Annotated in this window: 46 protein-coding genes (2 of these 46 running past the window's edge); 25 read left to right on the plus strand and 21 right to left on the minus strand. The window is 56.4% G+C overall.

The genetic code is table 11. From position 1 onward, the window contains the following. The 4 genes from FHG12_RS07245 to FHG12_RS07260 form a co-directional block, all read right to left on the minus strand. Window positions 1–1,003 carry the 5' portion of a lycopene cyclase family protein gene (locus FHG12_RS07245; protein WP_165699326.1) on the minus strand. It extends 170 nt beyond the left edge of the window, so only the first 1,003 of its 1,173 coding nucleotides appear in the window; it begins with the start codon at window positions 1,001–1,003; its stop codon lies off the left edge, out of view. Between the two features lie 64 nt (window positions 1,004–1,067). Continuing rightward, window positions 1,068–1,715, minus strand: a complete 648-nt coding sequence (locus tag FHG12_RS07250) for an RBBP9/YdeN family alpha/beta hydrolase (protein WP_139515096.1) — start codon at window positions 1,713–1,715, stop codon at window positions 1,068–1,070. Window positions 1,716–1,891: 176 nt separating this feature from the next. Next, the gene (locus tag FHG12_RS07255; RefSeq protein ID WP_139515097.1) at window positions 1,892–2,755 is read right to left on the minus strand and encodes an LOG family protein; all 864 of its coding nucleotides are present in this window, start codon (window positions 2,753–2,755) and stop codon (window positions 1,892–1,894) included. Between the two features lie 245 nt (window positions 2,756–3,000). Further along, complete coding sequence (locus FHG12_RS07260; RefSeq protein WP_139515098.1) at window positions 3,001–4,260, minus strand: ABC transporter permease; 1,260 nt, start codon at window positions 4,258–4,260, stop codon at window positions 3,001–3,003. Window positions 4,261–4,454: 194 nt separating this feature from the next. Here FHG12_RS07260 and queA point away from each other — a divergent pair, with 194 nt between their 5' ends. The 8 genes from queA (at window position 4,455) to FHG12_RS07300 (ending at window position 10,630) form a co-directional block, all read left to right on the plus strand. Then, window positions 4,455–5,504: a tRNA preQ1(34) S-adenosylmethionine ribosyltransferase-isomerase QueA gene (gene queA, locus FHG12_RS07265; protein ID WP_139515099.1), complete on the plus strand. Its 1,050-nt coding sequence runs from the start codon at window positions 4,455–4,457 to the stop codon at window positions 5,502–5,504. A 117-nt stretch (window positions 5,505–5,621) separates the two neighbouring features. Continuing rightward, window positions 5,622–6,332 carry a 2-C-methyl-D-erythritol 4-phosphate cytidylyltransferase gene (locus FHG12_RS07270; protein WP_139515100.1) on the plus strand — a complete coding sequence of 237 codons (711 nt, stop codon included), beginning with the start codon at window positions 5,622–5,624 and terminating at the stop codon, window positions 6,330–6,332. 83 nt (window positions 6,333–6,415) lie between these two features. Beyond that, window positions 6,416–7,195, plus strand: a complete 780-nt coding sequence (locus FHG12_RS07275) for an enoyl-CoA hydratase-related protein (RefSeq protein WP_139515101.1) — start codon at window positions 6,416–6,418, stop codon at window positions 7,193–7,195. Window positions 7,196–7,516: 321 nt separating this feature from the next. After that, window positions 7,517–8,104, plus strand: a complete 588-nt coding sequence (locus FHG12_RS07280; protein ID WP_139515102.1) for a DUF4142 domain-containing protein — start codon at window positions 7,517–7,519, stop codon at window positions 8,102–8,104. 38 nt (window positions 8,105–8,142) lie between these two features. Then, window positions 8,143–8,385: a hypothetical protein gene (locus FHG12_RS07285; protein ID WP_139515103.1), complete on the plus strand. Its 243-nt coding sequence runs from the start codon at window positions 8,143–8,145 to the stop codon at window positions 8,383–8,385. A 44-nt stretch (window positions 8,386–8,429) separates the two neighbouring features. Beyond that, window positions 8,430–9,023 carry a DUF4142 domain-containing protein gene (locus FHG12_RS07290; protein ID WP_139515104.1) on the plus strand — a complete coding sequence of 198 codons (594 nt, stop codon included), beginning with the start codon at window positions 8,430–8,432 and terminating at the stop codon, window positions 9,021–9,023. Window positions 9,024–9,111: 88 nt separating this feature from the next. Continuing rightward, window positions 9,112–9,783: a DUF4142 domain-containing protein gene (locus FHG12_RS07295; RefSeq protein ID WP_139515105.1), complete on the plus strand. Its 672-nt coding sequence runs from the start codon at window positions 9,112–9,114 to the stop codon at window positions 9,781–9,783. Between the two features lie 154 nt (window positions 9,784–9,937). Beyond that, window positions 9,938–10,630: a TMEM175 family protein gene (locus FHG12_RS07300; protein ID WP_139515106.1), complete on the plus strand. Its 693-nt coding sequence runs from the start codon at window positions 9,938–9,940 to the stop codon at window positions 10,628–10,630. 54 nt (window positions 10,631–10,684) lie between these two features. Here the strand turns inward: FHG12_RS07300 and uvrA are convergent, their stop codons facing one another. Further along, complete coding sequence (gene uvrA / locus FHG12_RS07305) at window positions 10,685–13,603, minus strand: excinuclease ABC subunit UvrA (protein WP_139515107.1); 2,919 nt, start codon at window positions 13,601–13,603, stop codon at window positions 10,685–10,687. A gap of 277 nt (window positions 13,604–13,880) precedes the next feature. On the opposite strand from uvrA, the gene FHG12_RS07310 reads away from it, so the two are divergent. The 4 genes from FHG12_RS07310 to FHG12_RS07325 all read left to right on the plus strand — a co-directional run bounded on the left by FHG12_RS07310 (window position 13,881) and on the right by FHG12_RS07325 (window position 16,722). Next, entirely contained in the window at window positions 13,881–14,357 is a 477-nt protein-coding gene (locus FHG12_RS07310; RefSeq protein ID WP_139515108.1) for a hypothetical protein, read from the plus strand. Between the two features lie 117 nt (window positions 14,358–14,474). Further along, window positions 14,475–15,521: a hypothetical protein gene (locus tag FHG12_RS07315; RefSeq protein WP_139515109.1), complete on the plus strand. Its 1,047-nt coding sequence runs from the start codon at window positions 14,475–14,477 to the stop codon at window positions 15,519–15,521. Window positions 15,522–15,749: 228 nt separating this feature from the next. After that, a complete protein-coding gene (locus FHG12_RS07320; RefSeq protein ID WP_139515110.1) occupies window positions 15,750–16,406 on the plus strand; it encodes a hypothetical protein in 657 nt (218 codons plus the stop codon). A 67-nt stretch (window positions 16,407–16,473) separates the two neighbouring features. Continuing rightward, window positions 16,474–16,722, plus strand: a complete 249-nt coding sequence (locus FHG12_RS07325) for a hypothetical protein (protein WP_139515111.1) — start codon at window positions 16,474–16,476, stop codon at window positions 16,720–16,722. Between the two features lie 58 nt (window positions 16,723–16,780). On the opposite strand, the gene asnS is transcribed toward FHG12_RS07325, so the two are convergent. Further along, window positions 16,781–18,175, minus strand: a complete 1,395-nt coding sequence (asnS, locus tag FHG12_RS07330) for an asparagine--tRNA ligase (protein WP_139515112.1) — start codon at window positions 18,173–18,175, stop codon at window positions 16,781–16,783. 226 nt (window positions 18,176–18,401) lie between these two features. Between asnS and rpoN the strand changes: the two genes are divergently transcribed. The 3 genes from rpoN to FHG12_RS07345 all read left to right on the plus strand — a co-directional run bounded on the left by rpoN (window position 18,402) and on the right by FHG12_RS07345 (window position 24,374). Continuing rightward, complete coding sequence (gene rpoN / locus FHG12_RS07335) at window positions 18,402–19,979, plus strand: RNA polymerase factor sigma-54 (RefSeq protein WP_139515113.1); 1,578 nt, start codon at window positions 18,402–18,404, stop codon at window positions 19,977–19,979. An 85-nt stretch (window positions 19,980–20,064) separates the two neighbouring features. Continuing rightward, window positions 20,065–20,694, plus strand: a complete 630-nt coding sequence (locus tag FHG12_RS07340; RefSeq protein WP_139515114.1) for a hypothetical protein — start codon at window positions 20,065–20,067, stop codon at window positions 20,692–20,694. Window positions 20,695–20,852: 158 nt separating this feature from the next. Continuing rightward, window positions 20,853–24,374, plus strand: a complete 3,522-nt coding sequence (locus FHG12_RS07345) for a PAS domain-containing protein (protein ID WP_139515115.1) — start codon at window positions 20,853–20,855, stop codon at window positions 24,372–24,374. A gap of 44 nt (window positions 24,375–24,418) precedes the next feature. On the opposite strand, the gene FHG12_RS07350 is transcribed toward FHG12_RS07345, so the two are convergent. From FHG12_RS07350 to FHG12_RS07380, 7 genes are all read right to left on the minus strand, one after another. Further along, the gene (locus FHG12_RS07350; RefSeq protein ID WP_139515116.1) at window positions 24,419–24,880 is read right to left on the minus strand and encodes a LytR/AlgR family response regulator transcription factor; all 462 of its coding nucleotides are present in this window, start codon (window positions 24,878–24,880) and stop codon (window positions 24,419–24,421) included. A gap of 231 nt (window positions 24,881–25,111) precedes the next feature. Then, the gene (locus FHG12_RS07355; RefSeq protein ID WP_139515117.1) at window positions 25,112–26,497 is read right to left on the minus strand and encodes an FAD-dependent oxidoreductase; all 1,386 of its coding nucleotides are present in this window, start codon (window positions 26,495–26,497) and stop codon (window positions 25,112–25,114) included. A 127-nt stretch (window positions 26,498–26,624) separates the two neighbouring features. After that, window positions 26,625–27,224 (minus strand): alpha-ketoglutarate-dependent dioxygenase AlkB family protein, encoded by a 600-nt coding sequence (locus FHG12_RS07360; protein ID WP_139515118.1) that lies wholly within the window; start codon window positions 27,222–27,224, stop codon window positions 26,625–26,627. Window positions 27,225–27,268: 44 nt separating this feature from the next. Next, entirely contained in the window at window positions 27,269–27,925 is a 657-nt protein-coding gene (locus FHG12_RS07365; protein ID WP_139515119.1) for a hypothetical protein, read from the minus strand. Between the two features lie 131 nt (window positions 27,926–28,056). After that, window positions 28,057–29,355, minus strand: coding sequence for a kynureninase (gene kynU / locus FHG12_RS07370; protein WP_139515120.1), 1,299 nt, complete (start codon window positions 29,353–29,355; stop codon window positions 28,057–28,059). Between the two features lie 71 nt (window positions 29,356–29,426). Next, the gene (locus FHG12_RS07375) at window positions 29,427–30,449 is read right to left on the minus strand and encodes an amidohydrolase family protein (RefSeq protein WP_139515121.1); all 1,023 of its coding nucleotides are present in this window, start codon (window positions 30,447–30,449) and stop codon (window positions 29,427–29,429) included. 33 nt (window positions 30,450–30,482) lie between these two features. After that, complete coding sequence (locus FHG12_RS07380; RefSeq protein ID WP_139515122.1) at window positions 30,483–31,013, minus strand: 3-hydroxyanthranilate 3,4-dioxygenase; 531 nt, start codon at window positions 31,011–31,013, stop codon at window positions 30,483–30,485. A gap of 150 nt (window positions 31,014–31,163) precedes the next feature. Here FHG12_RS07380 and FHG12_RS07385 point away from each other — a divergent pair, with 150 nt between their 5' ends. Both FHG12_RS07385 and FHG12_RS07390 read left to right on the plus strand, forming a co-directional pair. Then, window positions 31,164–31,955 (plus strand): SDR family oxidoreductase, encoded by a 792-nt coding sequence (locus tag FHG12_RS07385; RefSeq protein WP_139515123.1) that lies wholly within the window; start codon window positions 31,164–31,166, stop codon window positions 31,953–31,955. Window positions 31,956–32,046: 91 nt separating this feature from the next. Next, window positions 32,047–32,769, plus strand: a complete 723-nt coding sequence (locus FHG12_RS07390) for a glycosyltransferase family 2 protein (protein ID WP_139515124.1) — start codon at window positions 32,047–32,049, stop codon at window positions 32,767–32,769. 74 nt (window positions 32,770–32,843) lie between these two features. On the opposite strand, the gene FHG12_RS07395 is transcribed toward FHG12_RS07390, so the two are convergent. Beyond that, window positions 32,844–33,401, minus strand: a complete 558-nt coding sequence (locus FHG12_RS07395; protein WP_139515125.1) for a carbohydrate binding domain-containing protein — start codon at window positions 33,399–33,401, stop codon at window positions 32,844–32,846. Window positions 33,402–33,614: 213 nt separating this feature from the next. Between FHG12_RS07395 and FHG12_RS07400 the strand changes: the two genes are divergently transcribed. From FHG12_RS07400 to FHG12_RS07415, 4 genes are all read left to right on the plus strand, one after another. Continuing rightward, complete coding sequence (locus FHG12_RS07400; RefSeq protein ID WP_139515126.1) at window positions 33,615–34,586, plus strand: glycosyltransferase family 2 protein; 972 nt, start codon at window positions 33,615–33,617, stop codon at window positions 34,584–34,586. Between the two features lie 40 nt (window positions 34,587–34,626). Then, entirely contained in the window at window positions 34,627–36,102 is a 1,476-nt protein-coding gene (locus FHG12_RS07405; protein WP_230471318.1) for an aldehyde dehydrogenase, read from the plus strand. Between the two features lie 150 nt (window positions 36,103–36,252). After that, window positions 36,253–36,993 (plus strand): glycosyltransferase family 2 protein, encoded by a 741-nt coding sequence (locus FHG12_RS07410; RefSeq protein WP_165699327.1) that lies wholly within the window; start codon window positions 36,253–36,255, stop codon window positions 36,991–36,993. Continuing rightward, a complete protein-coding gene (locus FHG12_RS07415; RefSeq protein WP_139515128.1) occupies window positions 36,990–39,350 on the plus strand; it encodes a hypothetical protein in 2,361 nt (786 codons plus the stop codon). The genes FHG12_RS07410 and FHG12_RS07415 overlap by 4 nt, the downstream gene beginning before the upstream one ends. 113 nt (window positions 39,351–39,463) lie before the next feature. Here FHG12_RS07415 and FHG12_RS07420 read toward each other — a convergent pair whose 3' ends face one another. From FHG12_RS07420 to FHG12_RS07430, 3 genes are all read right to left on the minus strand, one after another. Next, window positions 39,464–40,633 carry a PIG-L family deacetylase gene (locus FHG12_RS07420; RefSeq protein ID WP_165699328.1) on the minus strand — a complete coding sequence of 390 codons (1,170 nt, stop codon included), beginning with the start codon at window positions 40,631–40,633 and terminating at the stop codon, window positions 39,464–39,466. A gap of 223 nt (window positions 40,634–40,856) precedes the next feature. Further along, on the minus strand, window positions 40,857–42,329 hold the full coding sequence (locus tag FHG12_RS07425) for an energy transducer TonB (protein ID WP_139515130.1): 1,473 nt from the start codon (window positions 42,327–42,329) through the stop codon (window positions 40,857–40,859). Window positions 42,330–42,419: 90 nt separating this feature from the next. Continuing rightward, window positions 42,420–44,642 carry a S9 family peptidase gene (locus FHG12_RS07430; RefSeq protein WP_139515131.1) on the minus strand — a complete coding sequence of 741 codons (2,223 nt, stop codon included), beginning with the start codon at window positions 44,640–44,642 and terminating at the stop codon, window positions 42,420–42,422. A 247-nt stretch (window positions 44,643–44,889) separates the two neighbouring features. On the opposite strand from FHG12_RS07430, the gene FHG12_RS07435 reads away from it, so the two are divergent. Together FHG12_RS07435 and FHG12_RS07440 are read left to right on the plus strand one after the other, a co-directional pair. Further along, on the plus strand, window positions 44,890–47,577 hold the full coding sequence (locus FHG12_RS07435) for a M14 metallopeptidase family protein (protein WP_230471319.1): 2,688 nt from the start codon (window positions 44,890–44,892) through the stop codon (window positions 47,575–47,577). Window positions 47,578–47,702: 125 nt separating this feature from the next. Beyond that, complete coding sequence (locus FHG12_RS07440; RefSeq protein ID WP_139515132.1) at window positions 47,703–48,665, plus strand: hypothetical protein; 963 nt, start codon at window positions 47,703–47,705, stop codon at window positions 48,663–48,665. Between the two features lie 74 nt (window positions 48,666–48,739). On the opposite strand, the gene FHG12_RS07445 is transcribed toward FHG12_RS07440, so the two are convergent. Both FHG12_RS07445 and FHG12_RS07450 read right to left on the minus strand, forming a co-directional pair. Continuing rightward, window positions 48,740–50,251, minus strand: a complete 1,512-nt coding sequence (locus FHG12_RS07445; protein ID WP_139515133.1) for an OmpP1/FadL family transporter — start codon at window positions 50,249–50,251, stop codon at window positions 48,740–48,742. 71 nt (window positions 50,252–50,322) lie between these two features. Next, the gene (locus tag FHG12_RS07450; protein WP_139515134.1) at window positions 50,323–51,618 is read right to left on the minus strand and encodes a hypothetical protein; all 1,296 of its coding nucleotides are present in this window, start codon (window positions 51,616–51,618) and stop codon (window positions 50,323–50,325) included. A gap of 186 nt (window positions 51,619–51,804) precedes the next feature. On the opposite strand from FHG12_RS07450, the gene proS reads away from it, so the two are divergent. Both proS and FHG12_RS07460 read left to right on the plus strand, forming a co-directional pair. Beyond that, complete coding sequence (gene proS, locus FHG12_RS07455; RefSeq protein ID WP_139515135.1) at window positions 51,805–53,280, plus strand: proline--tRNA ligase; 1,476 nt, start codon at window positions 51,805–51,807, stop codon at window positions 53,278–53,280. A 148-nt stretch (window positions 53,281–53,428) separates the two neighbouring features. Continuing rightward, the gene (locus FHG12_RS07460; protein WP_139515136.1) at window positions 53,429–54,838 is read left to right on the plus strand and encodes an APC family permease; all 1,410 of its coding nucleotides are present in this window, start codon (window positions 53,429–53,431) and stop codon (window positions 54,836–54,838) included. A 16-nt stretch (window positions 54,839–54,854) separates the two neighbouring features. Here FHG12_RS07460 and FHG12_RS07465 read toward each other — a convergent pair whose 3' ends face one another. Beyond that, a complete protein-coding gene (locus FHG12_RS07465) occupies window positions 54,855–56,450 on the minus strand; it encodes a carboxylesterase/lipase family protein (protein WP_139515137.1) in 1,596 nt (531 codons plus the stop codon). Between the two features lie 43 nt (window positions 56,451–56,493). Further along, window positions 56,494–57,671, minus strand: partial view of a glycoside hydrolase family 30 protein gene (locus FHG12_RS07470; protein ID WP_139515138.1) — the 3' portion only. It continues 286 nt past the right edge of the window; only the last 1,178 of its 1,464 coding nucleotides appear in the window; its start codon lies beyond the right edge, outside the window; it ends in the stop codon at window positions 56,494–56,496.

The following is a 57,671-nucleotide window of genomic DNA, read 5'->3' on the forward strand; positions in this document are numbered from 1 at the left end:
GGTCGCGCGTCGTTTCTCCGCGGCGCTGCATGATATCGAGCAACAGCGTATCAAACAGCCGAAATTGCCACCGGTCGCCTGTGGGGTCGGCGGGCGGCGCGCCGGTAGCTGCCAGTGCCGCCACCAGCCGTGCCGAATGCTCCTGAATGCGCTTGAAGGCGTAGCCCGTGCTGGGTTTCGCACGGCCGGCCCGTGTACCCAAATTGATGATATGGGCGCCCGAAGTAGCCGGCAGCGGGTGATCGGTCATCGGGATTGCGCCGATCTCTTCGGCCTCGATCCGATACTGCTCTAAGCCCAGCGTATCACGCAGGTATTTTTTTATAAATACTTCATAATCACACTTTTGAAGAATACTGCCTGAAAACAAGGTGTACTCCACTAAAGCTCGGCGCTTACTAAATGGCAGCACATACATAAACCGCGCTTCTTGCTCCTGCGCACCCCGAAAATCCATAAACTCAACCGTGGTCGGATCGAATACATCGCGGTCTGTCTCAATCTCCCAGCCTACAAAATGCTGCAGCAGATAGCGGTATTTATCGGGCCGCCGCGTAATCTCCGGCGGGCGGCTGTCGAAAACATAACGCGCTGAATAACTACGCGTTGCGGTACCAACCGATACACCATCAGATGTATTTTCGATGCTTATAACTGTTTCCTGCACAAAGGCAAACTGCGGGTTATCGGCCAGCGCATTGCGGACGAAACGGTAGAAATCCAGCCCCCGAATCATCTTGTAGCGGTAGCGCTCCAAGTCGAATACCTTCTCTAGATCTGGGCTGCGAAACGCCAGTTTTTGCCATTCATGCGCCACAATACCGTCGAAAGGCGTCGGCGAATCGGCCCAAAACGACCACGTGCGGTCATTTTGGTCTTTGGCCTGCGGCTCAATGATCACTACTCGCTTATCGCGCAGCCGCGGCTCGCAGCTTAGGTAGTATGCCAAACTCAGGCCCGCCGCACCACCACCGGCCAGCAGGTAATCACAATCGTAGTTCACAGCGACAAAAAAAGCACGCGCCCCGGTATAATGTTCAGGACGCGTGCTTTGTAGGGCAGATTCGTTATACCTGTGCTGAATCAGCAGGCTCGGTTAGGGTGCCGGCCAGATCGCGGATCGCATCAAGTACATCCGAATCAAGCTGCGAGCTAAAGTGCTGACGGCCAGCCAATATACTAACGTTGGAATGCAGGCGTTCGACCCACAGGCGCTCGTTTTCCTGAAACTCCGATGTATAAGGGTCATCGTCGGAAAGCAACACTGTGAGTTTGTTTTTGGGAATCAATTGCCGGGCCGCTTCATAATCGATGGGCGCATGAATCCAGTTGAGGATGTCCTGCCACGGGCTATCTACTGAAAACCAGCCCGCTACACACAGTACACCACCAATTAGCGGTGGATTCTTGGAGTATTGCGCGGCCGCTTGAGCCAGATAGTGCAGAATGGCCAGACAGCCCACGCTGTGCCCCACCAAATACACGTTGCCGTTCAGCTTTTCGGGTGGCAACACCTTGGCTAAGTGCTCATTGGCTCGCTCGATAACCGGCAAATCCCAAGCCGGCATGTTCAGCAGATGCACTTGATAGTTCGCGTCTGCAGAAGATTCCAACTGTTGTTTCAACCACGGATACCAGTCGTCGGAAGGCGAACCACCCCACCGCGGAACCACGTACACCTGCTTTGTCTTATTAGCTTGTAAATTTTGTTCCATTACCTGATCGGTATTTTTTATGTGTAATTATTAATCAATATGTTACACGACAATCAAATTCTTGAAATGCAACTCCTTAAAGATAATGCAAACAAGAGGGTTCAACAAATACCAACGAACGCAAAAAGCCGGACGCACGTCCGGCTTTTCGGTACAGTCGATCTTCAGCAGTATGCTTAGAAGTTGGGCGAAAGCAGGTATTTGGAATAGAAATCGTCGATAATTTTTACCGCCGAAGCCGCATCGTCCACGATCTGGACGAGGTTCATGTCCTCCGCAGAGATGTTGCTTTCTTCGTGCAGCATGATCTCTTCAATCCACTTGAACATGCCGTTCCAGTAGCGCGAGCCCACCAGCACGATGGGGAAGCGACCGATTTTCTTGGTCTGAATCAGCGTGATGGCCTCAAACAGTTCGTCGAGGGTGCCAAAGCCGCCGGGCATACCAATGAAGCCCTGTGCGTACTTCACAAACATTACTTTGCGCACGAAGAAGTAATCGAAGTTGATCACTTTGTCCGGGTCGATGTAGATATTATGCGACTGCTCGAAGGGCAATTCGATGTTGAGACCTACCGAACGGCCGCCTTCCGAGCGGGCTCCTTTATTGCCCGCCTCCATAATGCCGGGGCCGCCGCCCGTGATCACGCCGTAGCCGTGGCGCACCAGTTTGGCCGCAATTTCCTCGGCCATCTGGTAATAAGGGTTGTCGGGCTTGGTGCGGGCAGAGCCAAAAATGGACACGCAAGGGCCGATTTTGCCCATCTTTTCAAAACCTTCTACGAACTCGGCCATCACCTTGAAGATCTGCCACGAGTCGGCAATCTTGATCTCGTTCCAGTCCTTGTCGACGAAGGCTTTGCGGATGCGCTGCTCGTCGTCGAGCACTGTGGTACGCTCGCCGTGCTCTTTCTCGCGCAAGTCACTGATAGTCTGAGCTTTATTGTCGTTTACATTAGGCTGAACGATGGTTTTGCCGCTGCCCGCATTTAAGGTTTCGTCGGAAAATTTGGTCTTGCTTGTTTTTTTAAGTTTGCTCATGATCACTGCACTTTTCGCCCGAAACCCGGCTGTTTTTTCGGTAGCCGGCGTTGCGAACGCAATTTTTTGAAAGAAAATAGATAAAACCCGGGCGCGGCCTTGAAAGGAGCGGCTTTTTCGCTTGCCGACGAATACGGGGCGTGCAAGATAGCACTTCGCCCAACTCTGACAAGTCCGGAGAAAATAATTGACCGCGGATTACACCGCCTTGGGAAGCGAACGGGGATGCGAAAAAGCGCTGACTGCTACTTCGATCGGATGGCGATTACGGGGTCCATGTTGGCGGCCAATACGGCCGGGATGATGCCCGCCAGCATCCCAATGACAACCGACACGGTCAGCCCCAGCGCGATGTTGCCGCCCGACAGAAACAAGGGCATGGAATCCTGAGGGATAATCGTGATCAGAAAGACCAGGAAAATGCCCGCCGCTCCACCGATGAGGCACAAGAAAATCGCCTCGAACAAAAATTGGAACAGGATAAAGTAGTTCTTGGCGCCCAATGACTTTTGTATGCCGATGATGTTGGTGCGTTCCTTCACCGACACAAACATGATGTTGGCGATACCGAAACCGCCTACCAACATGGCAAAGCTTCCGATCACAGCGCCTGCAACTCCGATTACCGAAAACAGCTTGGTGATAGCGTTGGCCAGCATCTCGGGTCGGTTCAGGGCAAAGTTGTCTTCCTCGCGCGGCTTTAGCCCGCGGATGTTGCGCAGCACCCCTTGCAGCTCATACTCAAGGTTGAGCAGGCCGGCATCTTCGTCGCGGCCTTTGACGGCGATAGTCGGCGTAACCCCCGTCATGCCGCCCGTGTTGAGGGCAAACATTTTGGTGAAGGACGTAAACGGAATCAGGCAATTGGTGTCGTTACTGGGCGTATCGAGCAATTTCTTGCCTTCTTTCTGCATCACCCCAATCACGATAAACTTCTGACCGCGCGATTTGAATTCGCGGCCCAGCGCTGTACCATTAGGAAACAAGTTTTGTGCGATATCGGCCCCGACCACAGCCACGTTGCGGGCCGACTCGATTTCTTGGGGTGTAAAATAGCGCCCTTCGGCAATAGGCACATCCGACACCTTGCGGAAGTCAAACGTCACGCCCTGGAAGTTGCAGTCTGACAGGCTGTTGCTTCCGGCTTTAAAAGTATTGCCGCTGGTGCTGGCAAAAATGGCAATGCCGTTGTTATTGGGACCAAGGTTCTTTTGCAGCTCCCGAAACTCGCGCACGGAAGGCACAGGCCGGTTAAAATATTTCCACCAAGGATAATCGCCCCCGAATGCCCAAGGCCACTTGGCTACGTATATAACTTTATCGCCTACAAAGCTCATGCTCTGCCGCACGTTGGCTTCCAGCGAATCGACCACCGCAAACACGGCAATGATGGCAAAAATACCCACCGTAACGCCCAGCAGCGAAAGAATGGTACGCAACAAATTCGATTTTAGAGCTTGCCACGCAAAGCGGAAACTTTCCAGGGTCAGACGCAGAGTTTTCATGAGCTTGGGGCTAAACGACTGAGCAATAAACAACTGGCGTAAAACAGTGCCCTAACGAGTAGGCACCTAGTTATCAACCATTTAGCTATTCAAGCCGATTTCGGGCGAAAAGTAACGATTTATCCGGCCAATGTCCGTACTTTCGCACCCTCAAATTTTTCATTAGGTTCCCCACCTATTGCCCAAACTGTCCCATGAAACTGTCCGAGTTCAAATTTGACTTGCCTGAGAGCCTGCTAGCACAGCATCCCGCCAAAAATCGCGACGAATCGCGTCTGATGGTGTTGCACCGCGACAGTGGCAAGATTGAGCACCGTGTCTTCAAGGACATCATTGAATATTTCGACGAAGGCGATGTTTTCGTTGTCAACGATACCAAAGTGTTTCCGGCACGCCTCTATGGCAACAAGGAAAAAACCGGCGCCAAGATTGAAGTTTTCCTGTTGCGCGAGCTGAACAAGGAAATTCACCTGTGGGATGTGCTCGTTGATCCGGCCCGTAAGATTCGGGTTGGCAACAAGCTCTATTTCGGCGAAAGCGACATGGTGGCGGAAGTGATCGACAACACTACCTCGCGCGGCCGGACCATCAAGTTTCTGTTCGACGGCTCCGACGAGGAGTTTTACAAAGCGCTGCACGACCTAGGCGAGACGCCCCTACCCCGGGAAGCCATCACCCGCGATGCTGAGCCCGCCGACAAAGACCGTTACCAGACCATCTATGCCAAGCACACAGGTGCCGTGGCAGCCCCTTCGGCGGGCCTTCACTTCACGCGTGAGGTTATTAAACGCCTGGAAATCAAGGGGGTAGACATGGTACCAGTTACATTGCATGTAGGCTTGGGCACGTTCCGCCCCGTGGATGTGGAAGACCTGACCAAGCACAAAATGGACTCGGAGAACTTCATCGTACCGGCCGAATCGGCAGTGGTGGTGAACCGGGCTTTGGATGCCAAAAAGCGTGTGTGCGCCGTGGGTACTACCTCGATGCGGGCGCTGGAGTCGTCGGTATCGGCCAACAGCCGTCTGAAGGCCAACGAAGGCTGGACCGACAAATTCATCTTCCCGCCTCACGAATTCAAAATCGCGAATACGCTGCTCACAAACTTCCACATGCCCGAAAGCACGCTGATGATGCTGGCTTCGGCATTTGCGGGTCACGATTTCCTGATTGAAGCGTATCAAACAGCGATCAAAGAGAAATACAAGTTCTTCAGCTACGGCGACGCCATGCTGATTCTGTAATTGGCAGCGTAGTGCTTTGCCTGGCTCTTGGCTGGAAAAAAGTCTCCGTACACTCTTAAAAGCCCGGTACATTTGCCGGGCTTTTTTATTGTCAGATACCAAGCAGTTTCCTGGTTTATGAGCACGAGCAAAGGACCGACGCTTCCCCGATTTGCCATCTTGGTAGCAGGCGGCAGCGGCACACGCATGGGCGCCGACCGACCCAAGCAATTTATGGAACTGCTGGGCGAGCCAGTGCTTCTGCATACGTTGCGGCGCTTCACCGAGTCGGTGTTGCAGGTGCAGCAGTGCGTGGTGGTGCTCCCGGCCAACCAGTTTACGACTTGGCACCAGCTCTGTGCGCAGCATGGGATTTCGATTCCACATACGGTGGTGGCCGGGGGCGTGACACGCTGGGCATCGGTGCGTAATGGGCTGAAGTTCCTGAGTGAGCCTACAGAAGGAATTGTGGCGGTACACGACGGCGTTCGGCCCTTGGCATCGACGACTATTATTGAGAACACATACGCGGCCGCGGCTGAGCACGGAGCAGCCATTGCGGCCGTCGCCCCCAAGGATTCGGTGCGGGGGCTCTCCAAAGAAGGCTCGTACGCCATGGACCGATCGCGGCTGCGACTAGTTCAAACGCCCCAGTGCTTCGAGCTGAATCTACTGCGTCGGGCTTACGAGCTGCCCGAGTTGCCTACCTTCACCGACGACGCCAGCGTAGTGGAAGACCTTCACACAATTCATTTGGTAGCAGGAGATTATAGCAATATCAAAATAACTACGCCCGAAGATTTGGTACTCGCCGAAGCCCTGATGCGCGCCCGCCAAACCGCCGATTAGCCTGGGCGTTTCGCCGCGGTTCCGGGCGTTCCGAGTACCTTTCAGCGTTTCCACCCGTTTTCCACCCGCCAACTTTTGCCCTTATGTATACCTGCCTGCTCTACGACGTGCGCGACGCTGTAGCCACCATTACCCTCAACCGGCCCGACGTTTTTAATGCTTTCAACGATCCGCAGAGCTATGAGCTACAGGATGCCCTGAAGCAAGTAGCCCGCGATGCGTCGGTGCGCGCGGTAGTGCTCACGGGGGCCGGGCGCGCCTTCTGCTCGGGCCAAGATCTGAAAGCGGCTCAAGGCGACGAGAAGCGCTCCTTCTACGACTCGCTGCACAAGCGCTACAACCCTATCATTCGGGCGATGCGCAATTTACCCAAACCCATTATCGGGCGCCTCAACGGGGTGGCGGCGGGCGCGGGCTGCTCGCTGGCGTTGGCCTGCGATGCGCTGATTGCCTCTACAGAAGCCTCTCTTATTGAGGTATTTATCAATATTGGCTTGGTACCCGACTCGGGCTCGTCGTATTTTTTGCCGCGCCTTGTGGGCACCCTGAAAGCGTTTGAGCTCTGCACCTTGGGCTCGAAGGTTACGGCCGAAGAAGCGCTCCGGCTGGGCCTTGTAAACCAAGTCGTGGCTCCCGAGGAGCTGGACGCTGCCGTGGCGGCGCTGGCCGCGCGCTATGCTGCCGCGCCCACCAAATCCATCGGCCTGATTAAGCAGATGTTGAACAAAGCCGGCGCTGCTTCGCTGGACGAAATGCTTGATTACGAGGCTTATTGCCAACAGATTGCCGGCGAATCGGCAGATTACAAGGAAGGCGTAACCGCATTTTCCGAAAAACGCAAGCCCGTGTTTAAAGGCGAATAATGCCTGCTTGTTACCAGACACCCAATCCGAAAGGCCGCTGAGCAATCAGCAGCCTTTTTTGTGTTAACGATCGTAGCCATTTTATTATAAACATTTGATAATCAATATAATATACAACAAAACAATTCTTGAACCCAACAGCAAGCAATAACAGCTTGCTATAAGGTGATGCCGCGGGGCAACTGCATAATTGATGCGGGTGCGATCGAAACAGGCAAGGCTTCTTAGGATGCCCAAACCGGACTCGAAGTAAACCACTGACCCATGCCGCCGTATAGTTCCCTACTACCCAGCGACATTGCTGTCTAATTACCTTGGTTTATGCGCCTCGCTCGTCATGTTGTTCCGGTTGTAGTACTGCTCTTGGCTGCCAATGCTTGTTCGCCCGATGCCAGCAAGAAGGACCCCGTCGCGGAGGCCAAGTTTCAGAACGAAAAGCGCATCCGCGATGAAGCCATCACGGACAAGCAGGAGCACGACGCGGAATTCATGGTCACGACGGCCAGCTCTGGCATGCTGGAAACGGAACTAGCTAAGCTAGCCCAGCAAAAAGCCGCCACGCCCGGCCTCAAAACGTTTTCCCAACAGTTGCTGACCCAACACAACGAGCTGAGCGGCGCCTTGCAGGCGCTGGCTAGCCGTAAGGGCATCGTGCTGCCGACGGGCATGAGCGAAGATCAGCAGTCGCAGTATCGCGACGCCGCCGGCCTGACGGGCACCCAATTCGATAAAAAAGTAATGGACCTGCTGGTGAGCGCCCACGAGAAAGACGTGGATGCATTCGACGACATGAGCGACGACGCTTACGACGGCGACATCCGCGGGTTTGCGGCCAAATACCTGCCCACGCTAAAAGACCATCTTAACCAAGCCAAAGAGTTGAAAGACCAAGTCGAAAAACTTCCTTAAAACATAATTAATTCATTATCAACACCTTACACAATCTTATGAAAACTCGCTTTTTGTTTGCGCTGCCTTTGGCGGCGGCCTTGGCCCTTACGGGTTGCAACAATGCCGAAAAACGCACCGATGGCACGGCTGGCGAAGCCGTGACCAACATAGATTCGGCCGCTGCCGAAGGGGGCGTAAAAGCCGACGCGACTGTGATCGACAACGACGCGGGCGCCAATGTGACGGTTGATGCCGATTCGGCCGCTGCGGCCGATAGCACCAGCGCCATGAAGAAATAGCGCTGCTGGATTTTACACAACTATCTTTCTACTAAGCTCTTACCATGAAATACTTTGCTTATGGTTTCCTCGGGCTGGTTTTGCTGCTCGGTGGCAGCAGTTGCTCATCACGCCAGGACGCGGTTGATACTGCACAGAAGGAAAACGAAGCCAAAACCGCTGCCCAGCCTAACACGCCGCCGGCAGTGGAGGACGACAAGAACTTCGATTCGGAATTCATGACCAAAGCGGCCAGCGGTGGTATGCTGGAGGTGGAGCTCGGTACCGCCGTAGCCGCGAAAGGCGCTACGACCGAAGGCAAGCAATTTGGTCAGATGATGGTAAAAGACCATACCAAATCCAACACCGAGTTGAAGGCCATTGCTGCCCGCAAAAACATCACGCTTCCTACCGCTCTCGGCGACGACCATCGCAAAGTGTATGAAGATGTTACGGGCAAAAAAGGCGCGGACATGGACAAGGAATACCTCAAGGAAATGGTGAAAGACCACGAAGAGGACGTGAAGGAATTCACGGAAGCTTCCCAAAAAGCCACCGATCCGGAGATCAAAGCTTTCGCCACCAAAAACGTACCGGTGCTACAGCATCATCTCGACATGGCCAACAAAATGAAAGATGCCGTCGAAGCTCGAAAGTAACTAATTATCTATCAATACGTTACAGAGTATTTTATACTACTCTTTTCTCTCTCTCCTACTACCAAACCAAACCCAAAATTCTCTCACTATGAAAATCACCACCCTTAGCCTGCTGTGTGCGGGTATGCTAGCCCTCGGCGCGTGTAGCTCCAATAGCGGCAAAACCGAAGATGCCAACACGGCCGGCGGCAACGCGGGCGACAACTACATGAACAGCGCCACCAACGGCGACACGTCTGCCGCCAGCATGCCAGCCGGTGCCGATACCAGCAAGGCCTCGGCCATGAACTCGAGCACGGCCCCTGCCGATATGAACGCCAACATGGCTCCCATGACCGATGCGGAGTTTATGATGAAAGCCGACGAAGGCGGGCATAACGAAATCGGACTCAGCAAATTGGCCCTGTCGAAAGGCGTAACCGGCGAGGCCAAAACCTATGCCGACAAAATGATTGCCGACCATACCAAAGCCGGCGCCGAACTAAAGCCCATTGCGCAAAAGAAGAATGTGAAGCTGTCTGGCGACATGGATGCCGAGCACAAAACCATCCGCGACAACATGACCAAGCTTTCGGGTAAGGAATTCGAGAAAGCGTACATGGACCAAATGGTAACGGACCACGTGAAAACGGTAGCGCTGTTTCAGAGCGAAATCAAGAATGGCAAAGATGCTGACGCTAAGGCGTTTGCGTCCAAGACTTTGCCTGTCATTCAGCAGCACACCGATATGGCCAAGAAGGACAGCAACATGAAAATGTAAGCGTCTTTTAGTCAATATCTTACAAAAAGCCGCCTCCGGTAACCGGAGGCGGCTTTTTGTTTGCGTAGCGTTTGCTACTTCTTGTTCAGTGCAGGTGCTACCTTCTATATTTAGACCGATTGCGGCGCACCTTCCCGCGGTCGCAGCGTGCCCCATGAGCCACTCCGACGAAAGACTACCGCTCCAGCAAGACGATCGCATGGAGTTTCAGGTCGAGCGGATGATCTTGTTTACGGATGCCGTATTTGCCATTGCTATCACGCTGCTAATCATTGAGATAAAGGTGCCGGAGATGCACCACCCGACCGAGCAGGAGGCCCTAGGCGCGCTGTTCCGCATAACGCCGAAGTTTGTAGGTTTCTTTATCGGCTTCTTCATCATTGCGATTTATTGGGTGGCCCATCACCGCATTTTTCGCTTCGTGCATAGCTACGATAGCAAGCTCATCTGGATCAATATCCTATTCCTGCTGAGCATTGTGGTTATGCCTTTCACTACGGCTTTTCAGAGCGAATACGTCAACCTGAAAACGCCTTGGATTGTGTACAGCATCAACGTGGCGTTTACCGGGTTTATGCAGGTACGCTTGCAGTCTTACCTCCGCGATCCGGCCAACGGAATTGTGCGGCCAAGGGCAGTGGGCCACCCAGATCTGGACTTAGCACGGCCCTTGATGTCGCCTGCGGTATTTTTGCTCAGCATACTGCTGGCCTATGTACTTCCGGGCTTTATGCTACGGATGCTCCCGATGGTGCTTTTCCCACTTTTTAGCATCTACGTCCGCCGACGTTACAATCGCCAAGCGCAGGTATACAATCATCAAATAACCAGTGGGTTAGCAGCATAAATAAAAAGGCCCTTCACGCTACGCGAAGGGCCTTTTTATTTAGTGAATTACAGGCTAGGCCGCGGTTTCTTCGGCGTACTTGCTGGTTTTCAATTCATCTGCCAAAAACTTACCGGTGTAGCCTTTCTTCAGCTTGGCTACCTGCTCCGGCGTGCCCTGGGCCACGATGGTGCCGCCGCCCCCGCCGCCTTCCGGCCCCAAATCGATGACGTGGTCGGCGACTTTGATTAGGTCGAGGTTGTGCTCAATGATGAGAACGGTGTTGCCCTTGTCGGCCAACTTTTGCAGCACATCGGCCAACAACCGTATGTCCTCGAAGTGCAGGCCGGTAGTGGGCTCGTCGAGGATGTAGAAGGTCTTGCCGGTGTCTTTCTTGCCGAGCTCGGTGGCCAGCTTCACGCGTTGGGCTTCGCCGCCGGAAAGCGTGGTAGCCTGCTGACCCAAAGTTAGGTAGCCCAAGCCTACTTCATTGAGCACCTGAATCTTACGAATGATTCGCGGCTGATTTTCAAAATACTCCACGGCTTTCTCAACGGTCATGTCGAGTATATCAGTGATGCTCTTGCCTTTGAAGCGTACTTCCAGCGTTTCGCGGTTGTAGCGGCGGCCTTTGCAGGTTTCGCAGGGCACGTGTACGTCGGGCAGGAAGTTCATTTCGATGGTGCGCATGCCAGCTCCTTCGCAGGTTTCGCAGCGTCCGCCCTTCACGTTGAACGAGAACCGGCCGGGCCCGTAGCCCCGGATTTTGGCTTCGGGCAACGAAGCAAACAGCTGCCGAATCTCGGTAAAGACACCGGTATAGGTCGCCGGGTTGGAACGCGGCGTCCGACCGATCGGCGACTGATCGACCTCAATTACTTTATCGATAAGATCCAGACCTTCAATACTTAGATAGGGCAGCGGATCGCGCTTGGCGTTGAAAAAGTACTGATTCAGAATTGGATACAGCGTGTCGTGAATCAGCGACGACTTGCCCGAACCCGATACGCCCGTCACGGCGATGAACTTGCCGAGCGGAAACCTGGCTGTTACGTTTTTCAGGTTGTGGCCTTTGGCACCTTTCAGCACCAATTCGCCGCCTTCGCCTTTGCGCTTTTTCTTGCGCAGCTCAATGTGCTTGGCCCCGCTCAGATACTGCGACGTGAGGCTACCCGACTCGAAAATCTCCGTGGGTGACCCGTGTGCCACAATGTGACCGCCGTGCACGCCCGCGCCAGGACCAATATCCAGCACGTAGTCGGCATGCATGATCATGTCCTTGTCGTGCTCCACCACAATCACGGAGTTTCCAATGTCGCGCAGGTGTTGCAGGGCCTTTATAAGGCGCTCATTATCACGCTGATGCAAACCAATACTGGGTTCGTCCATGATGTAAAGCACGCCAACCAGTTGGGTACCAATCTGGGTGGCCAAGCGAATACGCTGCGACTCGCCGCCGCTCAAAGTCCGGACGGAGCGGTGCAAATCGAGGTATTCCAGGCCCACTTCGAGCAGGAAGCCGATGCGCTTGCGAATCTCTTTGAGCAGCTCGCGGGCAATCAGGTTCTGACGATCCGACAGGCGGCTTTCCAAGTCTTCAAACCAGTTGCTCAGCTCTTTAATGTCCATCACCGACAACTCGCCGATGTTTTTGTCCGCAATTTTAAAGTGCAGCGACTCGCGCTTCAGACGGTAGCCGTGGCACTCGGGGCACTCCTTGGCCTGCGTGTATTGCTGGATCCACTCCCGAATATTGTCGGAGTCGGAATCCATCTGGCGGCGCAGAAACGGAATAATTCCCTCGAAGGGCTCGATGTAATTGGCCTTTTTCGGGTCGGCGTCTTCCTCTTCCGGAATGCCGTAGAGCAGACGTTGCACTAAGTCTTCGGGCAGCTTTTCGATCGGCGTCGAGAGGCTGGCTTTGTTCTTTTTCAGAATAAGCTGTAGCTGCTGAAAAATCCAGATGTCGCGGTACTCGCCCAGCGGCGCAATACCGCCGCGGCTGATGCTCAGCCTCTTATCCGGCATTACGGTTTCCTCCGTGATCTCCTGCACCTCGCCTAAACCGTTGCAGGTTGGGCACGCGCCGTAGGGTGAGTTGAACGAGAACGTGTTTGGCGCCGGATCGTCGTAGGCAATGCCGGTGGTCGGGTCCATGAGAAAGCGCGAGAAGAACTGCGTTTTCTTTGAGTCGGGGTCGAGTACCAACATGGTGCCTTTGCCGTGGGTCAGAGCATTTTGCACCGAGCCCGACAGGCGGAACCGATCTTCGGCCGTCACCTTCAGCCGGTCGATGACGATCTCAATATCATGAATCTTGTAGCGGTCAACCTGCATTTTGGCCGTGATGTCGAGCAGTTCGCCATCGACGCGCACTTTCGTAAAGCCCAGTTTAGCAACCTGTTGGAAGAGTTCGCGGTAGTGGCCTTTGCGCCCTTTCACAATGGGGGCGAGCACCACCAGCTTGCGGTCGGCGAAGTGCTTGAGGATGTAATTAATGATCTGCTCGTCGCTCTGCCGGATCATCTTTTTGCCCGTGGCGTAGCTAAACGCTTCGGCTGTGCGGGCATAAAGCAAGCGCAGAAAGTCGTAGATCTCGGTAATAGTGCCCACCGTGGAGCGCGGGTTGCGCGAGGTGGTTTTCTGCTCGATGCTGATCACCGGCGACAGACCCTCAATCTTATCGACGTCGGGGCGCTCTAGGCCGCCCATGAAGGAGCGTGCGTAGGCCGAAAACGTCTCCATGTAGCGACGTTGTCCTTCGGCATAAATCGTATCGAATGCCAGCGACGATTTGCCAGAACCCGAAATGCCTGTAAATACCACCAGCTTGCCACGCGGAATCTGAACGGACACGTTCTTCAGGTTGTGCTCGCGAGCGCCATATACCTCAATATAAGGGGCTTCCACATCCGTGGCATGGCCATTGGAAGAGGGTGCAAGCGCAACCGGTTGAGAAATGGACTTGAGAGCGGCAGTTGTTTTCTTGGCCATGCAGTGCGAAGCGAATAAGTCCGCAAAGGTACGCAAAACGCGCTCCTTTGGCTACCCCGAATAGCTTATTTGCCAGTGCTTTTAGTGCTGAATCGGAGGCTAGCCCACCGGACGTTGTTCCGGGCAGATGGGGTACAACACGGAAGGCCGCCGATTTGTCCCTTCCGATGCAAATTCTACCAGACAATCTGGAGCAGGGGCTGACCCATCGGCAAGATGCTAGTTGGCCTTGTTCTTGCAACTGGCTGGGCTTCGTCACCTTTCCAAAGCTTTCAGCATGAAACTCGTTCCTAAAATTGTTCTTTCCGGCTTGTTTGGCTTGTTTTTACTTGGTGCTTCGGCCCCAGCCCAAGCCCAGATCAACATCAACATCAATACGCCATCGTGGGGCCCGCCCGTGACCTCGAGCAATGTGCAATACTATTATATCCCGGAAGTAGAGGGCTATTACGACCTGCGCGCGCAGAACTACGTGTACCAACGCGACGGCCGCTGGATGCGCGTGGCGTCGCTTAACGGCTACAATCCCAACACCTTTCACCCGGTCATTATCGATTACGTGGGGGCTCAGCCTTGGGTGCGCATCAACGAATACAAAGTAAAATACCCGAAAGGCGGTCATCCGCACGGCATGCCTCCTGGGCAAGCCAAGAAGCTGAGAAGCAGCGCTGTATATGCAGTGCCCGTGTACCAAGAGCAGCAAGGCGGCAAAGGGCACGGTAACGGAAATGGCAAAGGCCACGGCAAGCACTAGCCTTTTTCTTCTGATAACATTATAACCAGGCTCGCCCGCAACGGCGAGCCTGTTTGCGTTTGGGTGGACAGAGAACGCCGGCACCGCCGTATCATTGCGGCAATCAACGGCTTGGTCATGATACAACTTCTTCGCAGGCGACCGCAGCTGTTTGTTTTTCTACTGGCGTTCTCGCTGGTAGCAAGCAATGCCTATTTGCTGCTCGTCAACCATAGGCCTGAGTTTGCCAGCGACGAGCAAAACTACTTACGCATGGCGCGGGGCGAGTTCGCCTTGGTGCCCACTGTACACCGTTACCGGATTCTGCTCCCGGCGTTGGCCCGCGGAGTAGCCGAAGTGCTTAGTCTTTTGCAGCGCTTTCGCGGTGTATCGCAATTGTCTCTGCCATTGGGAGTTAGCTTTTTTATCCTGAATACGACTTTCGCGGCGCTCACAGGGCTGCTGCTTTACCGCATCGCAAAAATGCATGGCGCTACTTCTTTTGCAGCCTTGCTGGGCATGGTGGCTGTAATGACCAGCGGCTCCATGACGTATATCACAGGGCTGGCGTTGGTGGATAGCCCGGCGGGGCTGGTAGAGGCAACGCTGTTTTATGCGCTCGTGGCGCGCTCGCGCCCTTTCCTATTGGCATCTATCGCCGCTTCGTTAGTGGTCAAGGAACCGCTGGGGCTGTTTCTGCCCATTGCCGTGTACTACGGAAATTTTGTGCCGTGGTCGCAACGCCTCGTCGCGGTGGTTGTGGCAACGCTACTGGCAGCCGGGCTCCACTTCGCAATGGATGCGCTGTTGCCTCTTTCGCCGCTTCTCAAGCCGCAAGCAAACCTGCTGCTGCACCATGCTATCCGCGCCTTTTATCGCCTGCGCATGCTTACCTCTATGACCGGGCTATTGGCGGCAGTGAGCGTGTTCGGTGGGTTCAATCTCATTCTTCTTGGCGGACTCACAGGCGGCAGAGCAAGCATTCGCACTTGGGCCGCGCAACTACACCCCAGTGCGCCGTGGTTTTTGGGAGTTGTCTTTGCCCAAGTTCTCTTATCGGCCGACATCAGCCGAATGCTACTGCTGGCCGGGCCTATTGTGGGAACTGCCATTGCCCTGATTTTGGACGGGCATCCGCTATTTGTGTCCTTTCGCCGCCAGCTTGATATGGTACCCCGCGTCTGAAACGTTCTGCTCTTAGCCACTGGTGTTGCCAAGACGCGCTGCAAGCGTGATATTCTGGCTTAAGCCGCCGCAAAAACAGTTAAATCACTTTTGCAATACATTGGTTACTAGACCATTAAACCTTTGTTCCCAAACGCTGTCTAAGCCCCGTATGCGTAAAAAAAGCCAATAAATTGGCGCTTTTATTGCATATGTAGCGTTACAACTAGTTCATCTCACCCTCAAGCCATGAAATTGTTCTCCAAATCCGCGGTGGTACTCTTGCTGGGACTGCTGCTGGCGGGTGTAGCGGCCCCGGCGCAAGCCCAGGTCAGCATAAATATCCAAACACCGGGTTGGGGCCCGCCGGTGCGCTCCAACGCTCAATACTATTACATCCCTGAAATCGACGCTTACTACGACCTCTACGATCGGTCGTACGTGTTCTTCGACGGGGTAAACTGGCTGCGCTCGTATCAGTTGCCGGTTGCCTACCAAGGGTATGATCCTTACCAGTTTCACCCGGTAGTCATCGACTACATCGGGGCACAGCCTTGGGGCTATATCCGCGATCACCGGCTGCGCTACCGCTCGGGGTATGCTTATGGTTACGGCCAACCGCGTGTGGTGGTAGCCCAACCTTATTATGGTGCAGCCAGAGGTGGTTACTATAATCAGCCTCGTGCCCAATACCGTGAGCAGTATGGCCGCAGTGGCAACTACGGCGGCAATTACAGTAGCCCACGCCCCGACTATGATCGTCATCGGGACAACGACCGTGGCAACAACGGCAACGGATACGGCCGTGAAAACGGTGGGTATGACCGCGGCAACGGTAACAACGGCAATGGTCGCGGCAACAACGAAGGCCGCAACAGCCAAGGCCGTTACGGCCGCGGCCGGTAGGCTTCGCCCTAATTGATTAAAAAGCCCTGCGTTAGCTGACGCAGGGCTTTTTTCGTATAGATCTAGTATGACCGCCGACTACAAACCCATCAGCTGCAGCTTCTACGATGAGCTAGAAGCCCGCGCCACCCAGCGCCAACCCTGCACCCTCACCTACCGCACCGAAGCAGACACGCCGCCTAGTACTTATCACGGCATCATCGCCGATCTGTTCATCAAAAACAAGGTCGAGTATTTGCGCTTGGAAGACGGCTTCGAGTTGCGCCTCGACGCCATAGTGGCCGTGGACGACAAAGAGTTGCGCGAGTATTGCTAACAAAAAAGGCAACTTCATATGAAGTTGCCTTTTTCTTAACTAATTCACAATCAGGCAATTAAAATTCAGCGTTCTTCGGGAAGCGCGGGAAAGGAATCACGTCGCGGATGTTGGCCATGCCCGTTACAAAGAGTACCAAGCGCTCGAAGCCCAGCCCGAAGCCAGCGTGCGGGGCCGAGCCGAAACGGCGCAGGTCGAGGTACCACCAGAGCTCTTCTTCGGGCACATTCATCTGGGCCATGCGCGCCTGAAGCTTTTCCAGGTTTTCTTCACGCTGCGAACCCCCGATGATTTCGCCAATGCCGGGAAACAGGACGTCCATGGCGCGCACCGTGCGGTTGTCGTCGTTGAGCTTCATGTAGAAAGCCTTGATATCCTTTGGGTAGTCGGTCAGGATGACGGGCTTTTTAAAGTGCTTCTCGACTAGGTAGCGCTCGTGCTCGCTCTGCAAATCGGTGCCCCAATCAACGGGAAACTCAAACTTCTGCTTGGCTCCTTTCAGAATCTCAACGGCCTCGGTGTAGGTAAGGCGCTGGAAACCGTTGTCGACCACAAACTGCAAGCGACCCAGTAACTCCTTGTCGTACTGATCGTTGAGAAACTGCAAGTCGTCCGGGCATTTCTCCAGAGCGTAGCGCACGAGGCTCTTGAGGAAATCCTCGGCCAAGTCCATGTTGTCCTGCAAGTCGTAGAACGCCATCTCCGGCTCAATCATCCAGAACTCGGCCAGGTGGCGCGCCGTGTTGGAATTTTCGGCCCGGAAAGTAGGCCCGAACGTGTACACCTTGCCCAGCGCCAACGCCGCAATTTCGCCTTCCAGCTGGCCTGAAACGGTCAGGTTTGTCTGCTTCCCAAAGAAGTCCTCTTTATAGTCTACCGAGCCGTCGGCGGTGCGCGGCGGATGCTCGGGGGGCAACGTGGTTACGCGGAACATCTGGCCCGCACCCTCGGCGTCGGAGCCGGTGATGATGGGCGTGTGCACGTAGTAGAAGCCGTGGTCGTTGAAGTACTGGTGAATGGCAAACGCCAAGGCATGGCGCACGCGCAACACGGCCCCAAAGGTGTTGGTACGCGGGCGCAGATGGGCAATCTCGCGCAAAAACTCCAGCGAGTGGCCTTTCTTCTGCAACGGATACGTTTCGGGGTCGGCTTTGCCAAGTACCTCAATATCAATTGCTTGTATTTCAACCGTTTGGCCTTTGCCTTGCGAGGCTACAAGCTGGCCTCGCACGGCCACGCAGGCACCGGTTGCGACGTCCTTCAGGGTTTCTTCCGGAAATTTCTCCGCGTCGGCTACTACCTGTAGATTATGGATGGTAGAGCCGTCGTTGACGGCAATGAACTGCACGTATTTATTGCCGCGGCGCGTACGCACCCAGCCTTTTACCAATACTTCGCGCTCCAGTTCCTGGCTGCGAAGCAGTTCCTGCACGCTCGACCTTCTGAGGGACATCGGATTTTACTTTTGAATGGAAATTCGAAGCCGCAAAGGTAGGAGTTTTGAAAAGCGGCGAGAAAGGAAAAAAGCGGAGTCAGAGTTGTGTCACCCGCCCACCCAAGCAAGGGAGTTGCTCTTTCGCCCAATGCCAAACTTTTTTACCGAAACCCAAGTAGAGAAAGGGCTTATATTTGAAGTAAAACCCCGTCAGTCTTTGGCGGGGCGTACGCGTTTTTGGAGTATGCAACGACTGGATATGAAGCAGCTTCTCTCGCAGAAGCTGTCGCCTCAACAAATACAATTCATTAAGCTGCTGCAAATTCCGACGGCAGAGTTGGAGGCGCGCATCAAAGAAGAGCTGGAAGTTAATCCGGCGTTGGAAGAGGGAGAAGACAACGATGAGGAATTCGAAGAGCAGGAACGCGACGACTCCGACGACAGCGACGAAGATTTCGACAACGACCCCGACGCGGAATTTGACAACGACGACAACACACTCGACGAAGACTTCGACGAGCGTGCCGAAGAGCAACCCGAAATAGAAATACCCATCGCCGACGACACGCCCGACTCCAAGGACAGCGAAGACCTTGACCTAGGCGACTACCTCAACGACGACGAAATCGCGGGCTACAAAATGCAGGGCGATGGCCCGGGCGAGCCCGACGACGACCGCGAAATGCCATTGGCCGACACAGGCGCTTCGCTCATGGATTCGCTGCTGGACCAGCTGGGCTTTGCCGACTTAGACGAAAAGCAGGAAGCCATTGGTCGTCAGCTAATTGGCTCTATTGACAACGACGGCTACATCCGGCGCGATTTGTCGGCCATTGCCAACGACCTGGCTTTTTCGCAGAACATCGAAGCTACCACGGCCGAAATAGAAGCTGTGCTGCATTTGGTGCAATCGTTCGATCCGCCGGGCATTGCCGCCCGCGACTTGCAGGAGTGCTTGCTGCTGCAACTCGAGCGGCGTCCGCAGGAAGAAATTACGGAAGCCGCCGAGCGTATTCTCAACGAGTGCTACGACGAGTTTACGAAGAAGCACTACCAGCGCATTCAGCAAAAGCTGGACCTGGAAGACGAAGAAATCAAAGAAGCTATTGCCCTGATTCTCAAGCTCAACCCCAAGCCCGGCGGTACCGGTCCGATGGGCATGGGCAAGGTCCAATACATCATTCCTGACTTCATCCTAACCCTCGAAAACGGGCAGTTTAACCTGACGCTGAACTCGCGCAACGCCCCCGATTTGCGAGTCTCGCCGGCGTATACCGAGATGTTTCAGGCCTACGATAAGGCGTCGAAGAAGGACAAGAAAATGAAGGAGGCCGTGACCTTCGTTAAGCAAAAACTCGATTCAGCCAAATGGTTTATCGACGCCATCCGGCAGCGTCAACAGACCCTGTTGCGCACCATGGATTCGATTGTGCGCTACCAGCACGAGTTCTTCCTGGAAGGCGACGAGAGCAAGCTCAGGCCCATGATTTTGAAGGACATTGCCCAGGAAATTGGCATGGACATCTCGACGGTGAGCCGCGTGGCCAACTCCAAATCGGTGCAAACCGAGTTTGGCATTTACCCGCTGAAATACTTCTTCTCCGAAGGCATCGCCACCGATTCGGGCGAGGATGCCTCGTCGCGCGAGGTGAAACACATCCTGAAGGAAATCATCGACGGCGAGAGCAAAGCCCGCCCCCTGTCGGACGACAAGCTGGAGAAAATGCTCAATGCCCGCGGCTACAACATTGCCCGCCGCACGGTGGCCAAATACCGCGAGCAGCTGAATATTCCGGTAGCGCGGCTGCGTAAGGAGTTGTAAATAAGATATTTACCATCAAACACAAAATGGGGTTGAGCCAAGCGCTCCGCCCCATTTTTGTGTTTTAAGCATTGCGCCGGTTGTTTTGAATAAGTTGTTGGCGATGGGACTGTCGGTGGTTTTTCACCCGCTGCTGATGCCGTCTTACTTGTATTACGTGGTGTGTTACCAGCTTTCGGGCGTGGTGCTACACCCGCTGCTGCCCGAGCGGTGGGTGGTGTTGGGAACGGTGGTTTTATTTACGCTGGTTCTGCCAACGCTGGGTACGGGCGCCCTCTATGCGCTGGGGCTGATCGATTCGGTGCAGTTACGCAAGCGCCAACAGCGGACTTGGCCTTTCCTGCTGGCGACGGTAAGCTTCGCGGCAGCGGCGGTTGTGCTGTGGCAACCGCATCGCTTCGACGCGCTGCTGAGCTACATAATAGCGGGCATGGCCGTCGCGGTTGCTTTAACCTTCGTGGTTACGTTGCGCTGGCAAATCAGCGCGCACGGCGTGGGAGTTGGCGGGGCCACAGCGTGGCTGGCGCTGCTGTCTTTGAAATCGGGCACTAGCAGCCCGGCCCTGGGATGGCTCGTAGGCTTTAGCCTGATTGCATGGGCAGTCGTAAGCGCCCGCCTCGCTCTGAATGCCCACACGCCCGCGCAGGTATGGGCAGGCCTGGCTTTGGGCGTGGGCGTTGCACTTGGCTTTGGGCTAGGCCTATATGTTTTATAATGATCTGATTATTAATTATTTATGAAAATAAAAATTTGAGATTTCCTTTCGTAGCTCCTCCATAACACGATTTTGGCGCCGGCGTCGGATCGCGGCTTGGGAGCGGGCAGTTAGTTGCTGTATCTTTATCGGTTACTTACCTGCCCTTGCCCTCCCGTATGCCCGTTTCTGCGCTGTCTGCCCGCTCCGAATCCGGAGACGTTTTGCTTGCCCAACTGCACGAAGAGCGCACCCGGCGCCAGCAAGCCGAAGCCCGCATCACCGAACTGGAACAAGCTCTGCAACAAGCACGTATCGAAACCGAGTTGCAGCGCACTCGCCTTTACGCGTTGGTGCGGAACCTACAAATTGGGGTGCTACTCGTCGACAACGACGGCCGGGTGGTGCTGCTTAACCAGCGCTTCTGCGAGATTTTTGGCTTATCGGAGTCGCCGGCCGCTTTGGTCGACGGCAACACGGGCGTCACGCTGGGAGCGCGCATCCAGCACAACTTTCCCGATCCGGCGGCCTACATGGCCCGTGCTACGGCCCTGCGCCAAGCCGGGCGCACCGTACTGAACGAAGAAGTAGTGCTCACGGATGGCCGCATGCTGGAGCGCGATTACATCGTGCTGGACGCTACGATGGCCGGCCGCCTGGTGTGCTACCGCGACGTTACGAAGCGCTACCAGCGAGAGGCTCAAATCCGCAACGTTTCGCACATTCCGGAGCAAAACCCCAATCCGATTATGCGGCTGACCGCGGCTGGGGAATTGGTTTATGCCAACCCTGCTGCCGCCAAACTAGCTCAGGCCTTAAAGGCAGAAGATGACACCCTGAAGGCGCAACTTCTGGCCTTGGTAGCTGTGGCGATCCAGACGGAAATGCACCAAAGCCAGGAGATCACCACAGGCGCGCACTACTACCTGCTGACGGTGGTGCCGGTGCCGGGCCAGGCCTACGCTACGCTTTATCTGACAGATATCACGGCGCAGCGCACCGCCGATCGCCAACTCGCTGACCAACAAGGCTTTTACGAGGCAATTCTGAATCAGCTCCCCGCCGATATTGGTGTCTTTGATACCCACCATCGCTACTTGTTTGTCAATCATGTGGGCATTAAAGACGCGGCGCTGCGGAAATGGATCATCGGCAAAGATAACTTCGACTACTGTGCGTACCGTAATCGCCCGACGGAGATTGCCGAGCAACGTAAGCAGGCATTCGATGAGATCATCCGGGACCGGAAACAGGTAACCTACGAGGAATCCATGATGGGCCCCGACGGCCCGCGGCGGCTGTTGCGGTGCCTGCAGCCGGTGTTCCATCCCGACGGCTCGGTGCACATGATTCTGGCCTATGGCCTTGACATCACGGAGCGCCACCAGGCCCAACAGCAGCTGGCCGAGCAACGAGAGTTCTACGAAACAATTCTCAACGAGCTTTCGGCCGGCATTGCGGTTTTCGATCCAAGTCACCGCTATTTGTTCGTCAATCCGGGAGCCATTAAAGATCAGGAAATCAGGCAGTGGGCCATCGGCAAGACCGATTTGGAATACTACGCCCGCCGCAATCATCCGCAGGAAGCCGCCGCGGAGCGCCGGCGACTATTTGACCAAGCCGTGCAGGAGCGAGCCGAAGTGCAGTGGGAAGAATCTATCGCGTCGGAGAGTGGTGTGCGCTTCATTTTGCGGCGACTGCGCCCCGTGTTTGGCCCCGACGGCGCGCTGCGGCTGGTCATCGGAACGGGCCTCGACATCACCGATCGGCATTTGGCCGAAGAGCGGCACCGGCAAAGCGAAGCCTTGGTATCGGAGCAGCAGGAGTTTATCCGGCAGATCGTCGATAGCTCGCCTAACTTCCTGTACGTGACCGACCAAGCCGGCGACCTTCTGTTTACCAACGCGACCTTCCGCGACCTCACCGAGCGCAGCCTTCACCTGAACGTATCGTTGCAGGACGAAAGCGCTGAAGCGGCCGAAATGCGGCAGTTGCAGGAGTGGCACGACCACGTGCTGGCTACCGGCCACGACATTATGGAAGAGATGTCGTTTACGCTGGCTTGCGGCGAAGTGCGGCAGCTGCAAGTCGTAAAGCGACCGCTGCGGCGGCCCACAGGCACGATTGAAGTACTTACGGTGGCCACCGACATCACCGAATTTAAGCGGGCTCGCCGCGAAGCGGAAGCTGCCGCCCACGCCCGCGAAAATTTCCTGGCCAACATGAGCCACGAAATCCGCACGCCCATGAACGGGGTATTGGGCATGGCCAGTTTGCTAGCGCGCACGCCACTAAATTCGCAGCAGCGCGAGTACGTCGACATCATTCGTAACTCGGGGGGGCACCTGCTAGGCGTGCTTAACGATGTGCTGGATGTAGCCAAAATTACTTCGGGCAAGCTCGAACTGGAACACATTCCTTTCGACCTGAACAACACCATCACCAAGATCGGCCAGACGCTGGCTTACCGGGCAGCAGAAAAAGGTATCGACTTCGTTATCAGCCCCATACAGCTCCAACATCCGCTGGTAGTTAGCGACCCGCAGCGACTGAGCCAGGTGTTGCTCAACTTGCTCAGCAACAGCATCAAGTTCACGGAGCAGGGCAGCATCTGCTTTGAAGGCGCGTTGCAAGCCGAAACGGACACGACAGCCACCATTAGTTTCCGCGTAATCGATACGGGCATGGGCGTACCCATTGATAAGCAGGAAGCCATTTTTGCCAGCTTCGCCCAAGCCTATGCCAACACCACGCGTCGCTTTGGCGGCACAGGGCTGGGCCTCACGATCAGTAGCAGCCTGGTCGAGCAGTTGGGCGGGCGACTGGTGATGTGCAGCGAACCCGGCCAGGGCAGCACGTTCAGCTTTACGCTTACTTTCGAAAAAGCCGCGGCAGACGTCATAAACCAAGTGATTGATAATGAATCACATACAAATCATAATACAGAGCAAGTACGGGGAATGCGGGTGCTCTTGGTGGAAGACCATGATGTGAACCGCCAACTTGCCCAACTCGTGCTGGCCAACTACGACGTGCAGGTTGATGCCGTTTCGGACGGCCCGACGGCGCTCAAGCTGTTTGCCGAAAAGCTGTACGATATCATCCTGATGGACATTCAGATGCCGGGCATGAGCGGCTTAGAGGTGACGGCCCACATGCGCCAACACCCCGATACCGTACGCGCCCAAACCCCAATTATTGCCCTGACTGCCAACGCTTTCCGAGCGGACAATGAGAAATACCTGGCGGCTGGCTTAGACGAATGCTTGCCCAAACCCTTTGAGGAAGCAGAGTTATTGCGCAAGATGCTGGCCCTGAAGCGAACGGACATTGTCCCGATGGCCCCGCTTTTTGACCTAGACCAGTTGTATCACATTGCGCAGGGCAGCGCGGAGTTTGTAATCAGCATTCTTGACTCCTTCTTGGCCACTACGCCCGCCGCTTTGCAGCAACTCCAGGAAGCCGTAGCCGCCGCCGACTGGACGCAGGCCGCTGCCCTAGCGCACAAAATAAAGCCCTCGTTGAAGCTGCTTAACGTGCACGCTTTCACCGATCCTATCCAGACCCTGGAAGCAACGGTTGCGGCTGAAATGTCGCGCCGTGAGGCCGCACAGCAGATCATAACCACCCTACCCCTTGTCCTAAGCCAGATTCAGGATTGGCTGCAAACGCATAAAGCAACCGCTATGAATACGGTTTGATCCGTGCTCACCAGCAGACCCAAAACAAGCTGATTGCCAAGCAATTACAGCTTTACATCAGAGACAATAGCGTTTGGGGCAAATGGCAGCAGCACCTCGGTAGAGGTGTCAGCGGGCTGCAGGCAGCGCTCGCGAACCTTTCTCAGCGCTTGCTGGAAGCGGGCATAATCGAACGGCTTGACGAGGTAGTCGGTAACACGCAGCTCAAAAGCCTCCCAGCCAAAATCTTCGTGGGCTGTGGTGAGCACCACTTGGGGCGGCTCGGGCAACAGCCGGAGCATATCCAGGCCGTTGAGCTCGGGCATTTCTACGTCCAGAAACAACACGTCAACCTGGCGGCCGGTGCTAAAGAAGTTTAACCCTTCTACGCTGCCCGAAAGTGACGCCGTAAGCTGGAGTGAATTGGTAATTTTCACATAATGCTCCAACGTCAAGCGGTTGATTTCGTCGTCGTCAATAATAGCACAAGTCAGGACGGCAGGAACAATGGGTGGGGCTTGTGCCATGCGTAGCAAAATACGTTTATAGTGCGATTATAAATGTCTCTAAAGCTGCTTAATCAGCAAATCTTCAGCAATATAAACGACTATCCTCTATTGCAGAACAGCAGAACGCTAACCCGTATAATTAATACAATTAAATCTATTTCGAGTTATAAATTTATATAACAAAATTATATACACAGCATCATAATGATTTGCAAATCAAATAGTTATATAAATCTGTTATTATATAATTTATTGATTCATTTCCTGCTGCACTAACTGCTGTACCTCGGGCAGATCATAATCTGCTTCGGTTTGAATGTGCTGCATGAGGCGGCCCATGATGCTCTCCTGCCGTTTGCCGTTAGCAAGTGCCTGTGCATAAGGCATATGCGAAAAAGTAACTTGCGAGTAAAGCGGCATCCACTGATCGGGATACTGCGCCGAAATCTTGCTTTCGATCTTTTTTTGCAGCAAAAAGCGTGGGTCGGCGACCCGATCGCGCATTTCCTCAAAATTGTAGATTGCCAGGTCAGCAATAGCGTCGGCGTCGGGCTTGCGGCGTTGTTGAAACGCGGCAAATACAGCGTGCCAGTCGTTGTGGTATTCTTCAATCAGGCTATCCAACACGGAGCAATCTTCAAAGCCGGCGTTCATGCCTTGCCCATAAAAAGGCACGATGGCGTGCGAAGCATCCCCAAGCAACACTACTTCATCGGCGAAGGCCCACGGATAACAGCGAATCGTGACCAGCGAGCCGGTCGGATTTTGAAAAAATTCCGTTGCCAAATCGGGAAGCAACGGAACCACATCCGGAAAAACCTTTTGAAAAAAGGCGAGAACCTGCTCATCCGTTTGAAGGGCGGCGAAAGAATTTTCGCCCTCGTAGGGGAAAAACAAGGTGCAGTTGAACGAGCCATCGAGGTTGGGCAGCGCGATCATCATATACTGGCCGCGTGGCCAAATGTGGAGCGCATTTTTCTCCATTTGCCACTGCCCGTCGGGGCCGGGCTCGATGTTTAGCTCTTTGTAGCCGTATTCCAGAAAGCTCTGCGAGTACTCGTAGCGATCGGTTTTTTGCATGGCGGCCCGCACCGCAGAAAAGGCTCCATCAGCTGCAAACAGGCGCTGAAACGTGCGGGTCTGCTCGGTATTCGTCGTTACATCGCGCAGTTTCAGGCGTCGTTCGCGCAAATCGACGTGGGTGCATTGTTGGTTGAAATGCAGCCGGATCTGCGGATTGGCCTCTGCCAGATCGAGTAATTTTTGGTTGAGGCCCGCTCGCGAAACAGAGTAAATCGCCTGATTTTCTTTGCCATACGGCTGAAACGTAAGCTGCCCTTGCTGGTCGTGCATGACGCGCCGATACATCGGAATGGCCACCTGCCGCACTTCTTCGCCAATCCCGACGCCCTCCAGCGCTTTCCAACCCCGATCGGAGAGCGCTAGGTTGATGGAGCGCCCTTCTTCGGCGCCCGCGCGGCGTAGGTCGGCGCGCCGCTCAAACACATCCACCGAGTACCCCCGACGGGCCAGGTAGAGCGCCAGCAGCGAACCCACCAAACCGCCGCCCATCACCGTGAGCGAATCAGAGGAAACGGCATCGGCCGCAGCAGAAGAAAACGGGGTATCGGACATAGGGCAACACAAACTAATTCAGGCTCAGGTCAGCAACGAGCGAATGTAACCGTTTGTTGGCACTGCGCCCGCCAACGAAAATACGACTCACCATTACACCTACTATCCCTGCGTATAATCCCTTGAATTACAAAGGCATAACTACACGAAATGTCAGGTTGAGACGTGGACCGACGGGGCGCGTGGTTTTGGGTACGGCATGCAGCCAATGCTGCTGCGTGGAGCCCTGCATAAGCAATAAGCTCCCCGACGGCAGGTCAAGCGAAAGGGGTTCGTGGGGCGTGCGGTGCGGGTCGCGGGGCTTGAGGCGAAAGCGACGCACCGCTCCTAGGCTTACCGAAGCAATCACGGGTTCCGGGCCCAGTTCCGGTTCGTTGTCGGCGTGCCAGCCCATGCTATCTTGGCCGGCGCGGTAAAGATTGAGCAGCACACTGTTGAAAACGGTACCGGCAGCGGCTTCTACCTGGTGGCGAAGGCGCTGCAAGGCCGGCGTCCAGGGTTGCGGCTCCAGCGACAGGCCCGAATACCGGTAGCGTGCCGCCGCGTCGCCGTGCCAGGACGTGAGGCGGGGCTGCAGCACGGGTTTGCCGTACAAAACCAAGCTTTCTTGCCGCCACGGAATGGTGTCCGTGAGCTCCTGCAACAGAACATCGGCTTCGGTGGCCGGCAGAAAATCGGGGTCGAAAAGCACTTCAGCGTTGGGCAATCCCAAGGACGTAAGTGCCATACTATCAATTATTTACAAAAAAAATAAAGCTAAGCAGCTTTCCTTTAATGGCTTAGGCCATTGGCAACAATCATGCGGCCCAAGTATTGCGCAGCCAGCATGTACATACCTACCTGAAGTAGTGCGCAGACCGCAAATGGAATCAGCCAGCCCCGGCTCTGGAACGTACTGGTGCGGATGTAGCGCGGCCAAAACCACCAGTTGTAGGCGATGATGGCGGGCAAATTGAATAAGGCTGCAAACCACGACGTTGGGCCCATGCGCTGTAGCACGACCGCCCCAATGACAATGTAAAGCACCATAAACACGACCAAGCGCACCAGCGCCCCGGTTTGGCGCAACACTTTCAGGTTGATACCCAGCAGCGCACCACCGGCCAGCATCGAGAACATCACCGAAAACAGCGTGATGGTCAGGGGCGAATACAGCGCCGGGCCGGTTTGGGTCTCTCCCTCTTCCAGTTCCGTCGCTACGCGTTCGGCCTGCCGTTGGAGTTCGGCTTCCTTTTCGAGTTGCACGCGCACAACGGCTTCTAGCTCCGGCCGAATCAGGGCCGTATCGGGGTGCGGATGTCCCCGGCGGGTGAGTTCGTCGAGCGCGGCCAGTACGGCATCGTCGCGGTATTGCGCACGGCCAAGCACGTACTGCTGAAGCTCAGCATCGGTTTTGCGGGCCATTTTGTCCGCATACTCTTCGGCCATCGGAATCAATTAATTGACAATTAGCAATAAGCGCCCCACGAAGCAACTGGAAACTCTAGCTGCTTTGTTGAACGCAGAACAAACAAAATCGGCTGATAACCAGCCGATTTCTTCTTGGTACAACACCGATTTTAGTTTTTTAAATCGTCGGCTTTAACCAAAAATGCTTTGGTCAGCAACTCGGCCGCCCGGTACACGTCTTGGAAGGAATTGTAGAGCGGTACCGGCGCCAGCCGAATGACGTTGGGCTCGCGCCAGTCGGCGACCACACCGGCCTCGCTCAGTTCATCGAACACGCGGCGGCCATTTTGGTGAACCAACAGCGAAAGCTGACACCCCCGCGCCGCCGGATCGGCGGGCGTAATGATTTCGAGTACCGAGGCGGGCAGTTCCAAGCGCTGGATCAGAAACTCGAGGTAGCCGGTCAGCAATTCGCTTTTGCGCCGCAGCGCTTCCATACCACCCGCCGCTTCTACAATATCGAGGGCGGCGCGGTGAACAGCCATCGGAAGTATCTGACCATTAGATAGTTGCCAGCCAGCTGCTCCCGCCATTGGCCGGAAGCCCTTGCGCATTTTGAAGCGCTCGGAAGCGTCGTGACCCCACCAACCGGCAAGGCGCAACAGGTCAGGCTGATAGGCGAAACGCTCGTGCACAAACACGCCCGAGGTGCCGCCGGGGCCAGAATTGAGATACTTGTAGGTGCACCAGCAGGCGTAGTCCACGTCCCAGTCGTGCAGGTGCAGCGGAATGTTGCCGGCCGCATGGGCCAAATCAAACCCGACGGTAGCACCCACGGCATGACCGGCACGCGTGATGGCAGCCATGTCGTAGACCTGGCCCGTGTAATAGTTGATGCCGCCCATGATTACCGTGGCCAGCGAATCGCCCAACTCCCTGATTTTGGCTTCGATGTCTTCGGTGCGCAAGGTGTATTCGCCCTCGCGGGGCTGAAGCTCCACAATGGCCTCGTCGGGGGAAAAGCCATGCAGCTTCACCTGCGATTCGAGCGCGTACTGATCGGAAGGGAAAGCACCGCCCTCCATCAGCACTTTGTAGCGCGTAGCCGTGGGCCGATAAAAGGATATCAGCAGCAAGTGCAGATTCACGGTGAGCGTGTTCATCACCACTACTTCCAGAGGCCGGGCGCCCACCACGCGGGCGGTGGCGTCGGCGAGGGTTTCGTGGTAATGCATCCAAGGCGAGTCGCCGTTGAAGTGCCCCTCGACGGCCATTTGCTCCCAAGCCGTAAACTCTTGTTCGGCGGCGGCGCGGGCGGTGCGAGGCTGCAAGCCTAACGAGTTGCCGCACAAATAGATACTATCGCCGCCGTGGGGCGCGGGCGGAATGTAAAACCGATTGCGGAAGTCGCGCAGCGGGTCTTGCGCATCGAGTTGGCGGGCGAAGTCGAGGGTGGGTTCGAAGGTCATGGGTAGCAAAGATAGCCTGCTTCCCTGCTAACGCGTTGCCAAGATTTTGGCTACTCTCCCACCCAACGCTTTTACGCGAAGGTTCGGGCAAAATGCTCGGCCTTTAGCCCGAGCCACGTCAGCGCGTTGGCACCCAGCATTTGGGCCTTTATTTCGTCGGAAAACGGCATAGAACGAATGAGCTGACCGGGTTCGAGCTCGCCTAGCGGGAAGGGATAATCGGAGCCCAGCACAATCTTATCGGAGCCCAAGGTCTTCACCAGGTACTCCAGTATGGCCGGGTCGTGTACCAGCGAATCAACCCAGAACCGGCCCAAATATTCGCGTGGGTTAACGGGGTTATCCACGGCGCACAGATCGGGCCGGACCCGAAAGCCGTGCTCTATCCGACCGATAGTAGCCGCAAAGCTGCCGCCGCCGTGCGCCACCGCTACCCGTAAGCGCGGCAGCCGCTCGAGTACCCCGCCAAAAATCAGCGAACACAGCGCCAGCGTGCTTTCGGCCGGCATCCCAACCAGCCACGGCAGCCAGTACTTCGGCATTTTTTGCTGGGCCATCATGTCCCAGGGATGAATAAATACGGCCGCGTTCAGCTCCTGCGCCGCCTCGAATACCTCAAAAAGCTGCGGGGCGTCGAGATTCCAGTCGTTGACGTGCGAGCCGATTTGAACGCCGGCCAAGCCCAGTTCCTTCACGCAGCGCTCCAACTCGCGCACCGCCAAGTCGGGCGCTTGCATGGGCAACGTACCCAAGCCCACGTAGCGGTCGGGGTAGCGGGCTACTACGCTGGCAATGTGGTCGTTGAGCAGTTGGCTCAGGTCAAGCGTATCGTGCGGCTTGGCCCAGTAGCTAAACATAACCGGCACAGTACTAAGCACTTGCACATCCACTCCGAATTCATCGTATTCACGCAGGCGCACGGCGGGGTCCCAGCAATTGTCCTGGATCTCGCGGAAGAACTTGTCGTCCTGCATCATGCGGGCGCAGCAGGGCTTGTGGTGTTCGAGCCGGATGAAGCCGCCGTAGCCGTAGCGCTCGCGCAAATCGGGCCAGCGCTCGGGCAGGATGTGAGTATGGATGTCGATTTTGAGCACGAAAGGCGAACGTGGCAGGTGCGTAAGAAATCCTTAGTCGGCCTTGGCGGGTGTAGGCGGCTGCATCACGGTGCCGCAGTTCTGGCAAGTGCGCTTTTCTTCCGACTGCCAAAAGCGGTTCATGATGGGCGGCAACTGCTGCACAATGTCCGTGATCTCGGCAAATTCTTCGTAGAGCTTGTGGCCGCAGTTTTCGCAATACCACTGAAACCCATCGAGTTCGCCGGCCTCGCGGTAGCGCTCGAGCACCAGCCCCACAGTACCGGCGGGGCGTTGGGGCGAATGCGGTACGCCTGCTGGCAGCAGGAACATTTCGCCGGCCCGCACCGGGATGTCAACCGGTTTGCCATCCTCGATGATGCGCACCACAATGTCGCCTTCCAGTTGCAAAAACAGTTCTTCGCCTTCGTCGTAGTGGAAATCCTTGCGGGCATTGGGGCCGCCCACAACCATCACGATGAAGTCTTTATTGTCTTTGAATACCTGCTGATTGCCGACGGGCGGCTTCAACAAATGCCGGTGTTCGTCGATCCACTTTTGAAAATTGAAAGGGCGGGCTACCATTTTCTGAACGAGGGCTGAAAGTGAGGAATACGTAACGGGGCGGCGCTAGACGGGTGACGGAAATTAAAACAATAAATGCGAGCAATGTCGCGGCGGCCTGCTTTTCTTGCGGGCCCGGTATTTTTCACTTTCATTCTTAATTAGGAAAACATGGATCTGAATCTTGTTTCGCAACGTGCCCTGGTGGGCGGTGGTACGCAAGGAATTGGGCGCGCCGTAGCCGAAGAGCTGGCCCTGGCAGGAGCTACTGTTACGCTCTTGGCACGCAACGAAGCCAGCCTGCAACAAACTGCCGCCGAACTGCCGACCCCAAACGGCCAAACCCACGACTACATTATTGCCGATTTTTCGACGCCTGATGTGCTGGCGCAGCAGCTCAGCCGCTATCTGGCCGCGCACCCCGAGGGCTTCCATATTTTGGTAAACAACACGGGCGGCCCGGCTGGCGGCCCCATTATAGAGGCTTCGGTAGATGCTTTTCGGGCAGCGTTTGAACAGCATGTAGTGTGCAATCACCTGCTGGCGCAGGCCGTGGTGCCGAGCATGCAAGCACGGGGCTACGGGCGCATCGTCAACGTGATTAGCACGTCCGTGAAGCAGCCCCTGCCGAACCTGGGCGTATCCAATACCATTCGAGGAGCTGTGGGCAACTGGGCCAAAACCCTGGCTAATGAATTGGCAATCAATGGCATAACGGTCAACAACGTCTTGCCGGGCGCCACCGTTACGCAGCGCCACACCTCTTTGATTGAGAAGAAAGCCGAACAAACCGGCCAGTCCATCGAGCAGATTGAGGCCGGCATGCGAAAGCAGATCCCGACCGGCCGATTTGCTGAATCCAAGGAAGTAGCAGCGGCGGTTGTTTTTCTGGCGTCGCCCGCGGCCGGTTACATCAACGGCATTAATGTGCCCGTTGATGGCGGGCGCACAGGTAATTTATAATAATTTATAGGACGAAAGTTGTATTGATTATTAAATTTCTTATGTTTATGCTCTCGCCTCTTATCTAGCTATCACCTAAAGCTCTTGCATATTGGTTAAGTTCGACACACTCTCGATCGTCATTCCTGTATATAACGAAGCGCGCACTATCCATCAAATCCTGGATCTGCTACGCGAATTGGAACTGACAAATCACATAAAAAAGGAAATTATCCTAGTCAACGACTGCTCCAGCGACAACTCGGCGGAGGTAATTTCGGCTTATGCGGCGGCGCACCCGGCCATGGGATTGCGGCTGTTGCAGCACACCGTCAACCAGGGCAAAGGTGCCGCGCTGCACACGGGCATCCGGGAGGCTACCGGCGACTACGTGATTGTACAAGATGCTGACTTAGAGTACGATCCGGAAGAGTACAACATTCTCATCAAGCCCATTCTGAAAGGCTTTGCGGATGTCGTATATGGCTCGCGCTTTATGGGTGGCAAGCCGCACCGGATTCTCTTCTTCTGGCACAGCATCGGCAACAACCTGCTCACGTTCCTGTCCAACATGTTCACCGACCTGAACCTGACCGACATGGAAACCTGCTACAAGCTCTTCCGCCGCGACATCATTCAGGGCCTGCAACTCGAGGAAAAACGCTTCGGCTTCGAGCCGGAAGTCACGGCCAAAGTCTCGCGGGTGCCCAACATTCGCCTCTACGAAGTCGGTATCAGCTACTATGGCCGTACTTACGCCGAAGGCAAAAAGATCGGGTGGCGCGACGGTTTCCGGGCCATTTACTGCATCATGAAATACGGCTTTCTGGGCTAACGGCTAAGCAAAGAAATTTTGCATTTCTACACAAGTGATTGACAATCAATTACTTGTGTAGAAATGCGTTTCATCTACCGATCACGCCGAATTTCCATGTCATCGACGTACACGTTTTGCGGGCTACCGTTGCGCCAGAGATAAAACTTGAACTGATTGGTAACAGCGACGGTGTCGGGCAGGGTGAAGGTTTTGCTGATGTGTTCCCATTCCTGGAAATGCTTGATTTCCTGAAGCAGCTCGATTCGGCTGTAAAACACCTTGGTTTCGTCGGAAGCCGACCGGTTTAGCGTGACCACGAGGCTGGCAGTGGCGGTGCGGTCGGGTACCCACACCCACGCCGAAACGGTAAGCTGGCTGGGCTTGTGCGGCGACATCAGGCCCAATTCGCGGGAGTAACCCGTGCCGTATTCGTTGTCGGGGCCGACTTTGACGGAATACTTGCCCGAATGCGCCCGCTCGTTGGTGATGTTTGACGTGTTGAGGTCGCCCCAGCCCAATACATTCTCGAAGTCGTTGAAAGCAAGGCGGTTGGCATCTGTTGCGACGGTCGCAGGCGGCTCGTCTTGGGAGCACGCCGCCAGTCCGGCAAAAGCCGGAGCAATCAGCAACAAACGCAGAGGGGTTTTCACGAAACGGCGCGACTAAGAGGTGAAACGGGGGCGGATACACCGTAAAACTAGCCAAATTTCGCAGGGCACAGAACCTCAGTCGGCGCCCTGTCAGCCGAGTTTCGGCCGCCCGATTGTGAGGCCGGGGATTTCTTTTGTTACCTTAAACTTACTTTTAGGCCTTCGCTGAAGCTGCTTTCGGCTTCTTCCGTTTCTACTCTTTCCCGCCGCGCCGTGCTCTCCCCCGTCGACATCTCCATTGTCATTCCCATCTACAATGAAGAAGCCAACATTCCGGCTCTCTACGACCGCTTGCGCAGCGTGCTCGACCCTATGGGGCGGACCTATGAGTTTGTGTTCGTCAACGACGGCTCGCGCGATCAGTCCCTAAAGCTCATCCGGCTGCTAGCTGACCGCGACGAGCGCGTGCGTTACATCGATTTCAGCCGCAATTTCGGGCACCAGATTGCCGTAACGGCCGGCCTCGACTTGGCGGCCGGCAACGCGGCCGTCATCATCGACGCCGATTTGCAGGACCCGCCCGAGCTCATTCCGCAGCTCTACAAGCGCTTGCAGGAAGGCTTCGAAGTGGTGTACGCTAAGCGCCGCACCCGGCAGGGCGAAAGCGCGGCCAAAAAGTACACGGCCAAGCTGTTTTACCGCCTGCTGGCCAGCATCACCAACATTTCGATCCCGGTTGACACCGGCGATTTTCGCATCATTTCGCGCAAAGTGATCGATGCGCTGAAGATGATGCCGGAACAAAACAAGTTCATCCGCGGCCAGATTTCCTGGATTGGCTACCGCCAGACCTACATCGAATACGACCGCGCCGAACGCGCCGGCGGCCAGACCGGCTACACGTACCGCAAGATGATCCGGTTGGCGCTAGACGGCATCACGGGCTTCTCCGACCTGCCCCTGAAAGTGGCCACCATCAGCGGATTTCTAGTGTCGGGCATCGCGTTTCTGGTCATGCTCTACACGCTGTATTCGCGCTTCATTACCGGCGACTACCAGCCCGGTTGGGCCTCCCTGATGGTCAGCATCCTGTTTTTGGGTGGCGTGCAGCTCATTGCGGTGGGCATTATTGGCGAATACATCGCCCGCCTTAGCGCCAACGTGCGCCAGCGGCCGCTGTATATCATTTCCGATACCAACATTCCGCTTCCGGTCGAGCAGCCGCAGCACTCAGACCGCGCATAGCATCTGTATATGATTGATAGTCAGTTATATACAGAGGATAATGATATACGATTCCACTTCTCCGCCTGGCTTTATGCTGCAAATCGAGAATTTCATCAACGGCCAGTTTGTGCCGCCGGCGTCGGGCAGCTACTTCGATAACATCGAGCCCGCGACTGGCCAAGTGTACGGCCGCATCCCCGACTCCGACGCTACCGACGTGCAGCAGGCTGTAGCGGCGGCTGAGGCCGCCTTTCCGGCGTGGCGCGCTTTGGCCGCCGAAAAGCGGGGCCGCCTCTTGGTGCGCATTGCCGAGCTATTGGAGCGCGACTTAGAGCGCCTGGCCCGCATCGAGAGTATCGACAACGGCAAACCGCTGGCGGCGGCCCGCACCCTTGACATTCCGCGAGCGGCCAGCAACTTTGCGTTTTTCGGGACGGCGGCGCAGCATTTTGCCTCCGAATCGCATTTCCAGGAAGGCCTCGCCCTCAACTACACCGTACGGCACCCGTTGGGCGTGGTGGGCTGCATATCTCCCTGGAATCTACCACTTTACCTTTTCACCTGGAAGATTGCGCCGGCCCTGGCAGCGGGCAACTGCGTGGTGGCCAAACCTTCGGAGATCACGCCGGCCACGGCCTATTATTTGGGCGAACTCTGCCAAGAAGCCGGCTTGCCGCCGGGCGTGCTCAACATTGTGCACGGCACCGGGCCGCGCGCTGGGCAGGCCATTGTCGAGCATCCTGCGATTAAAGCCATCAGCTTTACGGGCGGCACGCGCACCGGTGAGCACATCGCCCGCACGGCCGCGCCCATGTTCAAGAAGCTGTCGCTGGAGCTGGGCGGCAAAAATCCCAACCTCATTTTTGCCGATTGCGATTTGGCCACGGCGGTTCGCACGAGCATTCAATCCAGCTTTTCTAACCAAGGCCAGATTTGCCTCTGCGGCTCGCGCATCTTCGTCGAGCGCGCGATTTACGAACCGTTTAAGGCCGAATTCTTGGCGCAGACCAAGGCTCTTACCATCGGCGATCCGCTGGAAGAAAGTACGCGACAAGGCGCGTTGGTGAGCGAAGCCCATCTGCACAAAGTGCTGTCTTACATAGAGTTAGCCCAAACCGAAGGCGGCACGATGCTGGCCGGTGGGCACCAAGTACGACTGACTGGCCGTTGCGCCGACGGTTATTTCCTCGAACCGACTGTGTTTGAAGGCCTTGCCCCCGATTGCCGCACCAACCGCGAAGAGATTTTCGGCCCCGTGGTGACGCTCACGCCCTTCGACACCGAAGCAGAGGCCATCGCCTGGGCCAACGGTACCGACTACGGCCTGTCCGCCACCGTCTGGACGCGCGATCTGGATCGGGCGCACCGCGTGGCGCATCAGTTGCATTCGGGCATCGTGTGGGTCAATACGTGGTTGCTGCGTGATCTGCGTACGCCTTTCGGCGGCATGAAAAGCTCCGGCGTCGGGCGCGAAGGCGGGCTGGAAGCGCTGCGCTTCTTTACCGAGCCACAGAATGTATGCATTAAGTTATAAGCGATTGTATATCAATTAATTACATACAAATACATGTTGCTTTAAACAAAATAGCTCGTCTGTTATTCCTTTACCCACGCGGGTTGTAACTGAGCGCTCAGCCATTAAAACAATTGTCGGATATTTGCGCCCGGTTTGACACACACTTCCTTGTCCGCTTCCCATTCAGATCCTGCCTCCACTCTGGCCTTAGTGCTGCCGTGCTACAATCCGCCTGCGGGTTGGGCGACCAACATATTGGAGAGTTTGGCGCGTTTGCAGCCGTTGCTGCCGCCCGCTACGGCGGTGCATTTGTACCTCGTCAACGATGGTACGGCCAGCGTAACGGCTACGGACCTCGAGTTGCTCCGACTCCGGCTGCCGCAGTTTACCTACCTCAATTACCCCGTCAACCACGGCAAAGGCTATGCCCTACGCACGGGCGTGGAGCAGGTGCAGGAGACCATCTGCCTGTTTACGGATATCGACTTTCCCTACGAAGAAAGTAGTGTGGCGCGGGTGTACGAAGCCCTGCGCACCAACAGTTGCGACGTGGCCGTAGGTACCCGTGATGAGGCATATTATGTGCACGTGCCACGAGGTCGCACGCTCATTTCCAAGATGTTACGGCGCAGCACGCGGTTTTTACTAGGCTTGGCCGTGTCGGATACGCAATGCGGCCTGAAGGGCTTCAACCGCCGGGGCCGCGAAGTATTCTTGCGCGGCCAGATCGATCGTTACCTCTTCGATTTGGAGTTTATTTTTCTGGCTTCCCGGCCTGCCGCCAAGCTGCGGGTGAACCCCATTCCGGTGCGGCTAAAGCCGGGGGTGGTGTTTTCGCGCATGAGCCCGAAGATTCTGGTGTCGGAAAGCGGCAGCTTCCTTAAAATCCTTTTGGCCCGACTTACGTGAGTGCGCGCACTGCTTTTCGGCCGGCCGGCTGGCTTTGGCATGTACTTGTATTACTGACGCTTATCCTACTGGGCGCGGTGTTGTTTGGGCCGGTGTTCTGGCATCCGGGGCAGTTTCTGTTCAGCCCCATCGAAGACGGCATCAAAAACTATTACACGGCTTTGTGGTATGTGCACCACGATGCGGCCTGGTGGTTTACAGGCATGAATTACCCTTTCGGGGAGCACGTCGTGTACACCGACAACCAACCGCTGCTGGCTTGGGTGCTGGCGGCCCTGCAACGGCACGGCGTGGCGGTAAATGTAGTGGCGGTGTTCAACACAACGATGCTGCTGGCCCAACTGCTGAGTGCGCCACCGCTGCTGGCTTTGTTGCGTCGCTGTCGGCTGCCGGCTTGGTACGCAGCCACGGTTACGGTGCTCATCGTGCTTTTAGCGCCCCAAATGGAGCGACTGTTGGGCCATTATGCCCTCTCCTATGCCTGCGTTATTCCGACGTTGTGGTATCTGGTAGTGCGCGCTACGGAAGCCGGGCAGAAGGGACGTTGGTACGCGGTGTATGCTTTGGCAACGCTCTTTTTTGGGTGTTTGCACCCGTATTATTTTCCCATCAGCGCGCTGTTGTTGCTGGCTTATTGTGCCGTAACGTGGTGGCAGCTACCTGACGGCTGGAACTGGCGGCGGACGCTGCGCTTCTGGCTGCCGGTGCTGATCACGGTAGCGGTGCCGATGGCGCTGTTTCAGGTGGCGCTGGCCCTCTCTGACCCGCACGCCGCCGACCGCCCCAGCAACCCCTACGGCTTCTTTGCCTACAGCAGTTCGGTGTGGAGCGTGTTTTTTCCGGTAGAAGAGCCAATCCGCGGGTGGTGGAAAAGCATCTTTCATACCCCCGACCCTACTTGGGAAGGCCAAGCCTACGTGGGCCTGACCGGAACATTCATCGCCCTCGCTACGCTCGTGCGAGTGGGCTTTCGGCTGGTGCGCCGCCAGTGGCGCCGGTTGCAGCGACCAGCATTGCCCCCCGTGCTGCGCGTGAGTTTGTGGGCTGCATTGCTAATCCTCTTATTTTCAATGGCTTGGCCATTTCGGTGGGGCCTCGAAGGACTTGTGCCTTACTTGGGACCCATCCGCCAGTTCCGTTCGCTGGGGCGCTTCGCCTGGATATTTTACTATATCTACTCGGTGTATGCGGCTTACGCGCTGTATCAGGCTTCCCGCTGGCTGCGGCTGCGGCAGCAGCCCAAATGGGGCCTCGCGTTGCTGACGACTGGCTTGCTGCTCTGGGCTGCGGAAGGACTGTTTAGCGCCGGGCACAAGGCGTACAAGATCCAACACCCCCAGCGGGGCGCGGGGCGGATGTTGCCTGCCGCGGCCGCTGGCTCGCTTACCTATCCGAAGCACTTAGCTGAAACCAATTCACAATCTGTTGATTATCAAGCAATTATACCCATACCGTATTATGCTTTAGGCAGCGAAGTGTTCTCCATTTTTCACAGCGACTCCAGCTCGTACGAAAGCATGCGGGCGTCGCTGGAAACGGGCTTGCCCATTGCGGCTACTATGCTTTCGCGCACGCCTTTGTATCAGGCACAAGCCATACAGCAGCTGCTCAGTCACCCGGCCATCGACAAGCCGCTGCTCGCCCGCCTGCCCGACCGCCGGCCTTTTCTGCTGGTAGTTGCGGCCAATGCGCCGCGCGATTCGGCCGAAAATGCCTTGCTGGCGCGCGCGCGTATTCTTTACCGCGATTCGGCGGTATGGCTGGCGGAATTACCGCTTGCGCAGCTGGAAGCTCGGGAGAAGTATCTGGCTGACTTTCAACAACAAGCTTCGTTGGTAGCTTACTCAGGCTATTGGGCTTCGGAGCCGGCCCCGCAAGTAGTGCACCGCAGCTTCGATGCGCCGGACGCAGCTTTGGCTTTCCCTAACAATGTTGCGCCCTTGCTGGGCACCGGGGCGCAAGCCGTGCGGCGCGGTGGGTTATTGCTAGCCAACCAACCCATAACCCAACCGGGGCTGTATGAAGCCTCCGTTTGGGCCTATGTGCGCACCGAAAAGCTACCGACGCTGCACATGAGCCTGCTCGAAGCGGCTGGTGCTGTGGCAGATAGCAGCGTCGTGGAAACCAAATACAGCACCGATATTCTCGGCGATTGGGTGCGGCTTACCGCGCGGGTACAGGTCAGGAAGCCCGGCCAACGGCTCCGGGTGTGGGTGCAAGGCCGCAAGGTGGTTATTGATGAGTTTGAGCTTCGCCCGGTAGCGGCAACTATCTGGCGCCACGAGCCTACTAAAGGCACGCTCGTTCGTAACAACTACCCGCTACTCGCGATGCCACCTTTTAAGCCGACGAAGTAGCGATTCGAGTCCTGCTCCAAACGTAAATCATTGTTATAGAATTACTTGCAACAAGCAAAACGCCGGGCTCCCCAATGTGGGAAGCCCGGCGTTTTGCTTATACTATCTAGTTCTTAATGAGCCACTTGCATCCTGATTTGACGGCGTTCGGAGCCTACTTGCAGCGAGCAAATGTACTGGCCGCTGCTCGGAAACTGGTTGGCGTCGAGCCATACTTCGTAGCGGCCAGCAACCTGCTTTTTCTCCACCAGCGTAACGATCAGTTTGCCCGTAACGTCAAATATGCGCAGCAGCACCGGGGCCGAATTAGGCAGGTAATAGGCCACCAAACTTGACTGGTCGAAGGGGTTGGGATAATTGCCTTCCAGTGTTAGCTGCACGGGCTCTACGGTCGCTGTATCGGCTGAGGTAGCGGGCATCGGCACGGAATGGGCAGTAGCTGGGCCAGGCTGAGAAGGTGTGTTGGGAACGTTGTGCCGCAGACGGAAATACTGCCGGCCGATCCATACCAAATGTTCTTTGTTCCAGCCTGAAGGCTGCCCGGCATCGCTGATGGCTTTGCAATAGGCTGAGTACAAGGCCGTTTGGTTGGCCGTTTGATCCAGTGTCAGGTTTACCTTTTCCTTCGATGCGGAGTATTCCTTGTACAAATGCTGGCGACAATCCATGTCGTCGGAGGCAACCCGTGCGAGAACCCCAGCCATCATATGATCGGGATGATCGTCGGGGTTGCGGACTTTATCCAGGTCGGGAGCATTGACCCACACGCGAGCCCCGTCGTTGATTTCGCGCTTCATCAGTTGCTGCACCGTGCCCACCAAGTCGCCCCACGACGTATAGGTTGCCGTTTTGTCGAGGCTGGTCAGGCTGGTGATTTTCTTGTTTTTGAGCTTGGCAATTGTCTCAAAATTCGTGCGCGGGTAGCCATCGCCTTTGTAGCCGCCATCGGGCAAACGGAAGAAGTAGGCCGCGGTATTTTTGTACCGGTACATGGCTACCTCGTGTTTGTTGATGGTTTGGGTGCCAGCTGGTGGCAGGGCCTCACTGGAAGCCGATAGGCAGGTAGCAGCCTGAATGGCGTTGAGGCAGCCGGTTTCGCGGCTCTTCCAGTAGGTATCGCCCAGATCGGCGGCCTGCCCAGCGGTTAGGCAAATAAAAATAACCTTCGTCCGCCGGCGCTGCACATCATCGTAAGCATTGCTGCCCATGAATAGCTGCCAGTCGTCCTGGTGAGCAGTGATGTAAAAAACAACATCTTTTGGCTGGCCGGCCTGCGCTTGCACGCGGCTTGTCAGGGAAAGTAATAAACCAAAGCCAAGAAGGAACGCAGAGAATAGTCTTTTAACCATACACGCATTTAGGTGTAACAGGTAGAATCAGAGCGGAGTCCGGAAGCCACCACACAGAATGTGAGAAGCTTAAGTTCCCTAAAGTTATGGTATCGGAGTGATATATTTTAGGAAGGGCACAATTTTTTTACGATTTATTATACAAAATAATATCCCATTAGTTCAATTTACTCAGCATTCGCTCTAGTTCATCGAGCGTAGTTTCCTTGAACTGGATCTCGGTGAGGGGCTGCCCTGTGGTAGTTTCTTGCAAAGCCAGATACGGAATCCCGTTATCGTAACGCATGGCAACCAGAGTAGCGCGTTGGTTGGCAGGCACATTATCAAAGGCGTAACCATTGTCTTGTGCCTGGCCTTCCAGCACGGTTTTGTGCCCCCGAAATACGAGGCGCACCGACGTGCTGGCATCGGCCACAGCCGGCACCAGCAAGCTGGCTTTAGCACTAACTGATTGCCACAAGCGGGCGCAAGTAAGCCACCCCAACCGCTTGGTAGTGAACACGTATTGCGTAGAGTTTGGGCTTTCCGCGGCGCTTGCTCCGGCATCAGAAGGCTCGGCCGCCACAACCGAAAGGGCCGCGCTGGTAGAGTCGGCGGTCGTGGCCATGCCGGGCTGAAAGGAGAAGCGAATGGGCAACGTCATCTTTACCTTCACAAACTGGCCGTCGTGCTGGCCAGGCGTCCAGTGGCCGGAAGTTTGGCGCAGCACGCGCAGCACTTCCTCGTCGCAGCCGTCGCCGATGCCGCGCAGAATTTTGGGCGAGGTCACGCGGCCGGCTTCATCTACCACAAAAGAGGCGAAAACCACGCCCTGGGTTTGCTTGGCTACGGCTTCTGGCGGGTAGCGCACTAGCTTGTTGATGTCGGCGGGGCCGCGGCCATAGGCAGGCATGCGCTCGGCATCGGTGAAAACCTGCTCGGGTGTAGTTTCTACGGTTTCGGCAGCGGCCCATTGCGTAGGCTGCTTGCGCCCGAGGCCGTAGTAAAGCTGCATGGCCGGTTCGCGGCGTTTAACGGGCAGCTCGAGCTGGTAGGTGCGGCCGTCGGCTAGTTGCAGAGGCTGCCCATATGTAGTAGCCCGCACAAGCACCGCACCACCCGTTTCAAGTAGCTCGTTATCAAGTGTTTGCGTTTGCAGATTTGACAGGACCAGATCGGCCTTCGTATAACATTCTTTGAGCTCGACCCATACCGAACCGCTGGGTCGGGCTTGTTGGGCATCGACGAGCGCACCGGCCGGAATGCGCACCACGGTTCCTTCACGTCCGCGCACTTCGGCGGGGCGCGTCGGATCGATCTGGAAGTATTCGCTGGCTTTTAGCGTCAGATCGGCGAGGCGGGCGTCGGTGGGTGGCGGGGCCGTCGTATCCCGGCTGGGCGCGCGCAACGTGCCCCGGCGGTACACGATCAAAGGGGCCGTTAGGTTGGTGCGGCGGCCGAGTTTATGCCAGGTATCCGAGCTGGAAACCAGCGCGGTCAGGCGGCCCGTATCGGGGGCCGCGTCCAGGGCGGTGCTGTCGGTGGGAGTTGGTTGCTGCGGTTCGGTGTGAGTAGGTTTATCGGGCTGACAGGCCACTGCGGCCAGGCCCAGACTTAGAAGAAAGAAAAAGCGGCGTTTCGTTCGGAGCATACACGGAATGGTAATCAACGCGAAAAGCTACGAAGAAACGCCGCCCAAAGTACTATTCTTATAAATATCAGGACATTTTAGAGCCCGCTTTTACAAGTTCTTCAGCACGAAATCCGTCATCTGGCGGTAGAGGTGCAGCCGCGTGTTGCCGCCGTAAATGCCGTGGTTGCGATTGGGGTAATACAGCGTCTGGTAATCCTTATTTTCCCGAATCAGAGCATCAACCCAGGCAATGGAGTTTTGAAAATGCACGTTGTCGTCGCCGGTGCCGTGCACTAGCAAGTACTTACCTTTCAATTGGTTAGCAAACTGCACGGGCGAGTTCTCGTCGTAGCCGGCTGGGTTTTCCTGCGGCGTTTTCAGAAAGCGCTCGGTATAGACGGTATCGTAGTAGCGCCAGTTGGTAACGGGCGAAACCGAGATGCCCATCTTGAACAGGTCCGCTTGCTTGGTCATGGCCAAGGCCGTCATGTAGCCGCCGTAGCTCCAGCCCCAGATGCCGATGCGGGCTTTGTCGACGAAAGGCAGGGTGCCGAGGTATTTGGCGCCTTCGCCTTGGTCGATGGTTTCAAGCTTGCCCAGATTGGCATATGTGGCCTTCTTGAAGGCCGCCCCGCGCGCACCCGTGCCGCGGTTGTCAATGGACACCACGATGTAGCCATTTTGGGCCAGCATCTGATGCCACAGGTAATCAGTAAACGCCAGGCCGGCGCCGGCGTCGTCCTTCACGGTTTGGGAGCCGGGACCGCCGTACACGTACATCAGCACCGGGTACTTTTTGGCAGCGTCGAAGCTGGCGGGTTTCAGCATGGAGCCGTTGAGCGTGACGCCTTCCGTGGTTTTAAAAGTGAAGAAGTCGAGCTTGCCGAGATTATACTGAGTAAGCGTCTGACGCAGCGGGGCGTTGTCTTCCAGCACTTTCACCAGCTTGCCGTCGCTGCCGCGGCGCAGGCTTACGGTAGTCGGGGTGCCATTGGAAGAACGATAATTCAGGTAAAAGCGGCAGTCGGGGCTCATGTTTACCTCGTCGGTGCTGGAGCCGGCTTCGCTGAGGCGAGTTTTGCCTTTTCCCTTCAGACTAACGCGGTAGAGGTGGCGCTGCAGAGGCGAAGCCTCGGTGCTCGTGAAGTAAATCAGGCCGTGCTCTTCGTCGAACCCATCGATTTCCGTCACTTCCCATGCCCCTTTGGTGAGCTGCGTGACGAGCTTGCCCCGCAGGTCGTAGAGGTAAAGATGGCGGTAACCATCTCGCTCTGAGCTATATACAAAGTGCTTATTATCGGATAGATACCGCAAATCATCATTTACCTCAACGTAGGCGTTGTCGGTGTCCGTGAGCACGACTTGGGTTTTGCCGGTGGTGGCGTCGGCGTGCAGAATCTCCAGTTTGTTCTGCAAGCGGTTCAGGCGGCGGATGCTGAGCAGGTTAGGCGTCTGCGTCCAGTTGATGCGCGGGATGTATTGGTTTGGCTCGGGGCCCACGTCCATTTTGGTGGTGCGGCCAGCGGCTACCTCGTAAGCCGAGATGCTGACAACGGAGTTTTTCTCGCCGGCTTTGGGGTATTTGTAGCGGTAATCAATCGGGTACAGCGGCCCCCATATCTGCATGTTGTACTCCGGCACCTGGCTTTCGTCGAAAGTGTAGAAGGCGATTTGCCGGCTGTCGGGCGACCAGAAAAAGGCCTGCGCAAACTCAAATTCCTCTTCGTACACCCAGTCGGTGCTGCCGTTGATGATGTTGTTGAACGCCCCGTTGGTCGTGACGGCCTTTTCCTGCATGGTAGCTAAGTCCGTCACAAACAAGTTGTTATCACGCACAAAAGCCACGCGCTTGCCATCGGGTGAAAACGTGGCGTAGCTCTGTTTGTCGCCGGTGCTCAGGGGTACCATTTTGCGGGTGCCGCGGTCGTAAACAAAATAGTAGGCCCGGCTCGAACGCCGGTAAATGGGCTCGGTATCGGTGCTGAACAGGATTTTCTTCTCGTCGGCATTGAAGGCGTAGTCTTCGGCCTCGATGAGCTGATTGCTGCCCGTTACCTGCATGGCATCACGCGCCACCAGGGTTTGCACCGGCTGGCCCGTGGCCACGTCGTGCTGCACAAGGCTGCCGTTGTCGAGCGAGGAATAAAAGCGGCCGTCGCGCATCCAGTTGAAGCCCGGCACCGAGCGCTCCTGAAAGGTGGGTTTGGCCCATATATCTTCGAGGGTAATGGCTTGTTTTTGCTGCGCCATCGCCACGGGGGCAGTAAGCGGCACGAGTGCTGGGCTGGCTGTAGCAAGCAGCAGCGCCAGACCAAGGGAGCGTAATTTCATTGAGTAAAATAGTCGGAGAATAGGGGCAAGAATGCCCGCGTTAAAGGTAAAGACTAAACCGGGGCAGCAAAGAATGCACGGCGCACTGAAAGCACCGAGAAGCGGCCAGCCCGGAAACGTATCTTGCCTCGCCAATCGGTCTTTTTTGCTCTGCTACTCTGCAAGTTGGGTCCGCTATGTTAAGTTGCGGCATCCACCCTCGGCCAGAAGATAATTTGGCCGATTAAATGCGCTTTCCTCTGATCTTATGAGAAAACTCTACGGTTTGCTGCTGGCTTTGCTGGTGGCACTTGCGGGCCAAGCCCAGACCAAACCCAACCTGGCGTATTACCTGCCCCAGACGGTAACCTACAACCCGGCTATTCCGACGCCCGCCTCGGTGCTGGGCTACGAAGTGGGCGAGTGGCACGTAAGCCACGACCAGCTAGTAACCTACATGCGCGCCGTGGATGCCGCTTCCGACCGCGTTACCCTCACCGAATACGCGCGTACCCACGAGCACCGGCCGCTGCTGCTTCTCACCATTACGTCGCCGGAAAATCAGCGCAACATCGTCCAGATCAAGGCGGATCACCATAAACTGACCGACCCGACCGTGTCGGGACAACTCGATGTGAGCCGGATGCCGGTCGTGTTCTGGATGGGGTACAGCGTGCACGGCAACGAGCCGAGCGGCACCAACGCTTCGCTGCTGGCCGTGTATTATTTGGCCGCCGCACAAGGCCCAGCCATCGATGAACTGTTGCGTAACACCGTGGTGCTAGTCGACCCCAGCATCAACCCCGACGGCATGACTCGGTTTTCTACATGGGTGAACTCGCACCGCAGCACCAACTTAGTAACTGATCCTAACAACCTGGAACAGAACGAAGTATGGCCCGGTGGCCGCTTCAATCATTATTGGTTCGACCTGAACCGCGATTGGTTGCCGTTGCAGCACCCCGAGTCCAGGGGCCGGCTCAAGCAGTTCCACGACTGGAAGCCCAACCTGCTCACGGACCACCACGAAATGGGCTCCAACTCGACGTTCTTCTTCCAGCCGGGCGTGCCTTCGCGCAAGCACCCGCTCACGCCCGACCGCAACTTTGAGCTGACTCAGAAAATCGGGGCGTACCACGCCAAGGCGCTCGACAAAATCGGTTCGCTCTACTTCACCGAGGAGAGCTACGACGACTTTTATTATGGCAAGGGCTCGACTTACCCCGATGTGAACGGCGCCGTGGGCATTCTGTTTGAGCAGGCCAGCTCGCGTGGTCATGCCCAGGAAAGCACTAACGGCGTGCTGCGCTTTCCCTTCACGATCCGCAACCAAGTAACCACCACGCTCTCGTCGTTGGAGGCGGTGCAGGCGATGCGAACCGACCTGCTGAGCTATCAGCGTGATTTCTACCAAAAAGCGGCCCGCGAAGCCAAGGGCCAGAACGTGCGGGCGTACGTATTTGGTGCCGAACAGGATCCGGCGCGCTCCTACGAGTTAGCCCGCGTGATCCGGCAGCACCATATTGAGGTGTACCGGCCCAAAACGGCTATCAAGTTGGATGGCCATACTTTCGGGCCCAGCGATGCCTACGTCGTGCCCACGGACCAGCCGCAATTCCGGCTAATTCAGGCCATGTTTGAAGAGCGCACCAAATTCCAAGACAGCATTTTTTACGACATCTCGGCCTGGACCCTCCCCCGCGCTTTTGGGCTGAACATGGCCGCAGTAACAAAGGCTTCAGCCAGCGGCTTGCTGGGCCAGCGCCTCGACAGCGTAAGCTTCCCCACGGGCCGCGTGATCGGCGACAAAACCGCCTACGCATATGCCTTTAGCTGGCACGGTTACTATGCGCCCCGCGCGCTGAACGTGCTGCTGGCCCGTAAGTTAGCCGTAAAAGTGGCCACCGAGCCCTTCTACATCGGCGACCGAAAAATGGACTACGGCAGCATCATGGTGCCGGCAGGTTTGCAAACGATATCTGCCGACACGTTATATGCCCTGATGCAGCGGATAGCTGTCCAGAACGGGCTCGAGGTAATGGGCATTGGCACGGGCTTGTCGCCACAGGGCCTGAAGTTGGGCAGTGCCAATTTTGTGACCCTGAAGAAGCCGGAAATCCTGCTGCTGGCTGGGCCGGGTGTAAGCCCTACCGACGTAGGCGAAGCGTGGCATCTGCTCGACAACCGCTTCGGCATGACGCCCAGCCTGATAGCCCCCGAAACCCTGGACCGCGTAAACCTCGACCGCTACACCGTTATTGTGGCTTCGGACGGAGCATATGGGGGCATTACGGCCGCGGCCCGCGAAAAGCTACGGGCCTGGGTACAACGCGGCAATACGCTGCTGGCGCTCGGCAAGGGTGCCAAGTGGTTGTCAGACAATGGTTTATCAACTACTAAGTTTAAAGCCAATGGGCCAACGCCCATTTCGCCCGCGCCGACAACCGCGCCGGTGCCCCAACCCACCCAGCAGCCCAAAGCAACGACAGCCGCCCGCGCCAAGTCGGCCCAAACCAAGCTGCCGCCGTCGGGCATGCTGCCTCAGCTTCCGTACGTGGGCATGCGAAATGCGGCCAGCGCGCAGGAAATTACCGGAGCCATTTTTCATGCCCGCCTCGACCTGACGCACCCGCTGGGCTACGGGTTTGAGAACCCGGATGTTTATCTGTTCCGCGACCATACGGTGTTTATGGAACGCTCGCCCGGCTCGTATGCCAACCCGCTGATGTACACGGAGCACCCATTGGCGAGTGGCTTTATTTCCAAAGCCAACGAGCTGAAGCTGCGCGGCACGGCCGCCGCGGATATTGCCGACCTGGGCGCCGGGCGCATCATCTCGCTGACAGATAATCCTAATTTCCGCGCCTTCTGGTACGGCACCAACAAGCTGTTTCTCAACAGCATCTTTTTCGGGCAGTTGATGCGCGCTACCGGCACTCCGGCCGCAGACGAATAATAACCCGTTCTCTGAGGCAATAAATCGGGGAATCGGCGTGTTCCTCTGGTGCTTGCTTGTCACTTGCGGTGGCTTGCGCCACAAACTCAGGCTACGTTTTGCCAGTATCTCCGACCTTTGCCGCTATGCGCCTTCGTTTGCTTCTGCTTTTCCCCTTTTTGACGTTGCTTCTGAGTACTTGCCAACCCGCGCTGGAGCCGGGCCCGCGCTTGAGCTTTGTGAGCAACGCCCGCTACAACACCGGCAACCGGGTCGTCAGCAGCCCCGGCGACACGCTTACCACCAAGATTTATGCAAGGGCGGCCGACGACGATTCGCCGTTGCAGCGCGTGCGCATTTTGGTCAAGTATCAGCCTCGTAAAGAGCCTATTGTCTATCCCAACGCCTACAATCCGCTGACGGACCCGCTAGCGACCCCGGAAGCCGAGTTTGTGTACATGGACTCGGTGCTATCTCCCCAGAGCGCCAAGGAATTCAGCTTTCAGCACACGTTCGGCATTCGCACCACTTCCGGCCAGGAAACTTGGACGTACGAAGCCACGGATGCGAATACCACGCCGCGCACGGCCAGCAAAAGCTTCCGCCTGACCATGCGCAACCTGGATTCGGCCCTGACTTATCATCGCTATACCATTCGGCTGCAAAGCCCCCGCAACTACGATTCGCGTCGGTTTCTGTACGCGTTGGCAGGCCTGGCATTTCCGAAATTCTCTGCATTCCGAAACCCTGCTATTCAAGGACTTATAGATTTCGTGTACGTCCCGAACTCCGACGGCACCATCAGCTTAGCCTCACCCACTGATGCGGCTCTCAAGATTCCGTGGGCAACGAAGCGCGCCACCGAACTGGGCAGCACGAAGCTCACCGAAACGGAGTTTTCCGCCACCGACACCCCCGCTAAACTGCTTGGGCGTTTTACGGAAGCCGTGGCCTTTCCTACTCGTACCCGCACGGGCGCCTTGGTCAAAGGGCAGGTTATTGCATTTCGCACGGCCGGCGCCGAACCCAAACCGGGCCTGTTGCTGGTGCAGGACATCGTCACGACGCCCTTCCCGGCCTTGGTAGTGCAGATCCGTATAGCTAAGTAATTGACATTCAGATGGATAATAAAAAGGCCGCCCCGAAACCCGGGGCGGCCTTTTTCATGAGGAAAAGCTTCAAACTAAAAAACGAAACCTACCGTTGCTGAAGTAGTGAACTTTGTGCCATTTACGTTGATAGTTGGCTCGTTACCAGCATTTAACGTGTAGGGCTGATAGAAACGCTTATCGGTGTTATACACGCCGGCCAAGTCCAGGAAGAAGTTCTTCTGCCGCAAGCCTACGCCGCCTGTAAAGTAGTTGCGGGTACGGTCGAAGTCGCTGTTTTTAAACGGATCGCCGTAGCGAGCATAGCCCAGCCGGAAACGGAAGATGTCGTACCGGGCTTCGCCGCCAAGCCGCAGGTTGAGGGCCGATTGATACAGGTTGCGGATGTCGTCGTTCTGCCGGTCGAAAGCGCCGGTAGTGCTGTTGCCGGAGTTGTCGGTGTTGAGGCGTGCCTGCCCGTAGTTCACGTACTCGGCGTCGCCGGTCACAAAGCCATACTTGCCAATCACAACCGAAGCGCCCACTGCCGCCCGGAAAGGCGTGGTAATGTTGTAGGTATACTCGCCCGGCTGGGTGCTTACGGCCGCCGAAGTGATGGTGTTGTTGGTATCGACGGCGCGGTTGAACGTGGTATTCAAAGAGGTGCCGTACGTATCCGTCAGCTTCGAGAAAGTAGGCGACTGCACCGAGGCGCCCACCCGCACGTAATCACTGGCGCGATAAATCAGGCCGATGCGGGCATTGAAACCGGTGCCTTTCGTGGTCACGTAATCGCGCAGCAGCAGGTTATTGAACTGCGAAGCGGCGTTGTCAGTGCCTTCCCGAAACTCACGCGTCAGGTCGTAGCGCGTGGTCACGATGCCAATGGCTCCGCCCACGTACAGGCGGTCGCGGTAGCTGGCGCCGTAGCCGAAATCGTACTGCATCTGCGAGCCTGTAGAGAGCACCGTTTCGCTGACGTTGATGGGTCCTTGCCGGCCCACTGTGAAGATGCGGCCGTTGTTATCGAAGTCCGTTAGGTAGCCGCCGTAAGCCAAGCCGTCGAGCGTGGTGATATTCTCCCCATTCTGGCCGTACTCAGCATCCAGTTGGGCCTGGGTAGCTGGCGACTCGCGGAGGTATTGGAAAAACGACCGGTTCTCGTCGACGGTACCCCGGTAACGGAAACTGGTGTTGAAATCGTTGACGCGGGTAACCCCGATGGCAAAAGTCCCGGCGCGCCAGTCAGACGTGTTATCGTCGTCGGGCAGCCGGTTGGTAAAAGCAATGCCGATGCCGCCGATGTGCAGGCTGTTGCGCGCATCACTGGTCTGGCTGCCGAGACCGGTGCTTTTCGTGTTGCCAATGCCCACGCCGGGCGTGAAAGTCACTTCCGACTTCTGGTACAGGCCCAGGCCCGCAGGGTTGCTGCTCAGGCTGCCTAAGTCGGCGCCCAAAGCGGTAGTAGCGCCGCCAATGCCCAACGTGCGGGCCGAGCCGCCAAACTGTGTCCGCGAATAGCGCAACGCATCACTTGCATCTTGGGCAAAGCCGTGGCTTGCATAGCCCATCAGAGCTATACCAAGCCAGTATTTGAGGTTTTTCATGAAAGGGAAAGGAAGGTGGCCGGCAATGCCGGCCGTTCACATTCAGCTACTTCTGATTTGGTCAGGACCGCTCACTGCAGGCGGCCACGGCCTCCACTGCGCGGGCTGCTGCTGGGCGAAGGTGACGAAGAGGGTGATGAGAAAGAACCACCGCCCCGTGAGGGCGAATCGAAAGAGCGCGAAGGCTGTTCGTAAGAACGCGAAGGTTGCTCATAGGAACGCTGCGGAGGGCTGTAGGTACTTTGCTGCTGCGAGCGTGAGCCCGAAGACTGGTCTCCCCCACCACCAAAGAGACGGCCCCGACGGGGCTGGCTGTAGTCCTGAGGCGTAGCGGCCGGCTGAGTGCCAGGCTGGCTGGTAGCAGCGTCATCCATCACGCGCCACCGGCGCGTCCGGCCACCCGAGTTGTCGGCGGGCTGGCCTGTTGAATTGACGGACTGATCGGTAGTGCTTAACTCACGGCCGCGGGTGCGGTCGGGTTGGGTATAGACGCCTTGGGGCTGCGAAGCCGCATCGGGAGTAGTAGCCAAACGACCACGGCCGCTAGCCGGTGCCGGCGTACCACCCGACAACACTTGGTCGCCGGTAGAGCTTACGCCGCCTCCAAGACCGCCCGAGCGGCCACGGCCAACATTGGCCCGGCCTTCCGTGACCGCGTCGCGGCTCCGGTCGCGGCGCGGTCCGTAATACACGTTGCCGCGGTTGCCGCGGTCGCCGTAGCTGTTTCCGCCGTAATAGCTATTGCCGCCGTAGTAGCTACCTAAGCCACCATAATATCCTCTGCTATAGCCATATCCGTAACCATAACCGCTATAGAAAGGGTCGTAGATGCCGTAGCTGCTGTAGCCATAGCCCCACGGACGGTAGAACGGACGGCCAAACCCAATGTTGATGTTGAGGCCGCCGTAATAGTACGGGCTGTAGAAAGGGTCGTAAAACGAGCCATAATAGCCTGGCCCCCAGCCATAAGGCGAGAAACCACCGCCGTAGAAGAACGGATCGGTGTAGGCAAAATCATAGTACCCTAGGCCCAAGCCGCGGTACGGCTGGTTGAAGCGCCGCAGGCGCTGTGCGTAGCTGTAATCGTCGTCGTAGTACTCCGAGTTGCTGTTGCTGCGGGCCGAAGAGTTGTTGGAGTCGCCATTGTACTCCGGGTTGGCATCTTCCGAAGATTGCCCTTGAGCTGTTTGGGCTTCATTACGGCTCGCCAAGGCCGCTTGAGCAGCCGGCGTCAGGGCCGTACGGTCTTTGGAAGAATAGTATATACCGTCGCTCTCCGTGGTCGAAGTAAGCGCCGACGTACCCGCGCAGCCCCCCAGCGTAAGCAGGGCCAGAGCGGGTAATAAAGCGTTTAGATAATTTTTCATGGCTGCTTACGCGTAAGGATTGATCCGAAAAGAAGGAGAACGAGTGAAGCCCCGGGTACAACCGCTTTGCGGGCGGATTGCTCCGGTATTATAACGTAATTTGGCACCGAAACGGTGCCCGAACTATAAGGCAAATCTTATACCATTTCGGGAATGATTTGCCTTTTACCCAAAGATACTCCGATCATGAGCAAAAGTTTGCCGAAGCGCAGCGAAGATTACTCTCTCTGGTACAATGAACTGGTAAAACGCGCTGGCTTGGCCGAAAACTCGGCCGTACGCGGCTGCATGGTTATTAAACCCTATGGATACGCAATCTGGGAGAAAATGCAGCGCCAACTGGACGATATGTTTAAGCGCACAGGCCACCAGAATGCCTATTTCCCGCTGTTTGTACCCAAAAGCCTATTCGAAGCCGAAGAAAAAAATGCCGAAGGCTTCGCCAAAGAATGCGCCGTCGTAACGCACTACCGCCTCCAGACCGACCCAGATAATCCGGGCAAGCTCCGCGTCGACCCGAACGCCAAGCTGGAGGAAGAACTGATTGTGCGCCCCACTTCGGAGGCCATCATCTGGAGTACTTACAAAAATTGGATTCAGAGCTACCGCGACCTGCCGCTGCTCATCAACCAATGGGCCAACGTGGTACGCTGGGAAATGCGCACCCGCTTGTTTTTGCGCACCGCCGAGTTTTTGTGGCAGGAAGGCCACACGGCCCACGCCACCGCCGAGGAAGCCCTGGCCGAAACGCGCCAGATGCTGGACGTGTACGCCGAGTTTGCCGAAGAATGGATGGCCGTGCCCGTCGTGAAAGGCGTCAAAACGGAGAACGAGCGCTTCGCGGGGGCTTTGGAAACCTATTGCATCGAAGGCTTGATGCAGGATGGCAAAGCCTTGCAGGCCGGCACTTCGCACTTTTTGGGGCAAAATTTCGCCAAAGCGTTCGACGTGCAGTTTGCCAACAAAGAAGGCGGCCTCGAGTACGTATGGGGTACGTCGTGGGGCGTCAGCACGCGCCTGATGGGTGCGCTCATCATGGCCCACTCCGACGACGAAGGCCTGGTGCTGCCTCCCAAACTGGCTCCTATTCAAGTAGTTATCGTTCCGATCTACAAAACCGGTCAGCTCGACGAACTCTTGGAGCGCATCCGGCCGATGCAGATGGGCTTGCTGGAACGTGGCATTTCGGTGAAGGTCGATGACCGCGACACGGAGCGCCCCGGCTTTAAGTTTGCCGAGTGGGAGCTGAAAGGCGTGCCCGTGCGGGTTGCCGTCGGCATGCGCGACCTCGACAACGGCACCGTGGAAGTAGCCCGCCGCGACACAAAGGAGAAGATGAACCTGCCGCTGGCCGACATCGTGAACAGCATCGACCAACTGCTACACGACATCCAGACGAATATCTACCGCAAGGCCCACACCTTCCGCGAGGCGCACACCACGCGCGTTGACACCTACGAGGAGTTCAAGCAGGCACTCGAGGGCGAAGGCGGCTTCGTAGTGGCGCACTGGGATGGCACTTCCGAAACCGAGGAGCGCATCAAGGACGAAACCAAAGCCACCATCCGGTGCGTGGCCCTCAGCGAGCCCGACGAAGACGGCGTGGACATGCTCACGGGCAAGCCCAGCCCGCGCCGGGTGTATTTCGCCCGCGCTTATTAGAGGCTGGCATAGCGGCGTTGGGTATTTCAACAGCAAGGCCCCTGAAAATTTCAGGGGCCTTGCTGTTGAAATTATATCTATTTTGTCTGAAGTAGCCCGAAAACAGCCTACGCTATCCAATTTGTAATCGCCTCACTCACAAGCAAATATGAGCAGCCCCCAACTTAACCGTGTGCTTGGTTTGCGCCTCGTGATTGTGGTCGTGATCGGCAATATATTGGGCTCTGGGGTGTACAAAAAAGTGGCGCCCATGGCCGCCGAATTACACTCCTCGGGTTGGATATTAATCTGTTGGTTGCTGGGGGGCATCATTACGTTGCTCGGCGCACTGAGCAACGCAGAAGTAGCCGGGCTCCTGGCTGACACCGGCGGCGAGTATGCGTATTACAAAAAAATATACAATCGCTTTTTCGCTTTCCTTTTCGGCTGGTCCTTATTTGCGGTTATTCAGACTGCGGCTATTTCGTCGCTTGCTTACGTGTTTGCGCAGTCTTTTAACAGCATCATTCCCTTGCCGCCGCTGCTGGCTTCGCTAGCCGATTTTAGCATCGGCGGGGTATTTTATCCCTTCGCCGACTTTAATGTTAAGCTTACAGCCATCGTGCTGATTGCGCTGCTTACCTGGCTGAATACGAAAGGCATCAAAACCGGCGCCGGGGTAAGCACCGGGATTCTGGCTTTGGTGTTTGTCGGCATCTTTACCATCATTGCCTTTGGCTTAACCAACGCGCATAACCCCTTGGTTAGCACCCTGCAAACCAAGACGAATACGGGAGCGCCCGTTACTCTAAGCAACATTTTTACCGGCATGCTATCCGCCTTTTGGGCGTATCAGGGCTGGGCTTCCATCGGGTATATCGGCGGCGAAATCAAGGACGCGAAGGCTACTATTCCGAAGGGCATTGCCATTGGCGTTCTGATTATCATCGCTTTATATCTGCTCGTAAATGCCACGTACCTTTCGCTGCTGCCAGTAGCCGAACTAGAGCAGATTTATAAAGCCGGAAATAAAATAGCCGCTGTAGAAGCCGTAAGAAGTTTTTGGGGCTCAAACGGGGCTTTATTTATTTCTACGCTTATTCTGATTACCACCCTTGGGTGCACAAACGCCTCTATTTTATCAGGCTGCCGACCCTATTTTGCGATGGCACGCGAAGGCATGTTTTTTCCGAAAGTGGCGCAATTGAATCAGGCAAACGTGCCGGCCAATTCGCTGCTTTACCAAGGCATTTGGGCTAGCTTATTGGTCTTGTCCGGCACGTTCGACCAGTTGACGGACATGATCATTTTTGCCGTTTTTATTTATTATGGCGCTACTACACTGGGCGTTTTTATTCTGAGGAAGAAAATGCCGGACGCGCCGCGCCCGTATAAAGTATGGGGCTACCCCGTCGTGCCGGCCATCATGGTTGTGTTTTGCGCCGGCCTCGTAATTAACACGACGTTTGCGCGGCCGCGCGAAGCCGCCATCGGGCTGGTGCTCATGCTCACCGGCGTGCCCATGTACGCGTGGTTTGTTCGCAAGCAACAGACGGCCGTGCCGGAAAAAACCTACTAATTACGTAATCGGCTTTTCAAAGCACGAAGCCCTGCACGGGGAAAGCTGGGTCTTCATACGGGCTGGTTAGCGGCAGCGCGCGGCTCACCGAATCAAACACCATTATCTGCCGGCTGGCCGTGTAGCGGGGCCACACGGCGCTTGGGCTACCCGTACGGATAAACTGCACCCACTGCGTGTGCATCTGCTCGGCTAACTGCTGGCCCTCAGTTTTCGCGGAAGAAGCTGAAGCCGGGGTGCCAGGCAGTGAGTTCCAGACGTAGCCCAACTCGCGAGCGTGAACAGGCCGCTGTCCTTCATTGTCTTGATAATCAAACCGATACAACCACACCGGGTGTTTGGTGTCGGCTAGCGTCTGCGCCATTCGGTAAGTGGCCAGGCGATAGAGATAGTCCGTCAATACGCTTAGCCAGGCCTGCTCGGGCGCCTGGCGAGCTTGCGCGGCGGTGTAGGCCTGCCACACGTGACTGTCGTTTTTGCCGAATAAGGCCGTCAGCACTTCCCGGTTGGGAGAAGTCAGTGTGGGCCACATGTTTATAAACAAGCCTGCTTCCTCGCGATTGGTGCCCATTAGTACCCGCACCGGGGTTCGGTTGGGTTGGCTCAGGTAGTCCAGCGGAGGCGTGGGCAAGGTTTTGCCATCCAGCACCGGCCCAAACAACTGTAATCCACCGGGACCACTGGCAATTTTCGCCTGCGCTTGCAGCAGCGTAGCCGTGGGCAAGGTAAGTAGCTGCCGCGCTTGGTCGGCGGGTAGGTGCAACTCCTCAAGCAGCCGACGCGTGACGGTGGCTGCCGTTAGGGTATCGCGGATAGACTGCACGGCTCCACTTTCCAGAATGACTTGCTGAAACAACCCCTGCGCTGCCGGCGCCACCAGCACCGCGCTCACCAGCTTGGCGCCCGCCGATTCGCCCATAACGGTCACGCGGGCCGGATCGCCGCCGAAAGCGCTGATGTTTTGGTGTACCCACCGGAGGGCTGCTATTGCGTCCAGCAAGCCGCAATTACTAGACTCCCGATACTCACGACCCAAGGCCTCGCCCAAATACAGAAAGCCCAGGCTGCCCAACCGATAGTTGATACTAACCGTCACGATGTCATCGCGTTGGGCAAACACGGCACCATTGAAATCGGAACCGGAGCCGCCAGTAAATGCGCCCCCGTGCACCCACACGACTACCGGTTTTCGGGAGTTAGCCGCCGCCGTGGCGGGCGCCCACACGTTGAGTGTCAGGCAGTTTTCTTCCCCTTGCACAGCGCCGCCAGCAACCTGCGCCGCCTTCGGGCCAAAAGCAGAGGCCAGCCGCACGCCTTGCCACGGCTGCACCGGCTGAGGCGATCGGAAACGCCACCCGCCCACCGGCGCCTCGGCGTAGGCAATGCCCCGGAAGATGCGCATGCCTCCTTCACTTACTCCTTGCAGCCGGCCGTGCTGGGTTTGCACAACCGGAGCCGTTACGGCCACGGACGGGGGCTTGCGGAGCGCTTGTGCCGCGCAGGGCCGAGTAGCAATCGGGGCAGCCAACAGGAGCAGCATGAACAGCCCCGAAGCCTTGGTCAGGCCGCTGATAAGCTCGTAACTCTTCCTTTCACTACCCGACTTGGTCATTTTGCAAGTATTTGATTACAAGACAGTTATAAAACATTCCTTTTTACCAGATGTACGTACCGGCCGCGCTGCCATACAGAGCACTGGAAACCACTTTGCCTCGGTACTGAATATTGAAAGATTGCATCGTGTTGCCGGTGTTCAGCACGATCAGCACCTTCTTGCCCGTGGGCGTTTTGAACGCCACGTTCTGCAAATTGCCTGGTACGTTGGTGGCTATGCGTACCGAGCCGGGCCGCACAAATTTGCTGGCGTGTGCAATGATATAATAAGCCACGTTGCGCGTTACCGAGCCGTTGCCGATGGTTACCGCAGGCAGGCAGGTGGTGCAGCCACCGGTGGTATGCGGGCTGTTGGAGGGGTCAGCGGCGAGGTTCCATTCCAGCACGTTTCGGCTCCAGTTGCGCGTAGCCCCGATAATCAGGTTGTTGACGTGCCAGCTGAAGTCGCCCACAAAATTGCTTGGGGCGCCCACCCACTGCTCCGTGAAGTACACGTTCTTGCTCGGAAAAGCCCCGTGCACCTGCGTCAAAGCACTGATGTTGCCGCCGTACAAATGAAACGCCGAGCCGTCGACGTATTGGCGGGCGTCCGCGTCGTTGAGTACCGTGATGGGGTAGTCGGGCTTATCGGCGTTGTGGTCGTAGGCGATGATTTTCGTGTCGAGCCCGGCCGCCTGCAACGCCGGCCCTACCACTTTGATGAAAGCCGCCTGCTCCGGCGCCGACATGACCATGCTGGGGTTGTTGTCGGGGTTTAAAGGCTCGTTTTGCAGCGTAACTGCGTCAATGCGAATGCCTTGTGCTTTCATAGCCTGAATGTACTTCACGAAGTACTTAGCGTAGGAGGCGTAGTATTCCGGCTTCAGCGAGCCGCCTTTGGGGCTGCCGTTTGTCTTCATCCACGAGGGCGCGGTCCAGGGCGAGCCCAGGATCTTGATCGCCGGATTGATCGCCAGAATCTCCTTTAGCACCGGCAGCAAATCCGTCGTTTCCGGCGCCAGGCTGAATTGCTCGAGGTTCGGATCGGTGTTGCCGGAGGGCAAGTCGTCGTAGGTAAATACCCGGTCGCTCAGGTCGGATGCCCCGATGCTTATGCGTAAGTAGCTCACCCCCAACCACGTACTATCGGCTGCAAAAAGCTCCTTGATCAGCGCTGCCCGATCCGGGGCGCTCATCTGGTGCATGACGTAAGCGCTGCCGCCGGTCAGGGTGTAGCCAA

Origin of the sequence: Hymenobacter jejuensis (genome assembly GCF_006337165.1) — a bacterium.
Classification (GTDB): Bacteria; Bacteroidota; Bacteroidia; order Cytophagales; family Hymenobacteraceae; genus Hymenobacter; species Hymenobacter jejuensis.

Excerpts from the sequence above, each read along its gene's own strand:
- FHG12_RS07250 (WP_139515096.1), bottom strand. The coding sequence starts at position 1,715 with ATGGAACAAAATTTACAAGCTAATAAGACAAAGCAGGTGTACGTGGTT.
- FHG12_RS07255 (WP_139515097.1), bottom strand. The coding sequence starts at position 2,755 with ATGAGCAAACTTAAAAAAACAAGCAAGACCAAATTTTCCGACGAAACC.
- FHG12_RS07260 (WP_139515098.1), bottom strand. The coding sequence starts at position 4,260 with ATGAAAACTCTGCGTCTGACCCTGGAAAGTTTCCGCTTTGCGTGGCAA.
- queA (WP_139515099.1), top strand. The coding sequence starts at position 4,455 with ATGAAACTGTCCGAGTTCAAATTTGACTTGCCTGAGAGCCTGCTAGCA.
- FHG12_RS07270 (WP_139515100.1), top strand. The coding sequence starts at position 5,622 with ATGAGCACGAGCAAAGGACCGACGCTTCCCCGATTTGCCATCTTGGTA.
- FHG12_RS07275 (WP_139515101.1), top strand. The coding sequence starts at position 6,416 with ATGTATACCTGCCTGCTCTACGACGTGCGCGACGCTGTAGCCACCATT.
- FHG12_RS07280 (WP_139515102.1), top strand. The coding sequence starts at position 7,517 with ATGCGCCTCGCTCGTCATGTTGTTCCGGTTGTAGTACTGCTCTTGGCT.
- FHG12_RS07285 (WP_139515103.1), top strand. The coding sequence starts at position 8,143 with ATGAAAACTCGCTTTTTGTTTGCGCTGCCTTTGGCGGCGGCCTTGGCC.
- FHG12_RS07290 (WP_139515104.1), top strand. The coding sequence starts at position 8,430 with ATGAAATACTTTGCTTATGGTTTCCTCGGGCTGGTTTTGCTGCTCGGT.
- FHG12_RS07295 (WP_139515105.1), top strand. The coding sequence starts at position 9,112 with ATGAAAATCACCACCCTTAGCCTGCTGTGTGCGGGTATGCTAGCCCTC.
- FHG12_RS07300 (WP_139515106.1), top strand. The coding sequence starts at position 9,938 with ATGAGCCACTCCGACGAAAGACTACCGCTCCAGCAAGACGATCGCATG.
- uvrA (WP_139515107.1), bottom strand. The coding sequence starts at position 13,603 with ATGGCCAAGAAAACAACTGCCGCTCTCAAGTCCATTTCTCAACCGGTT.
- FHG12_RS07310 (WP_139515108.1), top strand. The coding sequence starts at position 13,881 with ATGAAACTCGTTCCTAAAATTGTTCTTTCCGGCTTGTTTGGCTTGTTT.
- FHG12_RS07315 (WP_139515109.1), top strand. The coding sequence starts at position 14,475 with ATGATACAACTTCTTCGCAGGCGACCGCAGCTGTTTGTTTTTCTACTG.
- FHG12_RS07320 (WP_139515110.1), top strand. The coding sequence starts at position 15,750 with ATGAAATTGTTCTCCAAATCCGCGGTGGTACTCTTGCTGGGACTGCTG.
- FHG12_RS07325 (WP_139515111.1), top strand. The coding sequence starts at position 16,474 with ATGACCGCCGACTACAAACCCATCAGCTGCAGCTTCTACGATGAGCTA.
- asnS (WP_139515112.1), bottom strand. The coding sequence starts at position 18,175 with ATGTCCCTCAGAAGGTCGAGCGTGCAGGAACTGCTTCGCAGCCAGGAA.
- rpoN (WP_139515113.1), top strand. The coding sequence starts at position 18,402 with ATGCAACGACTGGATATGAAGCAGCTTCTCTCGCAGAAGCTGTCGCCT.
- FHG12_RS07345 (WP_139515115.1), top strand. The coding sequence starts at position 20,853 with ATGCCCGTTTCTGCGCTGTCTGCCCGCTCCGAATCCGGAGACGTTTTG.
- FHG12_RS07350 (WP_139515116.1), bottom strand. The coding sequence starts at position 24,880 with ATGGCACAAGCCCCACCCATTGTTCCTGCCGTCCTGACTTGTGCTATT.
- FHG12_RS07355 (WP_139515117.1), bottom strand. The coding sequence starts at position 26,497 with ATGTCCGATACCCCGTTTTCTTCTGCTGCGGCCGATGCCGTTTCCTCT.
- FHG12_RS07360 (WP_139515118.1), bottom strand. The coding sequence starts at position 27,224 with ATGGCACTTACGTCCTTGGGATTGCCCAACGCTGAAGTGCTTTTCGAC.
- FHG12_RS07365 (WP_139515119.1), bottom strand. The coding sequence starts at position 27,925 with ATGGCCGAAGAGTATGCGGACAAAATGGCCCGCAAAACCGATGCTGAG.
- kynU (WP_139515120.1), bottom strand. The coding sequence starts at position 29,355 with ATGACCTTCGAACCCACCCTCGACTTCGCCCGCCAACTCGATGCGCAA.
- FHG12_RS07380 (WP_139515122.1), bottom strand. The coding sequence starts at position 31,013 with ATGGTAGCCCGCCCTTTCAATTTTCAAAAGTGGATCGACGAACACCGG.
- FHG12_RS07385 (WP_139515123.1), top strand. The coding sequence starts at position 31,164 with ATGGATCTGAATCTTGTTTCGCAACGTGCCCTGGTGGGCGGTGGTACG.
- FHG12_RS07405 (WP_230471318.1), top strand. The coding sequence starts at position 34,627 with ATGATATACGATTCCACTTCTCCGCCTGGCTTTATGCTGCAAATCGAG.
- FHG12_RS07425 (WP_139515130.1), bottom strand. The coding sequence starts at position 42,329 with ATGCTCCGAACGAAACGCCGCTTTTTCTTTCTTCTAAGTCTGGGCCTG.
- FHG12_RS07430 (WP_139515131.1), bottom strand. The coding sequence starts at position 44,642 with ATGAAATTACGCTCCCTTGGTCTGGCGCTGCTGCTTGCTACAGCCAGC.
- FHG12_RS07435 (WP_230471319.1), top strand. The coding sequence starts at position 44,890 with ATGAGAAAACTCTACGGTTTGCTGCTGGCTTTGCTGGTGGCACTTGCG.
- FHG12_RS07440 (WP_139515132.1), top strand. The coding sequence starts at position 47,703 with ATGCGCCTTCGTTTGCTTCTGCTTTTCCCCTTTTTGACGTTGCTTCTG.
- FHG12_RS07445 (WP_139515133.1), bottom strand. The coding sequence starts at position 50,251 with ATGAAAAACCTCAAATACTGGCTTGGTATAGCTCTGATGGGCTATGCA.
- FHG12_RS07450 (WP_139515134.1), bottom strand. The coding sequence starts at position 51,618 with ATGAAAAATTATCTAAACGCTTTATTACCCGCTCTGGCCCTGCTTACG.
- proS (WP_139515135.1), top strand. The coding sequence starts at position 51,805 with ATGAGCAAAAGTTTGCCGAAGCGCAGCGAAGATTACTCTCTCTGGTAC.
- FHG12_RS07460 (WP_139515136.1), top strand. The coding sequence starts at position 53,429 with ATGAGCAGCCCCCAACTTAACCGTGTGCTTGGTTTGCGCCTCGTGATT.
- FHG12_RS07465 (WP_139515137.1), bottom strand. The coding sequence starts at position 56,450 with ATGACCAAGTCGGGTAGTGAAAGGAAGAGTTACGAGCTTATCAGCGGC.